Source organism: Planococcus circulans (assembly GCF_020023385.1).
Classification (GTDB): Bacteria; Bacillota; Bacilli; order Bacillales_A; family Planococcaceae; genus Planococcus.
Window position 1 is genome coordinate 1 of the sequence record NZ_JAIQCL010000011.1, and the last position, 57,081, is coordinate 57,081.

Consider the following 57,081-nt stretch of genomic DNA (forward strand, 5'->3'; position numbering starts at 1 on the left):
AAGCAGAGGGTCGGCGGTTCGATCCCGTCATCCTCCACCATGTTTTTTCGTAAGTTTATACGGTGGGGTAGCGAAGTGGCTAAACGCGGCGGACTGTAAATCCGCTCCTTCGGGTTCGGCAGTTCGAATCTGCCCCCCACCACCAGTTTCTTATAGCTATGGGGTATAGCCAAGCGGTAAGGCAACGGGTTTTGATCCCGTCATGCCCTGGTTCGAATCCAGGTACCCCAGCCATTTTTTTACTATGAGCCATTAGCTCAGCTGGTAGAGCATCTGACTTTTAATCAGAGGGTCGAAGGTTCGAATCCTTCATGGCTCATTTTCAAATTCCTTGCGCCTGTTCAGCGCGGGGCCTTAGCTCAGCTGGGAGAGCGCGTCGCTGGCAGTGACGAGGTCAGGGGTTCGAGCCCCCTAGGCTCCATTGTTCCATGTGTATTTGTACTATCCATGTGTAAAAAAGCCGTATCCATTAACTTGGATACGGCTTTTTTTTAGTTTCCGATGTATTCGGACTGTGGCCGGAAAATCACGTTGTTTTCTTGTTGTTCCAGTGAATGCGCGGTCCAGCCGACAATGCGCGCCACACTGAATGTCGGTGTAAACAGCCCTGTCGGCATGGCAATCGACCGCATGATGGCTGCGGCATAAAATTCTACATTGGTATACAGAGCACGCCCCGGCTTGCGCTCGTTCAGCAGCTCGATGATGCGGGTCTCGGCAGCCGCCGCCAAGTCGAGCCATGGATCTTTCCCCTGCAACTCCAGACATTTTTTGCGGAGAACAATCGACCGGGGATCTTCTGTCCGGTAGACCCGGTGGCCGAATCCCATGATCTTTTCGCCGCGGTCCAGCTTTTCTGAAATCACGGCATCGATGTGGTCTTCGGTCTTCATTTCATCGAGCAGGTCGATGACACCGGATGGAGCGCCTCCGTGAAGGGGACCTTTCATAGCACCGAGAGCAGAGGTGATGGCTGATACGAGATCGGATTCCGTAGAGATGGTGACGCGTGCTGCAAAGGTCGAGGCGTTCATGCCATGCTCCATGGTCAGCTTCAAATAGGTCTCGAGTGCTTCCGTTTGTGCGCCGGTCGGTTCCTGGCCGTTGATCATCCACAGGTAGTTGGCAGTGTGCCCCAAATCACTTCGGGGTGCAATCGGCTCCTGACCGTTTTGAATGCGGTAAAATGAAGCCGTCATCACCGGCAGGACAGCTGTCAGTGCAATGGCTTGTTCTGCGGAAGAGAGAGATTGGAATTCGCTATGCGAATAAGCAGATACCAATGTCCGAACGGCGTCCATCAAAGAGGTTTCTTTTGGCAGCAGCTGTGCAATGTCAGCAATATGCGCCGGAAGTTTACGGTGGGCAGCCAATTGTTGCTGAAGCTGTTTCAACTGCTCAGCATCGGGCCACTGACCGTGCCAGAGAAAATAAGCGGTTTCTTCGAATGACCTGCCTTCTATAGCGTTTTCCACCAATTGTCCCCGGTAACGCAGTTCTCCCCGGTCCCCATCTACAGAAGCAATGGCTGTTTGGACGGCTACTACACCTTTCAATCCTTGCTGAAACATGTGGAATTCCTCCTTTTTCTTTTAGTTTACTCTTCGGATTTGATAAAAAAAATTAAAGATATATAATTGAGACAATTAAGAATAGTAATCGAGATGGGGGATGTCATGGAAGTCCAGTGGTTAAGAACCTTTGTGGACGCTGCAGAAACCTTGAATTTCAGAATGAGCTCGGAACGCCTGATGATGTCACAACCTAGTGTCACCGTCCATATCCGCTTATTGGAGGAAAGCTTAGGCCTCTCCTTATTCAAACGCAGCCATAACCGGGTGTCATTGACCGAGGAAGGGCGCTATTTTAAGGGAAAAGCAGAAAAGGTGCTTGAACAGCTGGATGATAGTGTGGAAGAGCTGCATTCATTCGCCCAGGGCTACCGCAAAAAATGGACCTTGGCGATTTCTCCTTTGATGGCAGAGACGATTTTGCCTTATATTTTGAAATCATTCACAGGGCAGCATCCGGAAGTGGAGCTGGTGATCCGGGTGGAAGAATCCGAACAGATCGAAGCGTTGGTTGAGTCGGAGCAGGTATCAGCCGGAATCTCTGCCTTGCCGCCGAGTAGGGGCGGCATTGCACAGCTTGTAGTCTACGACGATCCACTGCTGTTCATCCTTCCAAGAGATGCCTATGATGATGAGACGGGGCCTGCGGTTTCAGTAGAGAAGGCCTTACGGACATCTGTATTGTTTACGCACCATCACCCCGTTTTTTGGGAAGAGCTGTTGGGGCAGCTGCGTCTGTATGTTCCTGGTATCCGCACCATGAAAGTGACGCAGGCGTATATTGCCAAACGGTTTATCCAGGAAGGTTTAGGTGCTTCTTTTTTGCCCAAATCGATGGTCCGTCGGGAGCTGGTCGAAGGGCGCTTGATGGAAGCGCATTTCGACTTGTTTCCTCTACCCGTCGTCTCCACTTATTTTTTGACGAAACACATGGGTGCGCTTGAACAGGATTTCTTGCAGCGCATCCAATCGGTATATTTTACTTAAAAGGAGAGATCGGGATGATTATTGAATCGGATGGTGTTCGTTTACGTTTATTGAAGAGAGACGATTTTGAAGCGCTATGGGCATTGTATACGCCAAAAATCTTTGAGCATATGCTCAATAAAGTCGAGGTTTTCGAAGATATGGTGGCGTGGCTGGAAGCGGGTCTGAACCAATCGAATGTTCTTATTTTTGCGGTGGAAAACCCGGGAACGGGTGATATTCTGGGGACGACACGCATATATGCAATTGATGAGGCCAATAAAAGCTGTGAAATCGGCGCCACTTTTTATGCGCAGTCCGCTCAGCGAACGCATGTCAATACGGCAGTCAAGCGTGCATTGCTGAGTTATTGCTTTGAAGAGCGCGGCATGATCCGGGTCCAATTCAAAACAGATGCCGCAAATGTCCCTTCACAAAAGGCCATTGAACGCATCGGCGCTGTAAAAGAAGGCGTCCTGCGCAATGAACGCATCCGCTCGACGGGCAAGCCAAGAGACGCCGTGGTTTATTCTATTATTGATCGGGACTGGCCGAAAGTGAAAAAAGATCTCGCAAAAAAAGTGAATAAATATACCTGATTTTGTACGGTTGAGCCAAAGAGACCTTAGCGGTTACAATGAGTCTATCTTGCTAAGGGGGTATAAAATAATGAATAAATTAAATATATCTATTATCGGAGTTCCAATGGACCATGGGCAAAATCGCCGTGGCGTCGACATGGGACCAAGCGCGATCCGTTATGCGGGTGTCGTGGACCGCATTGAAAACCTGGGCCATATCGTTTCGGATGAAGGGGATATCCAAATCGGCAAAGCAGACGGCAGCGTCGATACATCAACGAACTTGCGTAATTTGAAAGCGATTACGGAAGCGACGGAAGCACTTGGAGACAAAGTGTTTGAAGTGGCAGAATCCGGCAATTTCCCATTGGTGCTCGGCGGAGACCACAGCATTGCCATCGGTACTCTTTCCGGAATTTCCGAACGCCATGAAAACCTAGGCGTCATCTGGTATGATGCGCATGCGGATATGAATACCAGTGATACGTCGCCATCCGGCAATATCCACGGCATGCCGCTTGCAGCAAGCTTTGGGCTCGGCCATGAAAAACTGACGAACATCCGCGGCTACTCACCAAAAGTGAAGCCTGAAAATATCGTCATCATCGGCGCGCGTTCCGTTGACCCTGGTGAACGCCAGTTGATCAAAGAACGCGGCATCCGTGTCTACAGCATGCACGAAATTGATAAAATGGGCATGAATGCGGTTATCGAAGATGCGATCCATTATTTAAAAGAGGAACGCAAAACGGATGCTGTCCACTTGTCATTGGACCTTGACGGCATCGATCCAATCTACACACCGGGTGTCGGCACACCGGTTCCGGGCGGCATCAGCTACCGGGAAAGCCACTTGGCGATGGAAATGCTGTTTGATGCAAACATCATCACTTCTGCTGAGTTTGTGGAAGTCAATCCGATCCTGGATGAGAAGAATCGGACAGCTGATGTAGCTGTTGCGTTGATCGGTTCGCTGTTCGGCGAAAAATTATTATAATCAAAAACAGGCACAAGCCTTTTCAAGCTGCAGACACTCGATCCGTTCGAGCTGTCTGCAGTTTTTTTATGCTGCAAACAGGAAACTTTTTCATTTTAAAAACGTTACAAAATTAGTTGGATTTATTTGGGTATTGTCTGATACGATAGAATAAGAAAAAATAAATGAAACTTTTCATGTTAAGGGACGTATATAAAGTACAGCCGCATAGGCGGAGGGAAATGAGATCATGGATGCGTTAGTCAATAAACGAATAGCTAAAGTATTAAAAGGCGATCAGAACGCATTCGCCGAAATCGTGGAGCTTTACCAGCACCAGCTGTATCAGATCTGCTACCGGATGCTTGGCAACAAGCAGGAAGCGGAAGATATTGCTCAGGAAGCTTTTATGCGGGCTTATGTCAACATCCACACGTTTGACCAGAAGCGGAAATTTTCGACCTGGCTGTACCGCATCGCCACCAATCTGTGCATCGACCGGATCCGCAAGAAAAAGCCGGATTACCACTTGGATGCAGAAGTGCGCGGAACGGAAGGCTTGAACATGTATTCGAAAATCGCCAATGATGACGAGCTTCCGGAAGAAGAGTTAATGCGGATGGAAGTGCAGGAGCGGGTACAGTATGAAATTAGCCGCTTGCCAGATAAGTACCGTGCCGCTATTGTATTAAAGTATATTGAAGAATTGCCGCTGGCGGAAATCAGTGAAATTTTGGATTTGCCGTTGGGTACGGTGAAGACGCGTATACATCGTGGGCGAGAAGCTCTTCGCAAGCAATTGAGCAATTTGTAGGAGGCGAGCATTATGAATGCGTGTCCGGAAAATGTGCTTCATCTAATGGATGATTACCTTGATGGAGATATCAATCCAACTGATGAACAGCAATTGAGAGACCACCTGGAGAGCTGCAGCGATTGCAGAAAGCAGTACCAGGAATTAAGCAGAACCATTGCATTTGTCCAAAGTGCCTCACATATAAAAGCACCATCCGATTTTGTCCAGAAGACAATGGGAAGGCTGCCGAAAGAAAGACAGCGTGCAGGCGTCCAGCGTTGGTTCAGAAGACATCCGATGCTGGCAGCTGCAGCGCTGTTCTGCGTGTTGATGAGCGCAGTATTATTTACAAACTTCAATGACGACCAGCAGTTTGCGTTTACCAAACAGCCGAATCTGGTGGTCGAGGGACAGACTGTCATCGTCCCTGAAGGGCAGACCGTAGTTGGTGACTTGACGGTGCGCAACGGTGATTTGCGCGTCGAGGGCGAGCTTCAAGGGGACGTGACGATCGTCAATGGCCAATACATGGCATCGAGCGGCGTCATCACCGGTGAAATCGAGGAAATCGACAAAGCTTTTGAATGGCTGTGGTACACCATCAAAAACGGTTTTAAAGATGCAGCCGCTATTTTTGGTGGAGATGACAGCCAAATAGAAGAGTAAAACCCATCCTCTCCTAAAGGATGGGTTTTTTCTATGAAGGCAAGCCCAATTCACTTATGATATACTTAATGCATATGCAGATGTAGAAAAGCGAGGGTTGCAGATGCCTTTTTTGGAGAATTTAACAGACCAAACACCACTCGAACTTCTAGGGAATATTATTGATATTTTATTAGTTTGGTTCGTTATCTATAAATTGATCACCGTCATCAAAGGAACGAAGGCTGTTCAATTGCTGAAAGGGATCTTTGTCATTATTATTGCACGCCTCGTGACACAGGCACTCAACCTGGAAACGCTCGGCTGGATCATGCAGCAGGTGCTCGAATGGGGCTTCCTGGCCATCATCATCATTTTCCAGCCGGAGCTGCGCCGTGCGCTCGAACAACTGGGCCGCGGCAAGCTGTTCTCCAGCAGTACGCTGAATGAAGAGTCTGAGCGCAACCGCTTGATCGAAGCAATGTCCAAATCCGTCAGCTATATGGCGAAACGGCGAATTGGGGCATTGATATCGATTGAACGCGAAACGGGTTTGAGCGAGTACATTGAAACCGGCATTCCGATGAACTCGGACATTACCTCTGAGTTGATCATCAATTTGTTCATCCCGAATACACCGTTGCATGACGGAGCGGTGATTGTACAAAAAAACCGGATTGCCGCCGCGGCCTGCTATTTGCCGCTCTCAGAAAGTCCGTTCATTTCGAAAGAGCTGGGAACGCGTCACCGTGCCGCTCTCGGCATCAGCGAAGTAACCGATGCGATTACGATTGTCGTATCGGAAGAGACAGGCGCCATCAGCCTGACGGCGAATGGCGATTTGCACCGCAATTTGTCACTTGAAGACTTCGAAGTGAAGCTGCGCCGGATCTGGTTCGGGGCAGAACAGCAGGAAGTCGCTCTTTCCTGGTGGAATTGGAGGGGGAAAAAGAATGGATAAGATGATGGACAATCGCTGGTTTTTACGAAGCACGGCGCTGCTGTTAGCCTTCCTTTTATTCTTTTCGGTGCAGGCGGAAGATAACTCTACGGGGACGACGGACAATAGCCGGACCTCGGAAGTGATTGAAGATGTGGAACTTGAGGTATACCATGATAATAGCCTGATGGTCAGCGGTGTACCGAAAACAGCTGATCTGCATCTCAATGGCCCTGTCAGTATTGTACAGACAGCGCGCCAATTGGAAGACTTTACGTTGTTTGTGGATTTGCGCAATTTGCCGATGGGGGAGCATCAAGTCCCAATCCAAACCGAAAATCTCTCTGAACAATTAAATATCCGAGTCGACCCCGCTTTTGTCAATGTAGTGATCGAAGAGCGGGTGTCACAGGAATTCCGTATCGATCCGGAAATAAATGAACGGATGCTGGCAGAAGGCTTTATTTTGGAAAGTGTGGCTGTCAATCCGGAAACCGTTACTGTGACCGGCCCGAAAAGCATGATTGACGCCATCAGCTTTGTGAAAGCGACGGTCTCGGGCGAGCAGGGAGTGAAGGAATCCTTTACGACTGGTGCACGTGTCCGCGTATTGGCAGAAGATCTGACGAAACTCGAAAATGCGGAAATCGAACCGCAGGAAGTCGAAGTGGATGTCAATGTCGTCGAATACAGTAAATTAGTGCCGGTAAGGCTTGAGCCGATAGGCGAAGCCCGTCCAGGCATCACCATCAATGACTGGAACACGACCACAGAAGAAGTTCGGATTTTCGGTCCGAAAACGGTGGTGGATGAAATCACTGAATATGTCATTGAAGTGGAAGCGTCAAGCGTCACGGCTGAAGATGATACCGTGGAAGTGGAGCTGGAAATTCCTTCTGGAGCTTCCGGCGTTTCACCGGGCCAAGTCTCGGTGGAAGCGGAAACAGTGATCGATGAGGCGGCGCTGATCCCGGAAGATCCTGAAGCGACGGACGATACAACGCCATAAGGGCTTTGAGGAACATAAAAAAGCGAAAGCTTAACTAAAACAATCAGAAGCAAATGATTGAAGGAGCGAAAAGTAGAATGGGAAAATATTTTGGAACAGATGGAGTACGGGGAGTCGCCAACAGCGAATTGACACCTGAACTGGCCTTTAAATTAGGGCGCATTGGCGGATATATCTTAACGAAAAGTGCGAAAGACAAACCGAAAGTACTGATTGGCCGCGACACACGGATTTCAGGCGAAATGCTGGAAGGCGCATTGGCTGCCGGACTGCTTTCTGTAGGAGCGGAAGTTATGCGCCTCGGCGTCATCAGTACACCAGGCGTCTCTTATTTGACGCGTGTCATGAGCGCTGAAGCAGGTGTCATGATTTCTGCTTCCCATAATCCTGTGGAAGACAACGGCATCAAATTCTTCGGTTCTGACGGCTTTAAATTGTCGGATGCCCAGGAAGCGGAAATTGAAGCGTTGCTTGACAGCGAAGAGGATCTATTGCCGCGCCCGACAGGCGGCGACCTTGGCAGCATCACGGATTATTTCGAAGGCGGCCAGAAATACCTTCAGTACCTGAAGCAGACAGTCGATGAGGAGTTTGATGGCGTCCATGTAGCGCTTGATTGTGCACATGGTGCGACTTCTACACTGGCGACGCATGTATTTGCGGATCTGGATGCAGACATCACCTCTATGGGAGCTTCACCAAACGGCTTGAACATCAATGCCGGAGTAGGCTCTACACACCCTGAGAAATTAGCGGAGCTGGTTCTTGCCAAAGGCGCCGATATCGGACTTGCATTCGATGGGGACGGAGATCGCTTGATTGCCGTGGATGAAAAAGGCCAAATCGTCGATGGCGATCAGATCATGTATATTTGTGCCAAGCACCTGCATTCAGAAGGACGCTTGAAGAAAGATACCGTAGTTTCGACTGTCATGAGCAATATGGGCTTCTATAAAGCATTGGAAAGCCATGGCATGAAGAGCAACAAAACGGCTGTCGGCGACCGCTATGTAGTGGAAGAAATGAAGAAAAATGACTACAACCTGGGCGGCGAGCAATCTGGCCATATTATTTTCCTGGATTACAACACAACGGGTGACGGTTTATTGACGGGCTTGCAGCTGGTCAATATCATGAAGATCACCGGCAAGAAATTGTCTGAGCTGGCTTCTGAAATGACCATCTTCCCGCAAAAACTCGTGAATATTCGTGTGACGGACAAGCACGCTGTGACGGACAACGCCAAAGTGGCAGCTGTCATTGGAGACGTCGAGACTGAGATGAACGGCAACGGCCGCGTACTTGTGCGTCCATCCGGTACGGAGCCATTGGTGCGTGTCATGGTGGAAGCAGCTTCTGCGGAAGACTGTGAAAACTATGTGGAACGCATTGCGGAAGTTGTCCGCAGCGAAATGGGCTTGAATTAATCGAATAAGGGATTCTGGGGGCCGTAAGCATTCTTGCTTACGGTCTTTTTTATAAGTGAATCTCCTAACGGATATTCTGCCAAGCGACTGAAGCATCCCTGGAAATGGATTCTTTGTTCTTTATGTAGATGAGATGAAATATAAAAAGTAAAAGGAAAAAGAACCAGTTAACGGAAAAAAATGATGAGATAGACCTAAGTAACTATATGCTTTAATTGACGGGATTGTGTGGAGACTGTATGATGATAGAGTCGGTTTACGACCGCAGAAAAAGGGGGATAGAAGTTAGTGCGAGGAAAACAATTATAGCGCCTGTACTGAAGAAATCGGACGGACCTGTCATCTTCAGTAGACGAGGAGAAGGAGTATCGAGATTTCGGCGGATCCCTTCCGGCCGTGAAGCCCGGTCGTTATGTCCACTCTTAAAACAGTCGAGTGATCGATTGGACAACAAGATGGATGGGCTCAAGCAGAAGTGTTTGGAGAAACAGACAAACACTCATTTTGATTTTCAGAAAAACGGAGGAATTAGACTATGTGTGGAATTGTTGGGTATATTGGAGAAAATGATTCAAAGGAAATTTTATTGAAAGGCTTGGAGCGCTTGGAATACCGCGGTTATGATTCAGCAGGAATTGCTGTCCGCAACGGCAAAGGCGTAACGGTCTTTAAAGAAAAAGGACGCATTGCTGATTTGCGCGGCGTTGTTGAAGAAGAAGTAATGGGCACGACGGGAATCGGGCATACACGTTGGGCAACCCATGGTAAGCCGAACCGCATCAACGCTCACCCGCACCAGAATACATCTGACCGCTTCACAATCGTCCATAACGGCGTGATCGAAAATTATCACCACATCCAACGCGATTATTTGGCTGGAGTGGCGATGGAATCGGATACGGATACGGAAATCATCGTTCAATTGATCGGTAAATTCGTAGAAGAAGGCCAGACGACACAGGAAGCTTTCAGCAAAGCTCTTACCTTACTGAAGGGTTCATATGCGATTGCGCTATTGGACGCGGAAGAAGAGCAGACAATTTTTGTAGCAAAAAACAAAAGCCCATTGCTTGTAGGACTTGGCGAAGATTTCAATGTCGTGGCATCTGATGCAATGGCGATGCTTCAATTGACGGACCAGTTTGTTGAATTGATGGATAAGGAAATCGTCATCGTCCGCAAAGACAGCGTGGAGATTTTGACGTTGGACGGCGAGGCGGTAAGCCGCTTGCCATTCACTGCAGAAATCGACATGAGCGATATTGAAAAAGGAACTTACCCTCACTATATGCTGAAGGAAATTGACGAGCAGCCGGCGGTTGTCCGTAAAATCGTTCAAGCGTACCAAAACGAAAATGATAAATTGACCATCAAACCTGAAATTTTGGAAGCCATGCAGGCTGCTGACCGCATCCACATCATCGCGGCGGGGACGAGCTACCACGCAGGATTGATCGGCAAGGAATACATCGAGAAATTAGCGGGCATTCCGGTTGAAGTGCATGTTTCAAGTGAATTTGGCTACAACATGCCGTTGCTTTCTGAAAAACCCTTGTTCATCTTCATCTCCCAATCAGGGGAAACAGCGGACAGCCGCCAAGTATTGGTGAAGATCAAAGAGATGGGCCATGCTTCATTGACCATCACGAACGTTGCGGGATCTACCTTGTCGCGTGAGTCTGACCATACGTTACTATTGTATGCAGGTCCTGAAATTGCGGTAGCTTCAACGAAAGCCTATACAGCACAATTGGCTGTATTGTCGATCCTCGGTGCAGTGACAGCGGAAGCGCGGGGCATCGATATCGGCTTTGACTTGGTTCAGGAACTTGGAATCGTCGCTAACGCCATCCAAGCACAGGTTGATTCGAAAGAAGAAATGGAACAGATTGCTGCAGACTACCTGTCTACAACACGCAATTGCTTCTTTATCGGCCGCGTCATGGATTATTTCGTTGGACTTGAAGGTTCATTGAAATTGAAAGAGATTTCATACATCCAGGCAGAAGGCTTTGCTGGAGGCGAACTGAAGCACGGCACGATTGCGTTGATCGAAGAAGGCACACCGGTTATCGCGCTTGCTACACAAGAAGCGGTCAACTTGAATATCCGCGGCAACGTCAAGGAAGTGGCGGCACGCGGCGCACACACATGCATCATTTCCATGGAAGGCTTGCAGGAAGAAGGCGACAGCCTGGTGCTTCCGAAAGTCAACGAATTGCTGTCTCCGCTTGTATCGGTCATCCCGATGCAGCTGATCAGCTATTACGCAGCGCTTCACCGCGACTGTGACGTGGATAAGCCGCGTAACCTTGCGAAATCTGTAACAGTTGAATAATAGTGTCAGCTTCACCCCTTTGGATATAAGATCCGAAGGGGTGTTTTGTTTTTACAGAATAATTTATAAGGAAAGAAAAACTGAACTTCAGAAGCTATTTAGCAATATTCTTTTACGAAGTGGTCAAAGAATAACCGTGGATTTTCCATTTTCTCCTGTGCCAAATGGTATACTTAATGCAACAAAAGAAAAAAGGTGTGAACTGAATGTCTTCGTTTAAGGACTTTTCCCAATACATAAGTGAGAATGCTGAATCGTTGTCAGTGGAAGTGGTTGAATCAGTTGTGCAGGAGATGAATCTGGAAATTCCCGACTGGGAAAAAGAGCAGGCTGCAAGCATGTACGTTGAGCTTCTCGGGTTTTTCGGACAGTCTCTTCCAGAAGGGGAGCGCATTGAAGTTCCGGATTCACTGATTGAGTGGAGCAAAAAGAATGCCGAAATGCAGGTGGCTTCCGGCGGCAAGATTTCAGAGATCGTCGTTCGTTATCCACCGACGCGGCAGGTGTTCTCGGAGATTTTTACACGGCTCAGCCTGGATTTCGGATTGACGGTCGTGGAAAGTGCCAAAGCGACCAGGGGCATTGATGCGATACTGGATGTCAGTTTAAATGAAACTTTCTATGCGTTTGAGCGGTTGTCGGAAAGATACCAGGCGGAAAAGCAGGTGGAGCTGCTCAATCTGTCGGCGCCGATTGTCCCAGTGCTTGACGACGTGGTGGTGTTGCCTTTGATCGGGGTGATCGACAGCTACCGGATCGCCCATATCATGAACAACGTCATTCCAAGAATCGCGGAGATGGACGTCAACCATGTCATCACTGATTTCTCGGGTGTCCTGACCATCGACGACCATATTGCCCAGTCTCTCCAGCAGATCGGTGGAACTCTCCAATTGATGGGGATTCATGTGGTCATCGCCGGATTGCGCCCGGATCTTGTCCAAACCATCGTCCACAGTGGAATTGATATGCTGGATACGGATTCCTATGCAACAGTGAAACAAGCGTTGGAAAGCGTCAGATAAGGAAAGAAGCCACTACGAGCCTTCTGCAGGTTGTTCTGCGGAGGCTTTTTTGATGCGTGCGGCAATCGATGTTCCGAGTGGGGCTTAAGTGCTAAGAACAGGAACCAGTAAATGGCTGCAAGCCGAGGCTAAGGAACGACTCTGAGGCGGCGCGCAACTATGGAGTCTAATGCTATGCTAAAATAAGAAAGCACGGAATTTATTCGTTTCAGCTCTAAGCCTGGACGGAGAAAGTCCGCTATTTTTTTGTCTTTTGTGAATGAAGTTTAAGCTTTCCTCCTCTTCCAACCTCAGCACGACTCACTCATAGCCACCCACGCAAGCGAACGGGAATAGGCCAAGCCTACCTGCATTCCCAAAGGACAATGAAAACTGAATAGGAAAGGAATTGATAAGATGAGATCTGAGATTACTGCAGATCAAGAGTTAGTCAAAAAGAAACAAAGCCATGGAGACGAAACAACAGGCGACTACACGTTTGACCGTGTTCCACGGGAAGAACGCAAAATGGGTTGGCTGAGCATCACCAATATCACCTTCGGCATCGCGACCGCCATCTTCTATTTCCAGATGGGAAGCGTCATGGCCCTGCAATTCGGAGCCGCCAATGCCATCATTTCCGCCATCTACGCGATCATCGTCGCAGGCATCCTCGGAACCATCATCGTTTATCTATCGGCCAAATCCGGTATGAACGTCAATTTACTATCCCGCGGAGGATTCGGTTACATCGGAGCCTCATTAACTTCCTTAATCTACGCATCGAACTTTATCATGTATTGTGCATTTGAAGGCATGATCCTGGTCGCTGCCGTCCATGCTTATTTCTCCGCCGTCCCCGTATGGCTCTTAATTGTCGGATTCGGTTCAGTGGTCATCCCCTTAAACTGGTTCGGCATCAAACAATTGGATAAATTACAAAAATGGTCCCTGCCGGTTTTTGCGATTTTCCTGGTTGCGGCCATTGTCGTTGCTTTCAATACCACATCGAAATTTGATGGCAGTTTCTGGACCTATATGCCCGAAGGCGTCCAGATCGGCGGAACCGCCTTGCTGTTGTGCATCGGTATGCAGCACGGCATCATGGGACTGACTGCATTGATCGCTTCTGATTACGCGCGTTTCCTGAAACCGAAAGACTTGAAAATCGGCTCGATCGCCATCGGATTCATTCCCCAGATTTTCTGCTTTGGCGTCATGGGCGGACTCGGCATCTGGTTCGGCGTCACACTCGGCGAATCCAATCCGGGCGTCTACATCGTCGTCCTGCTTGGGCTTGGCGGTGTGCTGTTTACGATGCTGACGCAAATCCGCATCAACATCACCAATATCTACAGCAGCTCCCTGTCCTTGTCGAGCTTTTTTGAGAATATGTTCGGCTTTTCCCCGGGACGCCGTTTCTGGGTAGTGGTGTCCGGTGTCGTTGCCATCATCTTAATGCTAGGTGGCATCGTCGAACATTTGGATGTCGCGATGACCTTCCAGGGAGTTGCGCTGATGAGCTGGGCGTCGATTCTCGTGACGGATGCACTTGTCGTCAAGAAATGGCTGAAGATCGGCCCGGGTTATTACGAATCCAGGCAGCGAAACTTGTATAAATGGAATCCGGTCGGCGTTGTGGCGTTGATTGTGCCGACCGCGCTCGGAACCATCGCAGCACTCGGCTACATGGGCACATTCCTGCAAAGTACCGCAGCGTTCTTCGCATTGATTTTGGCTTCAATCTTGACTGTTGTCCTGGCAGTGGCAACAAAAGGCCGTTATTACGCCAAAAGAAAAGCTTTCGATATTCCGAAAGAGGATTATATTGCCTGAGAAAAAATTCTGCGTTACACTGGTGGCAATAAAGAGAAACTTCAATCAGTGGGAGTTCTCTCCCTACTGATTGTTAGTTGATCCAATCGGACTTTTATGGTCAGTAGATCTCTCGCTTGTAGAAGCGGGAGTCTTACTGACCGTTAAAGCGGGATAAAGTTTACGGCTATCTAATCCAATTCGGAAAGGATGATCTAGATGACGACTTCTACAGTAACCTTATCGATGGCGCGCCGTTTCAATGCCAGCGACAAAGTAGTGTACGAAGCCTGGGCCAACCCGGATTTGATGAAGAAATGGCTCTTCACGACTGAATCCACCAACCAGGTAACGAATAATTCCTTACGCGCAGGCGGCAGCTGGGAAATCGTCGACCGCCGGGAAGGTGTGGATTACCGCGCAGTCGGTGAATACCTCGAATTGAAGCCGCCGCATAAACTGATGTTCAGCTTCAAGATGCCGCAGTTCAACGACTTGGAGGACCGCATCACGGTATGGATTTCGATGGTACAAAACAGCTGTGAAATGGCGTTTGTCCAAGAAATTACTGTGCCGCATGAAGAAGGTTGGACAGAAGAAGACGTCAAGCGGACCGGCACGGAATTCAGCGAAGAAAGCCGGAAAGGCTGGAGCTTGATGTTCGAAAATTTGAAGCAATTGGTTGAAACAGAATAACTGGAAAAACCGCAATCTCCCGTAAATTGAGGAGATTGCGGTTTTTTGTGCTGAAAATAAAAAATATGGGTAATATTGCATAATCGTTTGTTAAAGGATATGATCGACAAGAAACAATAAAACTAGCATAAAAATAAATCATTTTTGGTTATTATAAGCTATCGGAGGAAGTTCATGACGCAACTTAAGGATTTGGAATTCAAGATTCAAGAGCTGGTGACCTTGCTGGAAGCCTCAAAGCAATTGAATTCTAATTTAGAAATGGAAGAGGTTCTTGAAAGCATTCTGCTGCAGATGGTACAGGTCGTGGGTGCGGAAGCGGGAACCTTATGGGTACTGAACAACGAACAGCAAAAGATCAAGGCATCAGCGGCGTACGGGCCTTCTGCGTCCGATATCCTCAACATCGAGCTGGAGCTGGGCGAAGGCATCGTCGGCAAAGTGATCGGAACAGGAGAAGCCGAGCTGATCGAGAATGTAGCCGTCAATCCTGACTGGGCCCATCGCGTGGACCATTCCAGCGGTTTTGTGACCAAGTCGATGATCACCGTTCCTTTGGCGGTCAAAGGCAAAGTGCTGGGGGCGTTGCAGCTACTCAATAAAAAAGACATCGCCTTTTTCTCCGAACAGGACATCAGCCTGGCAGTCGCGCTCGCCAATCAATCCGCACTGGCGCTCCACAACAGCCAGATGTACGCTGAACTGCAGCGTATGCTCCTGAGCATGATCCGCACGCTGGCGAAGGTGCTGGATGCGCGTGATCCCTATACAGCGGGCCATTCGGAGCGGGTAGCGAAATACTCATTATGGATTGCCCAAAAGCTCGGATTCGGTGCACATGCCTGTGAAGAATTGTATAAAGCGGCTTTATTGCACGACATCGGGAAGATCGGCATACCGGACGACATCCTCAGAAAGCCTGGACGATTGACGGGGGATGAATACGCAGCCATCAAGCAGCATACAGTCATCGGGGCAGACATCCTGTCCAATATGGAACCGAAAGACGCCATGGAGCACGCGATTGAAACCGCATTGTCCCATCACGAGCGGCTCGATGGCACCGGCTATCCACACGGCTTGGCCGGAGAAGACATCCCGTTGTTTGCGCGGATTGTCGGAGTGGCGGATGCGTTTGATGCTATGACCACTGCGCGTTCCTACAGTAAAGGGTTGTCGTTCCGTTTAGGGGCAGAAGAGCTGCTTCGCTGCCGTGATACTTTATTTGATCGCCAAGTAGTGGACGCATTCGCCGAAATTTTGGCGGGCTGCGATTATCGATTGGAAACATACGAAGAGCAACAGGGAAGAGGCTACCGGCTATGAGCCAATTTGACGTATTATTGATCGGCCATCTGATCGGCGATTTTCTGCTGCAGACAAGCTGGATGGCTAAACACAAAGCCGTTAAATGGCTGCCGCTATTAACGCATGTCTCTATTTACACAGCCGTCATCGCGGTGTTTGGCCTCCTCTCAGGGGGCCTGTCCCTGCCGGCTCTAGCCATCATTTTCTTCGGCCACATCATCCTGGACCGCAAAACCTTCGTGCTGTTTTGGGTCCAGCGGGTCCAGACGGCTAAAGGTCCCGAGAAGGTCTGGCTGTCGATTGTGGCGGACCAGATTTTCCATCTCATTTTGCTTGCCATTGCCATCGTGATTTCCTAGGAGTGAACAACATGAAGCCCAAAACCTATGTGCTTGAAAAAGAATATGCGGTAGACCGCAAAACCGCCTGGCAGCTGCTCGCAGACAATAATCGCATGAACTTGTATATCGGCTTGTTCCCAGTAAGTTTCAGTCCGGCGAAGCAAGACGGAGCGGAAGTGTTTTACCGGGAAGCCCATGCCAAAGTACTGGGGCTCGTCCCCATCTCTTGGCAGGAGTTTCCGTTCCAGTGGCAGGAAAACGACAGCTATACGGTCGAACGCCGCTACCTGAGTGGGCCACTCAAACGTTACACGCTGAAAGTGGAACTGTTCGACAGCGGACAGAGTGGAACACGCGTAAAATTGACGGCTGACTTTGTGCCGCTCAATCCATTGGGCTATGCAGCGATTTGGGCAACCGGGCTGCCGGCTGTCAAAAAGATCATGCGCTATTTGGATGATTACTTGGAATCCGGAGCAACGGATGCTTTCGAAGCACCGCAAAAACCGGCAACCGCTAAAGTCAATCTGTCAGAGCTTGATCGGCTATCTGATTTGCTTGGCAAATCCCCGGTCAATGGAGACTATGTGGAAAAGCTGCATCGTTATTTAGCTGATAAAGGCGACCACGACGTCGCGCAAATCGAGCCGGTGCAGGTGGCCAAGTTATGGAACGCAGATCTGGATGACACCCTGCGCGTGTTGTTGTACGCTACAAAAGCGGGCTTGCTGAACCTCAGCTGGAATGTCATCTGCCCGAACTGTCGGGTTTCAAAAATCGAGCACAGCTCCCTGTCGCAGCTCGAGCAGCAGTTTCATTGCGACCTGTGCGGCGTCAACTACGATGCCAACTTCGATCAATATGTCGAGCTGAACTTCTCGGTCCATCCCGCAGTGCGCCAAGCCTACGCTGAAGTGTATTGCATCGGCGGCCCGATGATCACGCCCCATGTCAAAGCCCAGCAAGTCATCGAAAAAGGCAAGACCGCGCGCTTTGTGATTCCTGAGGGAGAAGATGCACTGCGTTTTCGGGTGCTTCAAGCAAACCACAGAGTAGCCGTGGATAAAAATGCGGACGCGGCTTCCCTGCTTTACAACGATTCGGGTTGGTCACAGGATTTGGTGTCTGGCTCTGGTGATGTGATCATCACAAATTCCAGTTCTGCAGACATCGTTGTCGCTTTGGAATATTCCGACTGGAACAAACAGGCAGTGACAGCCGCCAAGGTAACGGCGATGCAGGAGTTCAGGGACCTGTTTTCTTCTGAAGTGCTGTCGCCCGGACAGAAAATCGGCATCGACCACGTGACGATCCTGTTTACGGATTTAAAAGGCTCGACTTTAATGTATGAAACAATTGGCGACTCCAGTGCTTACGGCCAGGTGCGTAATCATTTCGAATTCCTGACCGGACACATCACCCGAAATTCCGGCAGCGTTGTAAAAACGATCGGTGACGCCGTCATGGCAGTCTTCCATAAACCGGAGGACGGGTTGAAGGCGGCCTTGGCCATCCAGAAAAACCTGAAAGCGTTCAATGACACCGCGAATGAAGACCTGGTGCTGCGGCTTGGCTTGTACAGCGGAGCGGCCATCGCCGTCAATTCCAACGACCGCCTCGATTATTTCGGCCGGACCGTCAATATCGCTGCGCGCATCCAGGGACAAGGTGAAGGCGATGATGTCATCATCAGCCGCGAAGTATTGGCGCAGCCGATGTCAGCAGAAGTGTTGTCGAGGGCTGACGTGGAGCTGGAAGAGTTTTCGGCTGTACTGAAAGGGATTGATGGGGCAGTGGAATTGGTGCGGATTCGGTTAAGAGAAGAGTTGGAGATTGAAGAGCAGGCAGGTTAAGTGGCTTCCAGTAGATGGAGTTAATTAAAAATTGATTGTTAATAAATGCCTGTTGAGATATGTTTATCTTAAGAGGCATTTTTTTGTTAAGGAAAGGGAGTTGGGCATGAAAATTCAAACAGAGCAATTCGGTGAAGTGGAACTGGCTGAAGAACGTGTCATCACGTTTGATAGAGGGATTCCGGGATTTGATGAATATAAGAAATATGTATTGCTACCGGCGGATGCAGAAGGGGAATCGCCATTCTTTTTCCTGCAGTCAGTGGAAATGGTGAAAGTCAGTTTCTTCCTGGTCGATCCGTTTACGTTTTTCAAGGACTATGACATCAAACTGGAAGAGCAGATGGTGGAGCGGCTGCAGTTGGAAGATCCGTCTGATGCTATTGTGCTGACGACAGTTTCTGTTAAAGGCGACATCAGCGGAGCAACAACTAACTTGAAGGCACCGCTGGTTATCAACAATAAAAAACAGCTGGGCATGCAGGTTGTCTTGAACAATAAAGACTACCAGATCAAGCAGGCTTTATTCCAGAGCGGCGACACCGCTGCAAGGCAGGTGTAAGGCGATGTTAGTACTGGGACGTAAAAAAGGCGAAACGATCATCATCAACGACGACATTGAAATTACGGTCACTTCTATAGAAGGGGACATGGTGCGGATCGGCATCAACGCGCCAAAACAAGTGACCATCCACCGGAAAGAAGTGTACCTGGAGATTCAGGAAGAGAACAAGCAAGCAATGTCGAATGTCATCAATTTGAGTGACTTCTTAAGCATGCGGAAGAAATAGAACGTGAGCCTGCAGAATTTGCAGGCTTTTTATGTGGATCGAAAATAAAAAAGAAAAACTTTCAAAAAACACTAAACATTTGTTAAACCCCTCCGATATAACTACTGTAAGGCAGTTCAAAAGGATTTGGGCGCTTACAAAAAACAAAAAAACATTACACGGAGGTAATACACAATGATTATCAATCACAATATCGCAGCACTTAACACACACCGCCAAATGGGCTCAGCTCAAAGCGCACAAATGAACAGCATGGAGAAATTGTCATCTGGACTTCGCATCAACAGCGCGAAAGACGATGCAGCTGGACTTTCAATTTCTGAGAAAATGCGTGGACAGATTCGCGGACTTGAACAAGGTTCTCGAAATGCGCAAGATGGTATTTCTTTAATTCAAACAGCAGAAGGTGCATTGAATGAAACTCAAGACATTCTTCAGCGCATGCGTGAATTAGCTGTACAAGCTTCAAACGATACAAACACAACTGAAGATCGTGAAGCAATTCAGAATGAAGCTGATCAGTTGGCAAAGGATGTTAACCGCATTGCTAAAGATACTCAGTTTAACGGTCAAGATCTCTTGACTGGCGTAGGCGGACCGAATGGAGATGGTTCATTTACCTTCCAAGTTGGAGCGAATGAAAATCAACAAATTACGGTTAACTTCGCTGATATGAGAGGTTCAACTGGTTTATCTATCGCTACAACTGATGATGAAGCAACTGAGGCTATTGATATTTCTTCAACTTCTGCAGTAGCAACAGCAGCAATTACAACTATTAATGATGCTATAAAAGCAGTTTCAGCTGAGCGTTCTAACTTAGGAGCTAACCAAAATCGCTTAGAGTACGCAACAAATAATTTGAACACGTCTGCAGAAAACCTTACTGCTGCGGAATCACGAGTTCGTGACGTCGATATGGCGAAAGAAATGATGGAACAAACAAAGAATTCAATTCTTGCCCAAGCATCACAAGCAATGCTAGCTCAAGCCAACCAGGCTCCACAGCAAGTGCTTCAATTGCTACGTTAATATTAAGAATCAGCAGGAGCCTAATTTTAGGCTCCTTTTTTTTATAAGGAGGCAGTCTAATGGATATTGGTGCGTTATCAATGGCAATCAGTCAGATAAATGTTCGAACAGAAGTAAACGTTTCTATTATGAAAAAGACAATCAACCAAGCTGAAACAAATGGTCAGAGTGTTGTAAAAATGCTGGGACAGTTTGTACAGCCTCATATTGGTGGCAAGTTGGACATTAGAGGGTAAATGAGTGAGAAAGTCTATGACTGTAAAAGGTCACAGGCTTTTTTTCTTTTTACTGGATAAAGATTTTATTTACTACCACAATTATCCTATTCTTTTTTCACCCGTTATCTTGTACACTAAACAAGATTAACTCAAGCAAAGGGTGTGAGAACCAATTGACCAGTCCGATATTTTCTAATCTGTTTTTATATAATACGATTGCCACGATGGCGAAGTCGATGCCTGCTTTAGGACAGACCGACAGTACCACTAGCTCTGTCAGCAACTCGACAAGTCCCAGCACGTTTTTCGCGATGCTAATGAATGCCATGATGGAAAGCATGGAACAGACAAATACGGAAACAACACCGCAAACGGGTGTTCAAGCTGAGTTGCCGTCTTTAACTACGCCATTAACGGCCCCGCTAGCCAATTCCTATAATCCGGCTGTTACGATTCCGCCACTCAACACAAAAGAAGTGCCAACCGCTGCAACAGATAAGAGCGATCTGAAGTTCCGGCCGACGCAATTTGTTAAATTGGACAATACATTAGAAGGCAAGTTAAGCGGAACGGCTGCCCACTTTATCAATGCGGGGAAAAAATACGATCTCGATCCGAATTTATTGTCAGCCATTGCCATCCATGAAACCGGAAATGGCTCATCGAAAGCGGTCAACGACAAAAACAATGTCGCTGGCATGATGGGCAAAAACGGCTTGCGGAGTTATGGTTCGGTAGAAGACAGTATTTTCGATATGGCCCGCAATTTGCGCCAGAACTACTTGAATCAAGGCAAAGACACCATTGCGAAAATCGGAGCGAAATACGCGCCGGTTGGAGCCGCTAACGATCCAACCGGGTTAAACAACCATTGGACACAAGGCGTCAGCAATTATTATTCCAAGCTCACATAAAATAAGACAAGTCTTTTCATAGGCCTGTCTTATTTTTTTTGATTTATTGCTAAAAAAACCACATATTCTGCCGATAACTAATATAGAGCCTTTTAAACAAACTAGAAGATTGGGAGAGTGGCAATCATAGAGGTAGTAAATCAGTCAATTCCTCATTTTTCAAAAATCAACGAACCGAATCCAGGAGCTTTCAAAGAAACGCCAGTTCCTGAAGAAAATAAATTGTTGGATATTAATAAATCCGTTATGAAAGAAATGATCAGCGATAAAGTAGAGGACATGAACAAGTTTTTAGAACCGAGCTCGACAAATGTGAAATTCCAACTGCATGAAAAGCTGGAGGTCTATTATGTTCAAGTAATTGATTCGAAAACAGATGAGGTCCTGCGGGAAATTCCCAATAAAAAATTTTTAGATATGTATGCATCGATGGCCGAATTGGCGGGCCTGATTGTGGATGAGAAATTATAAGAACGGAGTGAACAGAATATGCGCGTTGGCGGATTAGCATCAGGCATGGATACAGAATCAATCGTCAAAGACATGATGAAGATCCAAAAGATGCCTTTAGATAAATTAATGCAGCAAAAAACCTTTACAGAATGGCAGCAGGAAGCATTCCGCAATACTAATTTGTCCATGTCGACTCTTCGGACAAGTGCCAGTAATTTGCGGCTTCAGTCATCATTCAACTCGTATAGCGTCACTTCACCAAATCCGACAAGTTTCACGGTAGCGACAACGGCTACTGCAATGAGCGGCTCTTACAAGGTGCAGGTGACAAGTGTAGCGAGTGCAGCGAAATTGAACTCAACTGCTGGTATTACGACAACAGTAGCAGACGGAAGCACTAAGGCTGCCAATTCGACAGATCAAATTGGTGTGGCAGGCCAAATAAAGATAGGAACTGTAAGCGTTAATGTAGCGAGCACGGATACGTTTGCGGACGTAGCTAAGAATCTTCAGGATGCCACTGCAGCTTCAATTCCAGCTCTGCGGGCCAGCTTTGATAACACGACGTCCCGCTTTTTCATTGCAACAAAAGGAATGGGAGCCGAACAGGCTTTTACCATGAATTTCACAGCAGCAGACGGAACAACGGCAAATGCAGATTTGGCTAATAAAATTATCAACAATGGCGCAACCACAGCCACCGCTGCCGGAGCTGCAGACGGCTCCATTAAATTTGATGACATTGAAATTACGGGATTAAAAACTAACCAAACGACCGTTAACGGATTGACGATCAATCTTTTGCAGGCTGGCACAGAAGCAACCATAAACGTCCAGTCTAACCCTGAAAAGCCGTTGTCCATGATCAAAGACTTTGTTGATAAATACAATGAAACAATTGAAACTCTGCAGAAGCAGCTGGTCGAAAAGCGCTACCCGGATTTCCAACCTTTATCCGATGAACAAAAGAAAGACATGACTGAAAAAGAAGTTGAATTATGGGAAGAAAAAGCGCGGAGCGGTTTATTGCGTAACGATCCGGTATTGAAAGCGGCTATGCAAGACTTGCGTAGAGCCTTCATGGACAAGGTATCAAGTGTTGCAGATGGTAACCTTAATCATTTGTCTCAAATAGGCATAAACACCGGTGCATATACTGAAGGTGGCAAATTATTCATAGATGAAACGAAATTGAGTGAAGCACTAAAGAACAAACCGGATGAAGTGATGGCATTGTTCACCACTAGAGATGCTGCGGGTAATGGAGTCGGGGCAAGAGTATATGACACGTTGAATAATATCGTCAAAAATCTCAGCACAAAAGCTGGCAGTTCTTCGAGCTCTGTAGACAACAGTACACTTTCCAAAAAAATAAGGCAGATGAATGATGAAATCAGCCGCTGGCAAGACCGTCTATTGCGCGTCGAAGACCGCTATTGGAAACAGTTCACAGCAATGGAGAAAGCGTTAAGCCAGATGAACTCGCAAAGCGCTTGGATGCAGCAGAACATGTTTGGTGGCGCGTAATGAGCTCAAAAACAATTATGTATGCATTTCTGGAACAGACACAGGAGCTTTACAAAAAAGCCAAGCACATCAATTCACGGATGGAAGCAAACGACGAAGGCAGCGTTGAATCACTTGAGACTATATTTTATCGCCGGCAGCAATCTATTAAACAGTTAGAGACTTTTATGAAGCAAAAAAACTTTCAATGGACAGCCGAAGAGCAGTCTATCATTGAGCAAGTAAAGGAAATCGATCAACAGCTTCATCTCTTGCTCAACGACTTGCACCACTCCTTTTTTGCACAGATCAATCGCATCGCTCAAACAAAAGAAATATCAAAAAAATACAGCAACGCTTATCAAACCGTATCCACTGAAGGTTCATTCATAGATAAACGGAATTAAGATCGAGGGGGAAAACAACACGTGGCAACAATTAATCCTTACCAGGCCTACCAGCAGAATTCAGTAATGACAGCATCTCCACAAGAACTGACTTTGATGCTCTACAATGGCAGCCTCAAATTTATAAAAATGGCAAAACGTGCGATGGCAGATAAACATTTTGAAGAAAAGAATACTAACATCATCAAAGCACAAAACATTGTTCAAGAACTCCGCATTACGCTGGACTTGAATATTGAAATGTCAGCTGCTTTAGCTCAGATGTATGAATACATGTACAGCCGCCTGCTGGATGCTAATATGAAAAACGATCCAGAAGCACTCGAAGAAGTGGAGACGCTGATGAAAGATATGCGCAACACTTGGAAAGAAGCAATGGCATTAGCTAAAAATAATTAATGCGGTCTTATAAGCTGAGTGAAGCAAGAATATAGGTATTCACTGGCTGATCTCTTGTAAAAACTATGCTCTAAATGGTGTATAGCAAGTATGTATAAAGATGAAATGAGGTATGAACGTGGATAAGACATCATGGGTGGGCATAATACTTGGATTTGCCGTTTTGATCGGCGGAATGATCTTAAAAGGATCCAGTCCAATCGCTTTATATAACCCGGCAGCATTAGTCATCATTTTTGCCGGCACGGTTGCCTGTATCCTCATCGCGTTTCCAATGGAAGAAGTTAAGCAGATTCCGAGTTTTTTCAAAGTCATTTTCAGTGAATCAAAAATGGCCACAGTCAAAGAAATGATTCCCATGTTTACAGGGTGGGCCATGCTGGCTAGAAAAGAAGGTTTACTGGCTTTGGAAGAAAAAGCGGATGAAGTGGAAGATCCATTCTTGCAGCGGGGCTTGAAGATGGTCGTTGACGGCCAGTCTCAGGAATATATCCGTGAAATGATGGAAGAGGAAATTGCAGCGATGGAAGAACGCCATGAATTGGGCGCAAAAATCTTTGCTCAGGCCGGCACCTACGCACCGACTTTAGGTGTGCTTGGTGCAGTTATCGGTTTGGTTGCGGCACTCGGGCACTTGGATGATGTGGCATTGCTTGGAAAATCGATTTCCGCTGCCTTTATCGCGACATTGTTTGGGATTTTCTCGGGCTATGTACTGTGGCATCCTTTTGCTAACAAGCTCAAACGGAAATCCGAAAAAGAAGCAAAAATGAAAATGATCATGCTGGAAGGGATATTAGCCGTACAAAGTGGTCTGCCAGTCCGTACAGTGGAAGAAAAGTTGCTGACGTATTTACCGGTAAAAGATCGAGTCCTTGAAGCGGAAGCAAGAGGAAAAGACAAAGAAGGTGTTCGTGTTGAAGCGTAAAAAAAAACACGAAGAACATGTAGATGAAGCCTGGCTATTGCCTTACGCGGATATTTTAACATTGCTGCTTGCCTTATTTATCGTGCTTTTTGCTGCCAGTGAAGTAGATTCCCAAAAATTCCAGGCGATTTCCAGTTCTTTCAATAGTGAGCTGCAAGGCGGGACCGGTGTTCTGGAAAAGGAAGCACCCACTGAAAGTATGGAAGTAACTCCTCCGATTGAAGAATTGAAGACCGAGGCCTCGACAACTGAAGGGCAAGAAGAAATGTCATGGGCGGAAGATCAGAAAGAACTGAAAGAATTCAAAGCGAAAATTGATGGGTATATTGACGAAAAAGGTTTGTCTCCGAGACTCCAAACAAAGCTTACCTCAAAAGGGCTGATGCTGACGATAACGGAAGGTGTTCTTTTTCAATCAGGTCAGGCTGAAATTTTTGAAGATTCCAGAACAGTGGCAAAAGAAATTTCGAATTTATTGATTACCGATACACCACGTATGATTTATATAGAGGGACATACGGATAATGTTCCAACAGGCACCCGGGAATTCCCAAGCAATTGGGAGCTAAGCTCAGCGAGAGCCATCACTTTTATGAAAATTCTTCTTGAAAATGAAAAGTTGGATCCACGGAAATTTAGTGCCACCGGCTATAGCGAGTATCAGCCTATTGCTTCAAACGATACCGAAGCGGGACGAGAGGAAAACCGCCGCGTGGAAGTACTAATCTCCCCTTATCAAAAAGAAAATATAGATTAAGAGGTGTGTACAGCATGGGGAAATTTAAAAATATTATTATTATCATTATTTTAGCGTCAGTTATTGGGGTAGGAGCTGCATTTTTGTTCTCACAAAAAACAGCAAGCTCTGAAGACAAACCTTTAACTGCAGAAGAATTAGTGGAATTGAGTATCGATACCGATATCATCACCACAAACCTTGCTTCTGCTAGCAATTTTGCTGTTGTTCAATTCAATATTGCATTAGACAATAAAAAAACAAAAGAAGAAACAGAAAATCGCACATCTGAAGTCCGTGCAGCAATTATTTCAACAGTTGCTGGTTTTACCAAAGAAGAGCTCGTCAGCAAGGATGGAATAGCAACACTTGAAGAGCAGCTCACGGCAAAGTTAAATGACATGCTGGACAAGGGGCATGTTGAACGTGTGCTGGTAACAGAATTTAAAGTACAATAATCATTGATTTTACTAAACATTTAACGGAAGCTGCCGATATAAATCTATAGAAGAGATAAGGTGAAGTGAATGCAGGCAAGCCGGTTAGAAAATTGCAGTATTTGCGGCAGGCTATTCAATAAAAGCTATTCAGATTACTGCCTGGATTGCTACAAGGATATCGAGCAGCAATTTAAACTCGTAGCAGAGTTTTTGAAAGCCGAGGAGAATCGTAGGGCTACGATTGCTGAAGTCAGTGAAGCCGTCGATGTTTCGAAAAAGCGGATTAAAGAATTCATTCGCGATGGGCGCCTGTATGCAGCGGATTATCCAAATCTGGGTTACCCGTGTTCCCAGTGTGGTAAGGTAATTAAAAGAGATAGCTTATGTACCGAATGTGCCACTAAATTTTCAACAGAGCTCAACAAGTCTCTTCAAGCCGATCAATTTAGAGAGCAAATGGCTAAGAACCCTGTAGGTGTTTCTGCAAACGCACAATACTGGAAGCTAAGAAAATAAAAAAAGTTAGGGCGGTGAAGGAATGAATATCGATAAAACAAACGGTTCTTCCTTTATTCAAGCTTATCAAAAGCTGCAGGTTACTCCCGCAGCTAAGGCGAGACCGATACAAAAAGAAGACGAACTGCAAATTTCACATCAGGCAAAAGCAATGTTTGAAAAAAATGCAACAGCAGATATCGAAAGACAGGAAAAGATAAACTTTTTAAAAGCCCAGGTCGCAGCGGGTGAATACCAAGTCGACGTTGATAAGGTAGCTGATAAAGTCCATCAATTCTGGTTTGATAAATAGAATGAAGCTCTTAAAAGAGGAGGGTGTCGGATGCTGGATTTAGTCGTCACGACGCTGGACGAATTGATCAGTCTGCAGAAACAGTTGATTCGCTATGCTGAACGGAAACAGACTGTACTCATCGAACGTAAAGTGGATGAATTAACTGAGTTAGTAAAAGAAGAGTCCAAGCTTATTAAACAATTGGGCGAACTAGAGGACGAGCGCCAGCAGTTAATGGCAGATGTCCTCAACGAACACCCGGGCCTGACATTCAGTGAATTTACTGAACAGATTTCAGATGAAAAAGTAAAAAAAGAGCTTCACTCCCAATTGAAAACTTTACAAATGCTTTTAACTGAGTTGCAGGCAAAAAACAAGGTTAATGAAAAAATCCTTGAAGACTCGATGAGCTTTGTTCAACATATGATCACTCAAGTAACGAAATCAAAGCAACAGCATTTTAATTATCAATCACCAGTCGGACAGCAAAAAGCACAGGTAAATAATCAGGGCTTTTTCGATACAAGAGCTTAAGAACTTTTAGAAAGCAGGGGAAATAATGGTCTCATCTTTTCACGGTCTAGAGTTAGGGAAACGTGGGTTATCCGTTGGACAGGCAAGCATTGCCACAACTGGACAAAATATTGCCAACGTCAATACAAAAGGCTATTCGCGGCAACAAGTAAACGCCAGTGCATCAGCATCTGTCGATATTTGGACGAATAGCGGAGCAAACTCCGGACAGTTGGGAACGGGTGTCAACCTTGACTCGATTACACGTGTAAGAGATCAATTCCTTGATCAGCAGCATCGCGATCAATCGGGAACCTTAAGTCAGTGGGAAGCAAAACAGGCGACTTTGGATCGGCTCGAGACGGTAATTAACGAACCTAGCGACACGGGCTTGAACTCAGCCATGGATCAATTATGGAATGCTTGGCAGGACCTTGGAAACGAACCTACAAGTTTATCAGCGCAGGCGGTTGTTAAAGAGCGTGCTCAGGCTTTTGTAGAAGTTGCTCATTCGATGAATGCATCAATGGAAAATTTAAAAAGCGATTTGGTTCAACAATCGCAGTCGACAGTCGCAGAAGCCAATGCATATTTAAAGCAAATAGCTGATTTAAATAGCAGTATTGTCCGCAGCGACAGCCAAGCAAACGATTTGCGCGACAAACGCGACGCAGCAGTTGAAGGGCTGTCAAAACTGATGTCAGTCAAAGTCGAAGAAAAAACAGACGGCTCTTACAGCATCAAACTCAAATCCACGGATGCTTCACTAGTGGCAGGAACTCAAGTAACTAATATTGATTATAAAACCGGTGCTGGTGAAAATGAAATCTACGGCGGTAAGCTTGCCGGTCTCAGCCAGTCGATGGAAATCGCTGATGACTACCACAAGGAAATGAACAAAGTGGTTGAAGGATTCGTTACAGCGAATGGTGTTTCAGCAGCAGGCGGCAAAGAAAGCCAATTATTTATTGGCAATACCACTGATTTTAATATTTCAACCTTAAAGGTTAATTACAATATGGAAAATTCAAAGATTCCTGCATCAATGGAAAGTGGCTCACAATCAGCCAAGTCGGACTTTCGTGTATTGGTCAGCAAGCTTGGGGCTCAAAGCCAAGCTGCTGTAAATACCGTCGTTAATCACGAAACAGCATTGCTGGCCACAGAAAACCGAAGACAGTCAGTAACCGGTGTTTCACTAGATGAAGAAATGGCCAATCTTATTAAATACCAACATTCGTATAATGCGGCAGCACGGTTAGTATCGATGACAGACCAGATGCTAGATACCATCATTAACCGTATGGCCGCCCGGTAAGTAGAGGGGGAAGCAGGATGAGAGTCACACAACAAATGCTCAATCAAAATTCAGTAAGAAATATGCATCAAAACTTGAGTCGTTTTGAAAAAGTTAATAATCAGGTCTCGACTGGCAAACTGCTTAACCGGCCATCGGACGATCCGAATGGTGTCAGTAAATCCATGAGCTTAAAAAGTTCATTGGCTGCCAATCAGCAATTTGAACGAAATGCTGGCGAAGCAAAGTTATGGATGGAAGAAACCGATCAAAATATTAATGCGATGGTCAATGTCATGCAGCGTGTGAGGGAATTGGGCGTTCAAAGCAATACCGACACCTTGTCCGATTCAGACAGGAAAGCGATTGCTGCAGAAGTTAAACAATTAACAGAACAAGTAAGAGAGTTTGCTAATACAAAAGTAAATGGAAACTTTTTATTTAACGGAAAAAATACTGATCAAGCCCCGTATCCGAAATCCGATTCCTATCTGACGACAACTTTCGAAGTGGCTGCAAAAACAATTGTTATCGGCGATAACGTCACTATAGAAGCGAGCGTCACACCAGATAAAATATTTGGGAATGCTGATGACGAAACCAACTTGTTTCAGGCATTAAATAAAATGGTGAATAGCTTGAAAGCTGATGAAAAAGTGGACTTGGGTATGATCGATGGGGGAATTGAACGGCTTCTAACGGTATCAGCAGAAAATGGGGGCCGTCAAAATCGTTTAGAAGCAGTGGAGAATCGCTTGCTCGACAGCAACTTGGAGCTCAAATCCATGCTGTCAAAACTACAGGATACGGATTATGCCGAAGCCATCATCAAGCTAAAAAGCGAAGAAAGTGTCTACCAAGCAAGCCTCGCTGCAACATCAAAAATAATTCAACCGAGTTTAATGGATTTCTTAAGATAAGTGAATTAAAGTGCGAAAGAGCAGATGCCCCGCGGGGAATCTGCTCTTTTTTCGTTATCCTTTTATTGTATTGACCAAGCCCATCATGTCATCTGCGTAGGAAATGGCTCTTCCTTGTGATTGAAACAATCGCTGAGTGGAAATCAATTCAGCCATTTCATCGGTAAGGTCAACATTGGAGGCTTCTAAAGCGCCTTGCTTAATAGAGATAGATCCGTCATTTTGCTGTGACAGATCAACCAGCTGCAAATTGCCGTTGGCGAGTTGGTCTGCTTCGGTACCCGTTAGGCTGAAACGGTTGCCGCCAATTTTTTCGAGAGAATTAGGCCGGTTTATTTGTGCGATGCCCAATTGGATTTCAGCTGGTTGTTTAGCAGGATCTTTATAGGAGACTTCCAAAGCCCCATTTCCATTTAACTGGATGGAATCATAATCAGCGTCAAAAGTGATCGGCTGATTATTGGCTCCAAGAACGGCATCTCCGTTCGCAGTAACAAGGCTTACTTGATTTGAATTCAAGATTGGTTGTACCTGAAAAGAGCCGTCTTTTGTATAAAAGGTATTGTCTTCTGATGCAACACGAAAATATGCGGATTCGCCCTGGATCATAAAATCAAGCGGGCGATCTGTTTGGAAGATGGAGCCTTGTTCGTTGCGAGTGGCTGTCTGAGATAAAATCGCGCCGGCGCCAATTCGCAAACCGTAAGGCGTAATTCGTCCAACTTCATTTTGCGGGCCGACTTGTTTCTCGATTGACTGAACGAGCGCATCAGAAAAACTCGCTTCTTGGCGTTTATAGCCATTGGTATTTACATTGGCAATGTTATTGCCGATCAAGTCGATCTTTTTTTGCAGTTCAGCCATGGTATTGCTTGCTGTATTCATTTGGATATTCACTGGAAACTAATTCCTCCTTATACGCGACCGATTTCATTGACGGCTTTTTCCATGCTGCGATCGTAGGCTTGTATCACTTTTTGGTTTGATTCAAAACCTCGGTAAGTCGTCATCATGTCTGTCATCGTTTGGGTCAAGTCAACATTCGATTGTTCGAGAAAGCCTTGTTTTACAAGGCTTTCTGTATTATTAAGCAAAGCAACATTATCAACAAATTGCGGAGTGCCTTCCGGATTTCCGGCCCACCGCAACAGATTCTGTCCCTCTTTTACAAACTGCTCCGGATTTTCAGTGTGGCCCATCCATAGACGGCCACCTTGCGTGCCATCCGCTAACACAATCTGGCCATTGTCCTGCACTGTAAAGTTAGTCGATCCCACTTGGATCGGCTGCTGGTTTTCACCTAATACAGGAAATCCATCGCTGGTCATCAACGCACCTTCGGCATTTACTGCGAAAGTTCCGTTTTTCGTATAGCGGACTTCATTGTTATCTGCAGCTACTGCAAAAACCATTGTGCCTTTTTGCTGAGTTTCTGGATTTATGGGCAATAACTCATCCATGAGCACTAAATCTGTCGTATTTCCGGTTTCTTTTAGAGGTCCTTGCAAAAAAGAAGGAATCCCTTCCTGAGCATATACTCCCGTGGTTAAAGTCCCGATATTTTGGGGGACTATTGTACCTTTTTTGCCAGCCTCCATCGCTTTAATCAACTGATTGGGAAAAGCGCGCATAACCGTTTGGTCCTCTTTGAAACCAGGAGTATTGGCATTTGATAGGTTATTCGTTAAGACTTGTTGCATCCTATTATTGGCCATCATCCCTGATGTAGCGGTATATAATCCACGAAACATATGAGTTCTTCCTCTCAAAACCAATTTCATTATTTCTCGCGTAGCATAACATTTAAAATAGAATATAAATAGAGACTTTTAGATTAATATGGAAAATTTAACATTAAAAAAATATTTAAAAGAAAAATATACAAAATTATATAAACATGATACTATCACGTTGTTATTATTTTTTGAAAATAGTACGAAATGACGAGTTTAAAAATAAAATAGATAAAATCATTGTGATAATGGCAAACTTATTCGAAAGATAAAGACGCAAAGCCACGGGCCTAACTACATGACGTATAAGGCAGCCGGGTTACCAAAAATGGTAGATTTAATTAAATCCATCTTTTTTAAGGTGGTTTTTTATTTAAAATTAATTGTAAAAAAAAGGAGTTTATTAATGAATATATTCCCTAAATCTCTTGAAACTATGGAGCAAGCGCTGTCGGCTTCAACCCTAAGACAACGAGTCCACTCAGCAAATATCGCCAATGTGGATACAGCTAATTACAAAAGCAAAAAAGTCGATTTTCAAGCAGCGTTGGATACAGCGATGAACCAGCAAAGCCTTTCAAGTTATAAAACAAACGAGCGGCATCTGTCGTTCAGCAACGAACGATCGGTGACTAAAACTGAAGTTTTGACGAACAACTCCACAAAATACAATAACAACGGCAATAATGTTGACATGGACGTCGAAATGGCTGAACTGGCAAAAAACCAATTATGGTATAACGCTGTTACCGAACGGGTAAACAGCAAACTCAACAGTTTAAGCTCTGTTATTAATGGAGGGAGATAAAAAAGATGAGTTTATTTAACGGATTTAACATCAGTTCTTCCGGCCTCACAGCCAACCGACTCCGGATGGACGTTGTATCTGCCAATATCGCAAATGCCAACACAAATCGTGCCGAGCTGGTGGATGGGGAATGGATGCCTTATCGCCGAAAAACAGTGGAATTATCTCAAAGCGGCGGATCGCCTTTTGCTAATCAATTGCAGTCGGTGATCAATAAAGGCAATGCTGCAGTGACAGGAGTCAAAGTTTCTGAAATCAAAGAAGATGAGACGCCATTTACGATGACTTATGATCCGGAGCATCCGGATGCCGGAGAAGACGGTTATGTCCGTTCATCTAATGTCGATCCATTGAAAGAAATGGTGGATTTGATGTCTGCAACCCGCTCCTACGAAGCCAACGTCACAGCGTTGAATGCTTCGAAAAGCATGTTCATGAAAGCGTTGGAGATTGGGAAATAACTAGTGGTTTTCACTTTTGGATATTCCGCAAAACAACTCCGCTTTCCTACGGGCTTGCGCTGAACTAACTCGGGCTATGCGCCCGAGTGGATTTCAGCACTTCGCTATCCCGCGGGAGTCTCCGTTGTTTTGCTCCATATCTTATATCTAAACAGTAGAAAATTTAGTGTTGCTTAAACTTAATAAAAACCTAAGCGCCGGCGCGTCCAAGGGCTAAGCGAAACAAGAAGACAGGCGTTCTTTGCCTGGCTTCTTGTGGGAGCTATGCCCAAAGCGACCGAAGCGCTAATTAGAAGTGAATACATCAATATCAAATTATATAGATCATTAAGGAGGCACTATGGAAAAAATTAGCCAGATTCAGACGCCTTTCATCCAAAATCAATTGTTCGATAAAGTGAAACCCGAAACCAAAGTGGAAGGGTTCGGGGAAATATTCAAGGATGCGTTAAAAGAAGTAAGCAAAGCACAAAATGAATCAGATAAATTGACCAACCAATTGGTGACAGGAGAAGTTCAGGATGTACATGAAGTCATGATCGCTTCGCAAAAAGCCAGCTTGTCTTTGCAGATGACGATGCAGGTCCGCAACAAGGTTGTCGAGGCTTATCAAGAAGTGATGAGAATGCAAGTATGATAGGGACCGGCGGGATGATGACTAAATGAAAGAGAAGTTTTCGACATATAAAACGAAATTGAGTGAATCGTGGACCAGTTTTTCTCCTGTAACGAAATGGTCTGTTATTGGCTCCTTTTTTATCACCTTGATAATCTTGATTGTCTTTGTTTTTCTGAGTAATCGCTCCGAGTTTTCAGTACTGTATTCTAATTTGACAGCAGCTGAAGCAGGTGAAATCAAAACAGCGATTGAAGAGCAAGCCATTCCGGTGCAAGTTTCGGCAGATGGAAAAACCATCAGCGTGCCGGAAGAGCATTTGGCTAATTTGAAAGTCAGCTTGGCTGCGGAAGGCATTCCGAAAAATGGAAATGTGAATTACGGCATATTTAGTGAAAATATGGGTCTTGGAATGACGGATCGCCATTTTGATGTTGTGGAACGAGATGCCATGCAAAACGAATTGGCATATTTGATTCAACAGATTGATGGAGTAACGGAAGCGAATGTCATGATCACGCTGCCGAAGGAAAATATTTGGATTACGGATGATGAGCAGACATCAACAGCATCTATCGTCATTAAAGGCGATCCAACATTCCAGTTGGATCAGAAACAAATAAATGGCTTGTATCATCTGATCAGCAAATCGGTTCCAAGTTTACCGGCTGAGCAGATTGTCATTATGGATCAGAACGGCCAAGTGTTCGAAGTGCAGGATGCCAATCAGGCAGATACCAATTTGTCGGTTTACCAGCAGCACCGCGAAATCCAAAAAGGCATCGAACAGGATATTCAGCGCGAGCTGCAGCAAATGCTGGGCTTGTTATTAGGGCAGGACAAAGTGGTTGTTTCTGTTATGACGAACATCGATTTCACGAAAGAAAAGCGGGAAGAGCAATTGGTTGAACCCGTCGATATTGAAAACAATGAAGGTTTGGATATCAGTGTGGAACGGATTGTCGAAACTTATTCAAGTGAAGGCACAGTCATTGAAGATGCAGCGGGAACCGGTGAAACAGAAGTAGCTAATTATCCGGGTGTGGATGGTGCCGGCAACAGTGAATCCGAACGAACAGAAGAGCGAATCAATAGCGAAGTCAATCGGATCAATCGGCAAATCGAGATGAGTCCATACGTCATCGATGATATTACGATCAACGTAGGTGTGGAACCGCCAGTTCCTGAGAATCCAGCCAGCTTAACACAAGAAAACGTTACGGATATCAGCAATCTATTGAAGAATGCGGTCAGTACTTCATTGAGTATGAATGAATTCCCTGCAACTGAGGCAGAGCTGGAAGATCGGATTTCTGTTTTTGCAACCGAGTTTCAGGGACGTCCAGCAGTTGAAGAAGAAGAGCCGGAAACAACATTCCTGGCAGGGATACCGAATAACCTTCTGCTTGTAATCGGCGCAGCGGTTGTTTTACTCCTTATTATTGTTGTAGTACTAATTTTGCTTCGCAGAAGGAAGAAAGAAGAGATTTTTGAAGAAGAGTATGAGTTTGGTGGATTTGAACAGGCTTTGGCTAAGTCAAATCAAGTAGAACTTGAAGAAGAGATCGATTTATCTGCATTTGGTTCAAAATCAAATCCAAAGCAAAAGACAATTGAGAAACTTGCTAAAGGGAGACCTGAAGATTTTGCTAAATTGCTGCGAACGTGGATGGCGGATGACTAGGAGAGTAATCAATGGTTAATATAACAAAAGAATTAACGGGTGTGCAGAAAGTAGCGGTTTTACTTGTAGGGCTTGGACCGGATGTTTCGGTTGATTTGTTTAAGCAATTGACAGAAGCCGAAATTGACTTGTTGACGATGGAGATTGCGAACGTTCGTCAATTGCCAAACAGTCAGACAGAGGCGATTATTGATGAATTCTATGAAATGATGGTGGGGCAAGATTACCTGAACGAAGGCGGTTTAGGCTATGCTCGGAGCATTTTGGAAAAAGCATTGGGTAAAGAAAAAGCGATGGAAACCATCGGGCGCTTGTCGAATCGCCTGCAAGTGAAACCTTTTCATTTCGCGAGAAAAGCAGATCCAAACCAGATATTGAATATTCTGCAGCATGAGCATGCGCAAACGATTGCATTGGTTCTATCCTATTTAGATGCTAAGCAATCTTCCGAAATCCTATCCCAGCTCCCTAGCGAAAAACAAGCAGAGGTTGCGCGGAGAATTGCACAGATGGAAAGCACATCCCCTGAAGTTATCTTTCAAATAGAACAGATTTTGGAGCGGAAGCTTTCGGCTTCCGGAACTCAGGATTACACTGCAACTGGCGGAGTGGAGTCGATTGTCCGTGTATTGAATAAGATTGACCTTGGAACAGAGAGAGCAATCCTTTCAGCGCTGGAAAAAGAGAATCCGGATTTGGTTGCGGAAATCAAGAAGCGTTTGTTCGTTTTTGAAGATATTATCAATTTGGATTCCCGATCCATTCAACGGGTTATTCGTGACGTTAACGATACGAATTTAACTTTTGCATTGAAAGTGGCAAGTGATGAAGTAAAAGATGCAATATATGCAAATATGTCAACGCGTCGTGCAGATCTCATCCGTGATGAAATTGATGTGATGGGGCCAGTGAAACTGAAAGATGTAGAAAATGCTCAAACCAGCATCGTTTCGTTAATGAGAAGTCTCGAAGAAAAAGGTGAAATCGCAGTTTCTCGTGGCAAAGGGGATGAGTTGATTGTCTAATATTATCCGCAACCACTCCCAGGCAACTTCTTTAATAAGTGAAAAAAAAATAATTGGCACAAAAAAAATTGAAACAAAAAAACTAGATTTTATTGAAAGAGCAGTTGACTCGCAACAACAAAGAAGAAGTTTACGGGAAGACATTGAACATTTGGATGCTCAAGCAAAGTTATTAAAGGATCAATTAGAAATACAGAAACAAGAAGCGCAGCAAACCATTGAACAGTGGTGGGTGGAAAAGCGGGAAGAAGCAGAGCTAGAAGCAAAAAGACTGGCCGAAGAATCGGCTCTACAAGGATTTCAAGCTGGATATGACAAAGGGCTTGCAACAATAGAAGAACAATTTCAACAAAAACGCCAAGAGATGAATAGCTTAATCGAAACAGCGTACTTAGAAAAGGCTCAAATAATTCAACAATCGGAACCGTTCTTGTTATCACTAAGTGTAAAGATTGCTGAAAAAGTAATTAAACAAGAATTAAAGCAAAACGAAGACCAGTTGTTGAATATCATTAAGCAGGCACTTCGGCAAGTTGAAGAAGCAGAAGATGTCATGCTGCAAGTAGCTCTCGAAGATTACCCGCTGGTTCTGCCTTTTATGGAAGAGTTGAGAACCTACGTTAAAGCAGATTCTGAATTAAAGTTGGTTCCCACGGCAAGTTTGACGATAGGCGGATGCATGATTCAAACAGCAAGCGGCTCATATGATGCAACTGTGGATAGCCAATTAGAAGAAATCAGAAGACAAATGCTCGCTTATTGTGAGGAGAAAATAAACGATGAACCTATGGGAAGATGAATATGTGTCTTTGCTGGATGAGATGGAACCAGTAAAAAAGCATGGCAAAGTGGTTCAAGTGATTGGACTAACTATCGAGTCCAAAGGCCCTAATGCTAAAATCGGCGAATTGTGTCTGTTGTACCCCAAGCGCAATGAACCGCCAATTGAAGCGGAGGTGGTGGGCTTTAAGGAAAATCGCATTATGCTCATGCCGTTGCAGGATCTTTCGCAGGTCGGTCCCGGATGTCTCGTCGTTGCAACTGGTGGACCGCTTCAAATTAAAGTCGGTCCCACTATTTTAGGTAAAGTGCTTGATGGAACCGGGATGCCTCTTGATGAGAGCTTGCTGCCGCGCGGACTGAAAAAGTATTCGACCAATAATACACCGCCTAATCCGTTGAAGCGGCCACGAATTGATAAACCGCTGGAAGTGGGTGTCCGAGCGATTGACGGCTTGCTGACTGTTGGACAAGGACAGCGCGTTGGCGTGTTCGCCGGAAGCGGCGTCGGAAAGAGTACATTGATGGGCATGATTGCCCGCAATACAGAAGCTGATATCAATGTCATTGCATTAGTTGGTGAGCGTGGCCGCGAAGTACGTGATTTCATTGAGCGGGATCTCGGTCCTGAGGGATTGAAGAAATCAGTAGTCGTAGCAGCAACTTCCGATCAGACACCCATGCAGCGAATCAAAGCGGCGTTGACCGCAACCGCGATTGCCGAATATTTCCGTGATCAAGGAAAAAACGTCATGCTAATGATGGATTCGGTTACCCGGTTTGCCATGGCACAGCGGGAAGTTGGACTGGCGGTGGGTGAACCGCCTACAAGTAAGGGTTACACACCGAGCGTTTTCGCCTTGCTGCCTAAGCTTTTGGAGCGTTCAGGCACTTCCAGTAAAGGTTCGATTACTGCTTTCTATACTGTTTTAGTAGATGGTGATGATATGAACGAACCAATTGCAGATGCGGTGCGGGGAATTTTAGATGGCCATATCGTCTTGGACCGCAAAATTGCCCAAAAAGGACAATTCCCTGCGATCAATGTCATGGCAAGCGTCAGCCGGGTCATGCACGAAGTCGTCTCGGCGGAACACCAGCAGGCGTCGCGTGAATTCAAGCGCTTGCTGGCGGCCTATGAAACATCAGAAGATCTGATCAATATCGGTGCATATAAGAGCGGCGCCAATAAAGAAATCGATGATGCAATCCGGTCGCATCCACTGATCAAGGAATACCTGCAGCAGGATATCTATGAAAAAGCCAAACTGGAACAAAGTATAGAACGGTTATCAGCACAATTTGGAGGCGTTTAAACTGACACAATTTAATTTTAGATTTCAAAAGATATTGGATTTAAAGGAAAATGAAAAGGGCTTTGCGCAGATCCAAATGGCCGAAGCCATTAAACAGCATGAAGTAGGCCATCAGCGCAACAGAGCTATTGAAAACAAAATCAGCGATGTGGAGCAATTGAAAAATGCCAAGCAGGAAAAAGGCGTCAATATTTCAGAGTTGAGAATGTTGGAGGAGTATATCCACCAGCTTCAGGATCAGTCACTTTCTTCTAAGCGAGAACTTGAATACTTGCAGAAAAACGTTTCGACATCCCAAGGAGTGCTTCTAAAGAAAACCCAGGAAGAAAAAACGTGGGAAAATTTGAAGCAGCAGAAGCTGAATAGCTTTCAGGAAGCAACTAAAGCTGCCGAACAAAGCTTTTTTGATGAAATGGCGAGCACACGATTTTACCGCTTAACTAAAGCCAGTAACTTAGCGGAAGGAATTTAAACAGATGGAAGCATTAAAACTGTCATTACCGAAAACAATTGGTTTTCCAGCAAGTGCGGCTGTTTCTTTACCTGCTGAAGATCAAGGCGTCTTTGCTTCGTTGCTTGCTTCATTAAACATGGAGATGGAGCTTCCAAGTGAAGAGCAGGCACCTGCAGAAAAGTTATTGGCAAGCCTGGAGAATCTCCTGAGCTTTTTGCAGGAAGTGCCTGTTGAAGAACAAACGACGGAACAACAGGAACTTCAATACGCTATTCTTCAGCTGCAGAAGCTTCAAAGTGGAAGTGAAGAAAGTGATTTTTCGAAGCTGAACGTGATGGGTGGAATTAAAGAGAATGCAACAGAAACAGCGGACAAACTGTTTACGCTGCTTGAGAACATCCAGCAGAAACTGAAAATACTCTCCGACAAATTTACTACAGAATTCGCCGATCTTCCTGTTTTTAAGGGGGTTGAAGAAAAAAAGACTGGCTCTAATTTGATTAGTCTGCCTCAAATCTCTAAACAGCTGGATGAGCTGATTGATAGTCTCCAAAAAGAACAGCAAGCTGCTTTGCCCATTCAGCAAAGAAAATTGATCGTTCAAGAATTGCCGCCTTTACCGCAATCGGAGGGTGTAAAGCCTGTAAAAGATAGTCCAAGATTTATGCATGAAGAGCTAAAATCAATCAACGAACTTCAAAAAGTTTCTGTTGAAACGCAAGGGAATCAACAAAAAGCCGAGGCGGTGGAAGTTTCGTCTGCTGCCAAATCTCAAAATGTAGAAGAGCTTCAAACTATTAAAGCGCTTGAAACTAAAGTGCCTCAAGAAACAACGGTGCATTCACCTGCGACCACGGTACCTGAGGCTGTTAAAACCATGAGCAACACTGTTCGGACAGAAACCAACTCGTCGCCTGCACCAGTTGTTCGACTATCGAATCTGCTGGAAGATTTGGGTGGGATGCTGAAAAGCTCAATGCGTTTGGCAGACAGCTCTGAAGGCATGAAGATGCGGGTTAACATTTTTCCAGAGCATCTCGGCCATCTTGAAATCCTGTTGACTTCGACCAACGGAAAACTGGCCGCTCAAATCATGGCAAGTACTCCGATGGCGAAAGAGGCACTTGAACTTCAACTAAATCAACTGAGAATTTCATTGGTTCAGCAAGGAGTCATAGTAGAAAAAATTGAAGTGCTGCAGCAGGATCCTCAGTCGCCATTTGGACAGACTGGCAATCAAGCCGAACAACGCTTTTCTCAGCAGCAACAGCGAAATGGTACTGCTGGACGAAATAAAAACAGTTATTTGCAGCCGGAAGAAGAAAAGGCAGCCGAACGGCAGCCTTCAGTGGGTCAATTAATGAAAGTGGATTATACAGTATAAAAGAAAGGGTGTTTGAATGAATATCTCGACAGCGATTACCGGATCGGCTGCTACATCAACATCGGCTGCTAAGACGGAAGCAACAAATGCATTAGGACAAGATGCTTTCTTGAAAATCCTGGTGACTCAAATGAAGCACCAAGATCCAATGGAGCCGTTGAAAGACACCGAATTTATTGGCCAGATGGCACAGTTTACGAGCTTAGAGCAATTGACCAACTTAAATAAAACGATGACGCAATTTGTCAGCAATCAAGGAACTTCTTCGTTAGCGGATTATGCGCATTTAATTGGTACTTCGGTTAAATGGGAATCAGAAACGGGCTCAGGAGAAGGCGTTGTCAAAGCCTTGTCGAGCAAGAATGGCGAATTGATGGCCGAAATTGAAGGCACGGATGTAAAAGTCCAAATTGAATCGATTCAACGGATTGAAAAACAACCAGCAAGCACAAATGGACAAGAAATCGTCTGACCCCGCGTGGTCAAAAGAGGATTCTTGAAAGGGGAAAATTAAATGTTACGTTCAATGTATTCAGGTGTATCAGGCATGAAGAACTTCCAAACAAAATTAGATGTTATCGGGAACAATATCTCTAACGTCAATACGATCGGCTATAAGAAAAGTACAATCAACTTTCAGGATTTGCTGAGCCAAAACATGTCGAACAGCGGCGCTAATCCAATGCAAGTAGGTCTGGGATCGGCTTCAGCTTCAATCAATGTAAATCATAACGCAGGTTCTGCCATGACTACAGGGGTCGGCACAGATTTGGCAATTATGGGTGACGGATTTTTTGTAGTCCAGGATCCAGAAGCAGCTGCTGGAGGACAATACTTAACTCGTTCTGGTAATTTTACAGTTACTGCGGCTGGAAATCTGGTTACAGCTCAAGGATATAATGTTTTAAATAGTAACGGACAGGCCATTAATGTAGCAGGTTACGATTCTTTCAGCATCAATCGCGCGGGTGAAGTAATTGGAAGGCAAGCGAATGGAGCAGAAACTACCATTGGTTCTGTTGGTATTTCAACTCCGCCAAATCCAGAAGGGCTCCGGAAAGTTGGAGGATCTCTATACGAAATGACAGGAGCTGCAGGTGGCGCTCTCGCTATAGGCACAGCAACTGCTGGAAACACTGAAATTAGTTCAGGGATGTTGGAAATGTCAAATGTGGATCTTACCGAAGAATTTACGGAAATGATTATTGCGCAGCGTGGATTCCAAGCCAATTCTCGTACAATCACCACTTCTGATGAAGTTCTGCAAGAAGTTATTAACTTGAAACGATAAAGGAGGGACGGTTAAGGTAAAGGAGTTTTCCTGACCTTGATATTCTAAATGATTAATTTGACTAGATTAAATCAATCCTCAATCACTTTGAATGCTATATACATTGAAAGATTGGAAGCAATTCCTGATACCGTAGTAACGTTGACTTCGGGCAAAAAATTACATGTTTTGGAATCCATAGACGAAGTGACTGGAAAAGTGACTGATTATTATCGAGAAATTAACATTTTACCTCGTTTACAAGAACCAAACTTGATGGAATGAGGAGAGAAAAGCTGTGACAGAGGGTTTATCCGATAAAAATATCGAGAAGCTGCTTTCGACGTTAGACACAGAGAAACTAGCTCCAAAAACAAAAAATCGAAATGTTCGAACTTATGACTTCAAAAAAGCCTTACGTTTTTCACAGGATCAAACACGTACCTTGACTCGTATTCATGAAAACTTTGCACGTTTATTAACTTCTTATTTTTCGATTCAATTGCGTGCATTTGTACAAATTTCCGTTTCAGCGGTTGAACAGATTTCATACGAGGAATTTATTCAGAATGTGCAGCAAAAATCAATTTTAGGTGTGTTTGAAGCTGCGCCGCTTCAAGGCAGTATGGCTATGGAATTTTCTCCAAATGTCGCAAATGTGATGTTCGACCGACTGCTTGGAGGCCAAGGCAAAGTGCTGCTGAAGAGCAGTGATTTGACGGAAATTGAAGTAAGTATTATTGAAAGAGTGTTTATAAAAGCGTTAGAAAACTTTCAGGAAGTTTGGGCCTCAGTCATTGAATTGTCTCCTGAATTAAAAGAAATAGAAATAAATCCACAATTTTTAACAATCTCTCCTCCAAACGAAACAGTGATTCTCGTTTCTTTGCAGACAAAAATTGGAGATGTAGAAGGCATTATTAATATTTGCCTTCCCCACGTGGTGCTGGAGCAAGTATTGCCTAAATTATCTGCCCGCCATTGGCTAGCTAATCAGAAAAAAGAAATTGAGAATCATGAACTGGAAGCCTTAGAGAAAAAATTGCAAAGTACCAAATTAGAGATTAAAGCTATTTTAGGCAGATCAAAAATTGATATCGGGGACTTCTTGAAACTAAAAGAAGGCGATGTCATTCGATTAAACGAACCCTATGATTCTTCGGTTACAGTTCTCGTCGATGGAAAACAAAAGTTTTTTGCGCAGCCTGGGGTTTCTAAAGGCCGATTAGCCATTCAAGTAACAGACGTGTTTGCAGAAGGAGACGTATTCGATGACAACTGATAAATTATCTCCAGATGAAGTTAAGGGATTGTTAGGTCAACAAACTAAAAGTACGAAATTGAAAAACCAAAGTTCATTGTCTAAATCGGAAACTGAAGTTTTAACAGAGTTATTAACCGTATCACTTGGCGGCTCTGCTACTGTCTTATCTCCTATTTTGGGGGAAGGAGTAACCGTTTCGGCTCCTATACTGTCTGTGATCGAAAGGGATCATTTATTATCCGATACAGTGGCTCCATTTTTTATTGTCCTAGGTGAATATGCAGGAGGAATCAAAGGCATTCAGATTCTTTCAATCAATAAAGAAGAAGTTTCAGCTGCAGCAGAATTAGTCGATTCGAGTAGTAATGAAGATGCAGATAAACAGTTTCAAGTTATACAAGACTTTATCCAAGAAATGTTTAACTCAGTTTCAAGTTCCTTATCAAAAGTGCTGGAATGTGAAATTGTTCATTCGTTATCGGGAATGGATACAGTTGAACGTCATGAAGATTTTCGAGTGGGAAATTTTACGAATGAAGAGTGGTTTGTAGAAGCCGCCTTTGAAATTAAGATTAGCAACCTCCATAAATTGAACCTTCATTTATGCATCCCGATTCGATTAGCAAAACAGATGGTTGGAATTTTGGCAGATTCCTTTGAAGAGGAAGAGGAAGAAGCAGCAGAGGAGACTCAAATAATGCCCTATCAAACAGATAAAAACTCAATAGAATCAGAATCAATAACACAAAAAAGCCACGTGACGGATCAAGCCGCATCACCTCAAATCCAGAATGTCCAATTTTCCAGTTTTGATGAACCGGAGTCTACTGATTCTGAACCGAATAACCTGAATATGCTCTTGGATATTCCGCTTCAAGTAACCGTAGAACTGGGGCGTACAAAACGCATGGTCAAAGAAATACTGGAAATCTCACAAGGTTCCATCATTGAGCTGGATAAATTGGCTGGTGAACCCGTCGATATCCTAATCAATAACAAGCTCATCGCTGTCGGGGAAGTGGTCGTCATTGACGAGAACTTTGGAGTCCGCGTAACAGATGTGCTAAGTACAGCCGAGCGCATCTCAAAACTGCGTTAATGCCTGATAGAAGGAGTCTGCCAAGATTGAACAAATCATATTTTTTAACCATTCCCCTAATCCTGGCGGCTCTGTTTTTCAGTGCACTGTTGCCGGCACCGTCTGTACAGGCCAGTCCGAATGTGGTGGAGTGGCTGAACAACGAAGAGCCTACAGAAGAAATACCGGAGGAAAGTATCGATGTGGTGCCGGTAGAGGAAAAAAGCCTTGCCGGCATCATCGTGCAATTGGTGCTCTACACACTCCTGATTGTTGCAATGATTTACGGTTTGATTAAGTTTCTTGCAGCTCGCCAGAAAAACTTCCAGCCCAATCAGGCAGTCAAACTGATGGGCGGTACGCCGCTCGGCAACAACAAGTCGCTGCAATTAGTGAAAGTTGGCGGCCAGATGTATTTGATTGGTGTCGGGGATGAAGTGACTTTGATCAAGGAATTCTCGGATGCTGCAGAAATCAGCGGCATCGAAAAAGACTTTGAACAACAGCAGCCTGCGATGTCGAAAAGCCTAATCGACTTTACGAAAAAGAAAATTGGTCATATTTCAAAAAAACCACAAAAGAAGGGCTTTGATCAGTTGTTTAAGCAAAGCCTGAACAAACAGCAAGCTAAACAAGAAGCATTGCAGCAAGATCTTGAACAAAAAAGACAAGACAAGGAAGGACGTCCGCTATGATTCCGGAAATATTATCATCCATTAATATTCCGGGCATCGATTTTGGCGGAGAATCACCTGAAGATGTTTCAACGACGCTTCAATTGTTTTTCTTGTTGACTATTTTGTCGCTGGCACCGGGGATTCTGATTATGATGACCAGTTTTACACGGATCATCATTGTTTTGTCTTTTGTTCGAACTGGGCTCGGAACCCAATCAATGCCGCCGAACCAAGTATTGGTCGGTTTAGCCCTGTTCTTAACGTTTTTCATTATGTCGCCGATCGCGATGGAGATGAATGAAACTGCTCTTCAGCCTTACTTGGATGGGGACATGGAGCAGCAAGAAGCACTCGATACTGCCATCATCCCGTTGAAGGAATTCATGGCTCAAAACACACGGGAAAAAGATTTGGCTTTGTTCTTCAAATATGCAGAATTAGAAAAGCCCGACAGCATTGAAGAGATTCCGTTGACTTCATTAATACCCGCGTTTGCCATCAGTGAGCTGAAAACAGCTTTCCAGATTGGCTTTGTCATTTTTATTCCTTTTTTGATCATTGATATGGTCGTCGCCAGTACGCTGATGGCGATGGGAATGATGATGCTGCCGCCGGTCATGATTTCATTGCCATTTAAGATTTTGCTGTTCGTCCTAGTGGATGGCTGGTATTTAATAATCGAATCGCTGCTTGTCAGCTTTTGACGAAGGGAAGAAAACGATGACTCCAGATATGGTGATCAAACTAGCTGAACAATCGATTTTTACCATTATTCTTATATCCGCTCCCATGCTGCTGATTGCACTGGCTGTTGGATTATTGGTTAGTGTCTTCCAAGCGATGACGCAAATCCAGGAACAGACGCTGGCGTTCATTCCGAAAATACTAGCGGTCTTCATTTCACTGGTAGTTTTTGGGCCATGGATGCTCACTTTGCTTCTGGATTACACTCGAAACTTGTTTCAGCAGCTGCCAAGAATCATCGGGTAAGCGGCGATGGAAACGATTTTTGACATACTGCCTTATTTTTTATTGATGCTTATTCGCTTAACTAGTTTTTTTCTGATTGCTCCAATTTTCTCGATGCGCGGAGTACCGACGCAATTTAAAATTGGCATCGCCGCTTTTCTGGCATATGTCGCCGTTTCGACTTTGCCAATGGGGGATACTATCCCGCTTGACTCTTCTTACCTTTTATTAATCATAAAAGAACTTGGAACAGGATTGGCACTTGGCTTTACAGCAGCACTGCTGTTATATGCAGTCCAAATTGCAGGAGCTTTCATCGATTTTCAGATGGGTTTTTCAATGGCCAATGTTCTAGACCCACAGACGGGCGCACAGGTGCCGATTATGGGCCATTTCAAGTACATGATGGCGCTGTTGTTCCTGTTGACTGCCAACGGCCACCATTTGATGCTGGATGGCGTCATGCAGAGCTTACGTGTGTTTCCGGTGGAACGGCTGGCGATTACAGTGAAAGCGGAAGACATTGCCCAGTTCATGACAGGCTTGTTTACGGATATGTTTCTGATTGCGCTGCAAATCGCGCTGCCCATTGTGGGTGCCTTGTTTTTGGTCGATATCGCACTTGGCATTTTAGCAAAAACTGTTCCTCAGTTGAATATTTTCGCTGTTGGTCTGCCGCTGAAAATCTTTGTCGGTTTTATCATGGTTTTTTTGACCTTGCCTGTATTCTTTTATATTTTACAAATTCTCTTCGAGAAAATTTTAGTGAGCATGGCTCAGCTGATCAGTTTATTAGGAGGAACGTAAGTAGTGAAAAGGTATCCCCTGGACCTGCAGTTTTTTGCCGGTGAAAAAACTGAAAAAGCCACACCGCAAAAACGCCAGGAATCCAAGCGGAAAGGCCAAGTAGCCAAAAGCCCCGAAGTTGCAGCCGCCATGATCATCCTCGGCGGAATCATGTTGCTGAATTCACTTGGCGGCTGGATGCTCGACCGGATCTTAGCTATTTACCGCATCCATTTTACGCAATATATTTCCTGGGAAATAACGCCCGCGACGATCCGGACCTTATTTGAGCAGATGGCCATGAATGCATTTTTGCTGATGTTGCCCATCATGCTGATTGGTGTAATTTTCGGCTTTCTCGGAAACTTCATTCAAGTAGGCGCCATCTTTTCAACCGATCCCATTATGGCCAAGCTGGAAAGGCTGGATCCGGTCAAAGGAGCGAAACGGATCTTCTCGGTTCGCGCCTTGGTCGAATTGGGGAAATCCTTGCTGAAGATTGCCATTATCGGAGGCGCTGCTTTCGGTGTGTTGTGGCTTGGCAAGGAAGAACTGTTTTCCCTATCTCAAAAAAGCATCAGTTATTCTTTATCTTTCATCGGTTCTTTAGTGGTTCAGATGGGGCTCGTGGCAGGCATCATCTTGTTGTGTCTATCCATTCTGGATTATATCTACCAGAAATATGAGTTTGAAAAAGGCATACGGATGTCCAAGCAGGACATCAAAGATGAATACAAAAAAGCGGAAGGCGATCCGCTGATCAAATCAAAAATAAAAGACAAGCAGCGGCAAATGAGCATGAATCGAATGATTCAGGATTTGCCGGGCGCGGATGTGCTGATCACCAATCCGACGCATTATGCAATCGCCATCAAATACGATGCCGAAACGATGGCTGCTCCGGTCATTATCGCGATGGGCAAAGATCACTTGGCTTTAAAGATCAAAGAAAAAGCAAAAGAACTTGGAATTGTGACGATGGAAAATAAGCCTCTCGCACGTGCATTGTATGCCCAAGTTGAAATTGGGGATACCGTGCCGGAAGAACTGTTCCTGGCCGTGGCAGAGGTTTTAGCATATATTTACCGACTAAAAGGAAAAATCCGATGAACTGGAAAGAGGAGGGAACCGCGTGAAATTTAGAGATTATGCCATCATGGTAGCCGTCATAATGATTGTTGTTATGATGGTCATCCCTCTTCCGCCGCTCTTATTAGATGTAATGATCATGATTAATATCAGCCTCGCATTAACCATCTTATTAGTGGCGATGAACACAAAAGAACCATTGCAATTTTCTATTTTCCCTACTTTATTATTACTGACTACTTTATTCCGTCTGGGCTTGAACGTTTCGACCACACGTTCGATCTTGACCAACCAAACCGGTGGACAGGTTATTGAGACATTCGGTTCGTTTGTGGTCGGAGGAAGTGCCATAATCGGGATTTTGGTGTTCTTAATCCTCGTCATCATTCAGTTCTTGGTTATCACAAAAGGTTCGGAACGAGTAGCAGAAGTCGCTGCACGGTTTACGCTCGATTCGATGCCTGGTAAGCAAATGAGCATTGACGCCGATCTTGGTGCCGGAATGATTTCTGATCAGGAAGCCAAGAGCCGCCGCGAGAAAGTCAGCTCGGAAGCGGATTTCTACGGAGCTATGGATGGTGCCAGCAAATTCGTTAAAGGGGACGCCATAGCCGGTATCATCATCACAATCATCAATATTATTGGCGGTTTGCTGATCGGTGTTATGGTCCACCAATTACCGTTTGGAGAAGCAGCCCAGCTGTTTGCCTTGCTGTCGATTGGAGATGGCTTGGTTTCCCAGATTCCAGCTCTGTTGATCTCCACTGCTATGGGTATCGTCGTGACACGTGCGGTATCGGATGGCAATTTAGGATCGGATATCACGAGACAGTTGTTCGCTTATCCGAAAATGCTGTATATTGTCGCAGCTACATTGGTAATGTTTGCAGTCTTTACGCCAATCAGTCCGATGCTGGTCGTACCGATTGCAGGCGTCATCGCTTATGGGGCTTTCCAAATGCAAAAAACCTTGAAGTCTGAGGAAAAGCAGGAAGTGGAAGTAGGCAAGGACGAGAAAGAGCTGGAAGGGATGAAAAGCCCGGAAAGCGTCATCGACTTATTGCATGTTGATGCGATTGAATTTGAGTTTGGGTATGGCCTGATTCCAATTGCCGATAAAAACCAAGGCGGCGATTTGCTGGACCGCGTCATCATGATTCGCCGGCAGTGCGCAATGGAACTCGGCATTGTCGTCCCAGTTATCCGGATTCGCGACAACATTCAACTGCAGCCCAATGAATACGTCATCAAGATTAAAGGCAACCGGGTAGCGTCAGGCGAAATTATGCTCGACCATTATTTGGCCATGAGCCCAGGAATTGAGGACGAAGCGGTAGAAGGCATCGAAACGATTGAACCTGCTTTCGGTATGCCAGCGCTTTGGGTCGATGAAGACATGAAAGAAGAAGCGGAAATGGCGGGCTACGCCATTGTGGATCCTCCATCTGTCGTCTCTACTCATTTGACGGAAGTCATCAAGCGCCATGCCCATGAATTGATTGGCAGGCAGGAAGTCAAATCGTTGATTGAAAACGTACGGGAAACCTCACCTGCAGTGGTGGAGGAATTGGTGCCGCAGCTGATGACCATCGGTGAAGTGCAGAAAGTGCTGATGAAGTTGTTGAAAGAGAAAGTATCGATCCGTAATTTACTCGTTATTTTGGAAACATTGGCTGATTATTCTTCACAGACCAAAGATACGGATTTGCTGACAGAATACGTCCGTCAGGCCCTATCAAGGCAAATCACGTTGCAATATGCTACTCAGAAAGAACCTTTGCAAGTTATTACAGCGGGAGCGAGCTTAGAGAAGAAGTTCGCCGATTCCGTACACCGGACAGAACAGGGCAATTACTTGTCCATCGATCCGGAATCATCCCAGGCGATTTTCCAGAAGATAACCGAACAGGCTGGGCAGCTTCAGCAAACTGGTGTACAGCCGATTCTGCTGACGTCTCCTGCTATCCGAATTTATATGAGGCAGTTTGTGGAACGTTTTGCACCTGACCTGCCAGTGCTGTCCTATAACGAATTGGAACCAGAGATCGAAATTCAAAGTGTTGGAGTGGTTAACATCTCATGAGGCTGAAAACATATTTCGTCGGCACGATGACTGAAGCGATTCCAATGATTAAACGGGATCTGGGCGCAGATGCCTTGATCCTGAACACAAAAAAAATTAAGACCGGCGGCTTTCTAGGCTTTTTCCAGAAAGATAAATTGGAAGTTACTGCTGCCGTTGATACGGTAGTGAAGCAGGAGGTTCAGCCGGAAACGAAGGAAATGGAATTGCAGAAAACCAAGCCATTGGTAAATACAACACCGGAGACAGAATCGGCAGCTGAACTGATTAACGAATTGAAAAACATTAAACAGTTTATGGTCCAGCGATTGGCGGAAGAAGCTTTGCCGGAGGCGCTTCAGTTGTTAAAGCAACGACTGGCAACTCAGGAAGTGGCGGCGGATATCCAAACGGAATTGCTGGCGACGCTGATAGCCCGGATCGAAGGAGAAGCTAACCATACGTCAGAGTATTTAGAGCGGCTGGCTCGTGAAGAACTGGTTGAAATGATTGCTCATCATCAACCGCAAACCACTCTTCAAGATCCTGAAATCATTTGTTTTATTGGTCCGACAGGTGTAGGAAAAACAACTTCCATTGCCAAAATCGCTGCAGATTATATGCTGACAAAAGATAAAAAAGTTGGATTGATCACTGCCGATACATACCGGATTGCAGCTGTCGAACAATTGAAGACTTACGGCAGCATTTTGAATATCCCTGTCAAAGTGGTCGAATCGGCGGGAGATTTAAAGAAAGCCATCAGCGAATTTGCGGGCTGTGACATCATTTTGATGGATACAGCTGGACGCAATTATCAGCAGAAACACTATATTGATGAACTCGAACGGTTATTGCCGGACAATCATAAAGTGCAAATCAATCTGGTGTTAAGCTTGACTGCGAAATATGAAGACATGAAAAAGATTATTGATAATTTCCAATCAATCGCTATGGATGAACTGCTTCTGACAAAGAAGGACGAAACGAGTTCTTCTGGTGCGATCCTAAACCTGATCCATCATTATGGTATTCCTGTTCGCCATATTGCCAACGGACAAAATGTACCAAACGATATATTGGCAGTTACTCCTGAATTAGTGGCAGATTTTATATTGGGGGAAGAAAATCATGCGTGATCAGGCAAATGGATTAAGGGAAAAAATGAGAATGAAGCAATCCGAAAAACCTGAACGTAAATCTATTAAAAAAACCAGGGTATTGGCAATCACCAGCGGCAAAGGGGGAGTAGGGAAATCCAATTTCGCTCTGAACTTTGCACTAAGTCTGGTGGAGCAAAATAAGAAAGTGCTGATTTTCGATGTCGACCTTGGATTTGCCAATATTGACGTACTGCTCGGACGAACGCCACAGGAAACTATAGCTACGATGATTGAAAAAGATTTGGCTGCACAAGACATCATTGAAGAAGGTCCCAATGGCCTGCTATTCATATCTGGAGGCAATGGTTTTAGTGACCTATTCAGCATGGATGATCTAAAATTGGAAAAGTTTTTTAAAGAATTGAGCGCGCTGCAGGGAAAAGTGGACTATATTATCCTCGATACTGGAGCAGGTTTGTCCTACGAAAACCTTCGTTTTATCCTTGCTGCAGATGATGTGATCTTGGTCACGACTCCTGAGCCAACGTCAATCACCGATGCTTATTCGGTGGTTAAGATGGTCCAGGGCAGAGATCCGAATGTTCATATGAAACTCGTAGTCAATCAATGCATCAGCGTACGAGAAGGACAACGGACAGCCGATAATTTTAAACAGGTAGCTCAACAGTTTCTGGGTAAAGATATTGAGGCATTGGGTTTTATTCCAAGCGATGTGCATATTCCAGAAGCAGTGAAAAAGCAGCATCCCTTACTGTTGGCTTATCCAAGCAGTGAAGCGGCAACAGCAATTCGTAAAATGGCTAGTGAATTTTTAGAATTGCCGGCACCGTATAAATTAGGACTTAAAGGATTTATTATGAAAATTCTTTTCAAATAAAAGCGGTGTTGCCGCTTGGAAATGGTGGTGAAGATCTTGCTGAATCATAACTTATCAAAAGAAGAGCTTGCCTATTGGGGTGATTGGCAACAACATCAGAATCCGGAGGCTGGCGACTACCTGGTTGAACAGTATCTTCCTTTGGTTGATTACGTGATTCAACGGTTCATGATCAGTCTGCCAAAAACTGTGGAAAAAGACGATGTCCGCAGCTATGCTTACGAAGGTTTACTTGATGCCTTGAGTAAATTCAACATTGAACGGGATTTGAAATTTGAAACTTACGCTTCCTGGCGGATTAAAGGGGCAATCATTGATGGTTTGCGCCATAGTGACTGGCTTCCCCGGTCTGTACGGGATAAAGTGAAAAAAATTGAAAAAGCCTATCTTCTGCTAGAGCAGGAAAATGAAGCCGCCGTATCCGACGAACAGGTCAGCTCGTATTTAGGAATCACCAAAGCCGAACTCAATAAAACCGTTTCTGAAGCGGCATTATCGACCATGATTTCAATGGACGACGAGAACTTTGAAGAACAAGGGGCACTGGGGCAGTATCATGTCGATTCACCCGAGCGCCACTTGTCAGATCAGATGACCAAAGAATCACTTGTCCGAGCCATTGAACGACTTCCGGAAAAAGAAAAAATTACCGTTTCCTTGTGTTATTTTGAAGAAATGAAATTAACCGAAATCGCAGAAATCCTCAACGTTAGTGTATCGAGAGTATCGCAGCTTCATTCTAAGGCAATGCTTCGATTGCATGCTTCAATTTTATCTGTGCATGACAACTTTTAAAATTTAAATTACGAAACAGAAGGTCCGGGTGATGACTACTATGATGTGGCTATTGATTGCGGTAATCATCTTATTGATGCTAATGAATATAAAACTGATGCTATCCGTTAAAAAGCAGCAGATAGACGAAGAAGAACCAGCTGAAATTCACGAAAGTATGGCAGAGTTTGTGGCGCAGCTTGAAAAAGAAAATGATGAACTTTACGATAAATTAATTGCCTATATTAAGGACAACGAATTGCAGCTGGCAGAACGAATCGAACGCTTGGAAGAAAACCTTGCTTCTGATTTCGAAGAAGCACCCCAACTGGCTTCTATAGAAACGGAAAAGATGCTTCAGCTTTCCAAGCAAGGATTTTCTTCCAAGCAAATCGCCAAAGTACTCCAAGTCGACTACGGGAAAGTCGAGCTCGTTGTCAATATGAATAACAAGCAACAAGGGAACTTTAAAGAAGATGAGGTGCTGTAATTGCGCATTGACAGCCAAAGTAATATCCAGAAAGAAAGGTTACCGGTACAAGCAACGGGAAATAAAAATGGCGATCTTTTTTTGAATGCCATGAAAAAATCCCAGTCAAAGCTTCACAATGATTCGCTGAACCAATTAATGGAGCGCGTAGACGTACAAGGACAAAAACTTTCCAACCAGCGGACACTTGAAAATTTGATAAATTACAAGCAGGCGGTCAAACAATTTGTCAGCGAGTCCACCCGCCATGGTCTGCATTTATCTGACGAACAAAGCCAAATGCCGGGCGGCGGAATGAAGTCTCATCAAATCATTAAAGTAATTGATAAGAAATTGATTGAAATCCAAGACCAAGTATTGAATAATGAAGAAGCAGGTATTGGTACTTTAGATCTAGTAGGGGAAGTTAAAGGTCTGCTTATCAATTTATATATGTGAATACGATTATCTAGTAATAGGAGGGCAGAGATGGACAATAACCGCCGTGAGTTTTTTCGATTATGGTTCGATGATTCAATTGAAGGTTACGTTTCAGTTAAAGGGGCAGAACTTGTTCCTGTAAAAATTTACAACATAAGTGCGGGCGGACTAGGATTTTATTCTAAGGTTAGCAATGCTTTGAATGAATCGATCATTTGTCATTTTAAAGTTCTAGAAGGATCTTTTGCATTAGCAGGTTCTATTGTCCGGAAAATTCCTCAAAAAGATAAGGGAATAATTGAATACGGTGTTGAGTTTTCTGTAGACCAGGGAACGTCTTCCGAGCTATTCAAGCAACTGAACTACTATCAGATCCGCCAACGTAAAGGATTACTGGCCGAATAAAATCACATGTTAATAAAAAAAGAACAGGCCCTTGAGGTCTGTTTTTTTGTGTGTGAAATTCCAACAGGTGAAGTTCTTCTTTTGATAGAAGGAATTTCTATGGAAAAAAGAGAAGTAATAGCCATACGAGAAAAGAGAAGGTGGAGAACATGCAGGCACCGACAGAGATTCTTTCCGTTTGGCGGCAGTTTGATGGCTTTCCGATGGAGACTTTAACCAAAGTCTGGTACTACCAGCGGTCAGGCGAACAGAAACAGCGCAGCGTGGAATTGATGGAAGAGCATCGTGTACAATACGGCATCACCGGTAATTGTTTTGATTTGGCGATTTGGTTGTTGGACGCTTTTGATCGGGCGGGTGTAAAAGCCTATCCGGCAGGCAGTGGACTGGGGACAGAACAGGCGCATGCAGCCATCGTGGCAGAGGACGCGGATGGCCGCAGATTTCTCTGCGATTTAGGGGACCAATGGATTCAGCCAATTCTGGTGGATGTAGACAGCCCGGAATTCAACGGCGACAGGTTGTGGGGATTTTTTCCGGGAGCGGAAGTTCAGGTGAAACCCACTGATAATGGGATTGAGGTTATTTATTTCCGGCCGAACGGCAAACAGTCCAATCAGGTCTATACCATAAAGCCAGTTGAACGGACAGAATTTCTGGCTGCGGCCGAGTATTCTCAGCACCATATTCATCCGGAACCGTTGGTCGAAGTTCGCTTGCAGGAAAAAGGCGAGACCGTCCACTGGGAGTTCGATAATTGGAAAAGCTTTTTAAGCACGAGCACCGGCCTGTATCCTGACGATCAGATTGAGACTTTGGAGGAATGGGTAGAAAGAATACATGGTAAAACGCATTATGATAAGGAATTTCTTACAGAAACTTTAGGGTTTTACCGGCGGCTGAATTTGGGCAGCAGTGAATGAAGGGATAGGGGAGTTGGCATGATCAGAGCCGTTATTTTTGATTTGGATGGGACCTTATTGGATCGGGACCGTTCGCTCGAAGCGTTTATAGACGAACAGCACAACTGCTTAGCTGAACACCTGCAGCATATACCGAAGGATCAGTTCGCCAAGCGCTTTATCGAATTGGATGCCAAAGGGTATGTCTGGAAAGACCGCGTCTATCAGCAATTGATCGAGGAGTTTGAGATTAAAGGGATTGGCTGGGAGACACTGCTGGATGATTACGTGAAAAATTTCCACGTTCACTGCATCCCGTTTCCGAATTTACTCTCCATGCTGGAAGACTTGGCCGGGAAATCAATTCGGTTAGGGATAATCACCAACGGCAGAGGGCAATTTCAGCTCGACAATATCCTGGCATTGGGAATTCAAGAATATTTTGAAGAGATTCTGATCTCGGAATGGGAAGGCGTGTCCAAACCCGATCCGGCTATTTTCCAAAAAGCGTTAGCCCGTTTGGGAATTTCTCCGGATGAGGCGGTTTATATCGGAGATCATCCCCAAAATGACATTCAGGCCGCACAGGCAATCGGCATGAAAGCCATTTGGAAGAAAGATCCCCATTGGAGTTGCCTGGATGCAGATGGAGAAATTGAGGATTTAAATGAAATCGGCAGATTGGTTGGGCAGTTTAACACCCAAGAATTAAAAGCGCAGCTGTAGTCAAAAAAGTTGTATGATAAAAAGTGACAGGGAGAAAAGGGGCAGGTGAAGTACAGCATGGAACTTAAAACGCAATTACAGTTTGAACTGACCGAATTTGCAGCTGGCCGGGAAACAGAGCGCATACCGGCAATCGGGAACTATGAGTACTGGCTCCTGCTGATGGAATACTTTCTGGCGAAATCCGATCTCTTTGAAATCCATTGTTTTGATGAAGAAGCGGCGATAATTGAAGAGCTCAATTCAAATTTACCCGGATTGTTCGAGGTCGATAAAAAGCAGGGGATGACCATTTTTTCCGGTCTTCTGACATTGGAAAACGCAGAATACCTCATGACCCGCCATGTCAGCGCGGAGAAAAAGCTGAAGTGGTTTTCAGTTTTTTTGAGTAGAGGCGAGCAGCATATTTTCTCATCGGAGCATTGGGGCACTGAATTTTTCGTTCCGGATGTCACAGAAGATGACCTGCTGTTCATCAAACATGTCGCACCGGACGATACTCATTTCAACCAGTACACGTAAACGGGCTTAGTGGAAAATAGGAAATTCAGGAGCATGAACAAGAACCGGCCATCTACTTGACCGGTTTTTTGATATGCTAAAGGAAAAAAGGGGCATGAGAATGGAAACAGAAAAAATACGCGTATACGACGAAGAGGGAAATCCAAAAGGAATAACTACTCGGCAGGATGTGCACGAAAAAGGCGATTGGCACGACACCTTTCATTGTTGGCTGGCAGGCCGCCAAGGTGATCGAGATGTTGTTTATCTCCAGTTGCGCAGCGAAACTAAAAAAGACTTCCCAGGACTTTTCGACATTACGGCAGCCGGCCATCTATTGGCGGAGGAGACGGTTGAAGATGGCGTCCGGGAAGTACGGGAAGAGCTTGGCGTGCCAGTGGATTTTGGCGACTTGTGCTCGCTTGGTATGGTCAAGGATCAAATTGCCTTGCCGGGGTTTACGGATAATGAGCGCTGCCATTGCTTCTTATACAAAGAGTTGGAGAACATTGACCTTAGGTTTGAGTTGCAGCTGGAAGAAGTGTCGGGTGTAGCGAAATTGGACTTCGGGGAATTAGCGGCATTATTCAGGAGGGAAAAAGAAAGAGTAGTCATTGAAGGCTTTGAAGTAGTACCCGATGGCAGCAAGAGGACGTTTGTAAGGGAAATCGGTTTACAGGACTTAGTGCCGCATAGCGCAGGCTATTTGGAAAAAATCATTGAGTCCATTGCTCAGGAATTAAATAGGTGATTTTTTTGCTTAACCAAGTTAATTTTTGAATGGCTTAAGTTAATTACAGCAAAACGGCAATGGCTGGGAACAGGCATTGCCGTTTTATCTAATTCTTTCTACTTCAAGTAATACAAAGCAATGGAAACCAGCAGACTGCTTAGGCAAAAGAGCAGTCCGATTTGTAGAAAAGAGATTCGGTTCGGGAATTCCTTTCGGTAATCCGCTGACTCAAAAGAACGTTTTTCACTTTCCCGGATCAGCTGGTCTTTTTTATTTACTTTTGCAAAAAAGTTTCGGGTGCTTTTGAAAAAAGCTGTAAAAAATTGCCCCTCGATCAATACCATGATGAAATAGATCATGACCAGCAAAAGCCCGACCAAAAATAACGCATCAAACCAGGTCAGGATTGTCCACTGCCTATATAGGAAGAAAGGCAACACGAGTGAGCTGCCCAGGGAAACCAAAAACAAAAATCCTTTAAAATTCATGCATGTCGACCCTTTCTTTACATAATAGAAGATTACCATGTTATTTATATATTTGAAAATTTAAACATCTTGTTGCCATTTTTTGCAATAACAATTATGATTAAAGAGAATAATCAAAAAACTGGGGGTAGGAAAATGGGGAGAAAGAGAAAAACACAGATTTTCATGATCATGATTGCATTCGTTTTATTTTTATCGGGATGTAACTTCAATTCTTCCGAAAGTTCGAATGAGGAGAACGCAGCAGCAGAAGGGGAAGCTGGGCAAGTATTGAACATCTCGACTACGGCAGACATTCCTACTTTAGATTCGACAAAAGCACATGACGGCATTGCGTTTACGGTGCTGAATAATGTCAATGAAGGACTTTACCGCCAAGATGAAAACCACGAACCGATTGAAGCATTAGTAACGGAACATACAGAAAACGAGGATCAAAGTGTACATACTTTCACATTGCGCGACTCGAACTGGAGCAATGGGGATCCGGTTACAGCACAGGATTTCGAATATGCCTGGAAACGCGTCATGAAAGACGCAAGCCCGTATAACTTTATGTTCGTAACCGCAGGGAT

The 57,081-nt window shown here is 45.0% G+C and carries 67 protein-coding genes, 4 tRNA genes and 1 riboswitch (1 of these 72 only partly in view); of the genes, 67 read left to right on the forward strand and 4 right to left on the reverse strand.

Annotated features, from left to right (window positions below; genetic code table 11):
- The first annotated feature begins 61 nt into the window (after positions 1-61).
- The 4 genes from K8U60_RS15850 to K8U60_RS15865 all read left to right on the forward strand — a co-directional run bounded on the left by K8U60_RS15850 (position 62) and on the right by K8U60_RS15865 (position 421).
- Positions 62-145, forward strand: a tRNA-Tyr gene (locus tag K8U60_RS15850).
- A 14-nt stretch (positions 146-159) separates the two neighbouring features.
- A tRNA-Gln gene (locus tag K8U60_RS15855) sits at positions 160-234 on the forward strand.
- Positions 235-246: 12 nt separating this feature from the next.
- A tRNA-Lys gene (locus tag K8U60_RS15860) sits at positions 247-319 on the forward strand.
- A gap of 29 nt (positions 320-348) precedes the next feature.
- Positions 349-421, forward strand: a tRNA-Ala gene (locus K8U60_RS15865).
- Between the two features lie 70 nt (positions 422-491).
- Here the strand turns inward: K8U60_RS15865 and K8U60_RS15870 are convergent.
- Positions 492-1,571, reverse strand: coding sequence for a citrate synthase/methylcitrate synthase (locus tag K8U60_RS15870; protein WP_223642339.1), 1,080 nt, complete (start codon positions 1,569-1,571; stop codon positions 492-494).
- A gap of 105 nt (positions 1,572-1,676) precedes the next feature.
- Between K8U60_RS15870 and K8U60_RS15875 the strand changes: the two genes are divergently transcribed.
- From K8U60_RS15875 to flgL, 32 genes are all read left to right on the forward strand, one after another.
- On the forward strand, positions 1,677-2,558 hold the full coding sequence (locus tag K8U60_RS15875; protein ID WP_223642341.1) for a LysR family transcriptional regulator: 882 nt from the start codon (positions 1,677-1,679) through the stop codon (positions 2,556-2,558).
- 14 nt (positions 2,559-2,572) lie between these two features.
- Positions 2,573-3,136, forward strand: coding sequence for a GNAT family N-acetyltransferase (locus tag K8U60_RS15880; protein ID WP_223642343.1), 564 nt, complete (start codon positions 2,573-2,575; stop codon positions 3,134-3,136).
- Positions 3,137-3,206: 70 nt separating this feature from the next.
- Positions 3,207-4,115: an arginase gene (gene rocF / locus K8U60_RS15885; protein WP_223642345.1), complete on the forward strand. Its 909-nt coding sequence runs from the start codon at positions 3,207-3,209 to the stop codon at positions 4,113-4,115.
- 229 nt (positions 4,116-4,344) lie between these two features.
- Complete coding sequence (gene sigW, locus K8U60_RS15890; RefSeq protein ID WP_215101094.1) at positions 4,345-4,908, forward strand: RNA polymerase sigma factor SigW; 564 nt, start codon at positions 4,345-4,347, stop codon at positions 4,906-4,908.
- Positions 4,909-4,920: 12 nt separating this feature from the next.
- On the forward strand, positions 4,921-5,556 hold the full coding sequence (locus tag K8U60_RS15895) for an anti-sigma factor family protein (protein ID WP_223642354.1): 636 nt from the start codon (positions 4,921-4,923) through the stop codon (positions 5,554-5,556).
- A gap of 103 nt (positions 5,557-5,659) precedes the next feature.
- Positions 5,660-6,496 (forward strand): diadenylate cyclase CdaA, encoded by an 837-nt coding sequence (gene cdaA / locus K8U60_RS15900; protein WP_223642356.1) that lies wholly within the window; start codon positions 5,660-5,662, stop codon positions 6,494-6,496.
- A complete protein-coding gene (locus K8U60_RS15905; RefSeq protein WP_223642358.1) occupies positions 6,489-7,484 on the forward strand; it encodes a CdaR family protein in 996 nt (331 codons plus the stop codon). Before cdaA ends, K8U60_RS15905 begins: the two co-directional genes overlap by 8 nt.
- 77 nt (positions 7,485-7,561) lie before the next feature.
- Positions 7,562-8,911, forward strand: a complete 1,350-nt coding sequence (glmM, locus tag K8U60_RS15910; RefSeq protein ID WP_223642361.1) for a phosphoglucosamine mutase — start codon at positions 7,562-7,564, stop codon at positions 8,909-8,911.
- Between the two features lie 535 nt (positions 8,912-9,446).
- Positions 9,447-11,249 (forward strand): glutamine--fructose-6-phosphate transaminase (isomerizing), encoded by a 1,803-nt coding sequence (glmS, locus tag K8U60_RS15915; protein WP_223642363.1) that lies wholly within the window; start codon positions 9,447-9,449, stop codon positions 11,247-11,249.
- A gap of 206 nt (positions 11,250-11,455) precedes the next feature.
- Positions 11,456-12,274 (forward strand): STAS domain-containing protein, encoded by an 819-nt coding sequence (locus tag K8U60_RS15920; RefSeq protein ID WP_223642365.1) that lies wholly within the window; start codon positions 11,456-11,458, stop codon positions 12,272-12,274.
- Between the two features lie 396 nt (positions 12,275-12,670).
- On the forward strand, positions 12,671-14,089 hold the full coding sequence (locus K8U60_RS15925; RefSeq protein ID WP_223642367.1) for a purine-cytosine permease family protein: 1,419 nt from the start codon (positions 12,671-12,673) through the stop codon (positions 14,087-14,089).
- A gap of 198 nt (positions 14,090-14,287) precedes the next feature.
- A complete protein-coding gene (locus tag K8U60_RS15930; protein WP_223642376.1) occupies positions 14,288-14,764 on the forward strand; it encodes an SRPBCC family protein in 477 nt (158 codons plus the stop codon).
- A gap of 174 nt (positions 14,765-14,938) precedes the next feature.
- Positions 14,939-16,090 (forward strand): HD-GYP domain-containing protein, encoded by a 1,152-nt coding sequence (locus tag K8U60_RS15935; RefSeq protein WP_223642378.1) that lies wholly within the window; start codon positions 14,939-14,941, stop codon positions 16,088-16,090.
- Positions 16,087-16,431: a DUF3307 domain-containing protein gene (locus K8U60_RS15940; protein WP_223642381.1), complete on the forward strand. Its 345-nt coding sequence runs from the start codon at positions 16,087-16,089 to the stop codon at positions 16,429-16,431. Before K8U60_RS15935 ends, K8U60_RS15940 begins: the two co-directional genes overlap by 4 nt.
- Before the next feature lie 11 nt (positions 16,432-16,442).
- Entirely contained in the window at positions 16,443-18,266 is a 1,824-nt protein-coding gene (locus K8U60_RS15945) for an adenylate/guanylate cyclase domain-containing protein (RefSeq protein WP_223642383.1), read from the forward strand.
- Between the two features lie 106 nt (positions 18,267-18,372).
- Positions 18,373-18,828, forward strand: coding sequence for a flagellar assembly protein FliW (gene fliW / locus K8U60_RS15950; RefSeq protein WP_223642385.1), 456 nt, complete (start codon positions 18,373-18,375; stop codon positions 18,826-18,828).
- A gap of 4 nt (positions 18,829-18,832) precedes the next feature.
- Positions 18,833-19,057 (forward strand): carbon storage regulator CsrA, encoded by a 225-nt coding sequence (csrA, locus tag K8U60_RS15955; RefSeq protein WP_223642393.1) that lies wholly within the window; start codon positions 18,833-18,835, stop codon positions 19,055-19,057.
- Between the two features lie 174 nt (positions 19,058-19,231).
- Positions 19,232-20,089, forward strand: a complete 858-nt coding sequence (locus K8U60_RS15960) for a flagellin N-terminal helical domain-containing protein (RefSeq protein WP_223642395.1) — start codon at positions 19,232-19,234, stop codon at positions 20,087-20,089.
- A 59-nt stretch (positions 20,090-20,148) separates the two neighbouring features.
- Positions 20,149-20,325, forward strand: coding sequence for a YjfB family protein (locus tag K8U60_RS15965; RefSeq protein WP_146558799.1), 177 nt, complete (start codon positions 20,149-20,151; stop codon positions 20,323-20,325).
- 155 nt (positions 20,326-20,480) lie between these two features.
- Complete coding sequence (locus tag K8U60_RS15970; protein WP_223642397.1) at positions 20,481-21,221, forward strand: glucosaminidase domain-containing protein; 741 nt, start codon at positions 20,481-20,483, stop codon at positions 21,219-21,221.
- Between the two features lie 126 nt (positions 21,222-21,347).
- Positions 21,348-21,692, forward strand: coding sequence for a flagellar protein FlaG (gene flaG / locus K8U60_RS15975; protein ID WP_411730377.1), 345 nt, complete (start codon positions 21,348-21,350; stop codon positions 21,690-21,692).
- A gap of 18 nt (positions 21,693-21,710) precedes the next feature.
- Positions 21,711-23,201 carry a flagellar filament capping protein FliD gene (gene fliD, locus K8U60_RS15980; protein WP_223642409.1) on the forward strand — a complete coding sequence of 497 codons (1,491 nt, stop codon included), beginning with the start codon at positions 21,711-21,713 and terminating at the stop codon, positions 23,199-23,201.
- Positions 23,201-23,587 carry a flagellar protein FliT gene (locus tag K8U60_RS15985; RefSeq protein WP_223642411.1) on the forward strand — a complete coding sequence of 129 codons (387 nt, stop codon included), beginning with the start codon at positions 23,201-23,203 and terminating at the stop codon, positions 23,585-23,587. Before fliD ends, K8U60_RS15985 begins: the two co-directional genes overlap by 1 nt.
- Positions 23,588-23,608: 21 nt before the next feature.
- Positions 23,609-23,986 carry a flagellar export chaperone FliS gene (gene fliS / locus K8U60_RS15990; RefSeq protein WP_223642414.1) on the forward strand — a complete coding sequence of 126 codons (378 nt, stop codon included), beginning with the start codon at positions 23,609-23,611 and terminating at the stop codon, positions 23,984-23,986.
- A gap of 118 nt (positions 23,987-24,104) precedes the next feature.
- On the forward strand, positions 24,105-24,914 hold the full coding sequence (gene motA, locus K8U60_RS15995) for a flagellar motor stator protein MotA (RefSeq protein ID WP_223642423.1): 810 nt from the start codon (positions 24,105-24,107) through the stop codon (positions 24,912-24,914).
- A complete protein-coding gene (gene motB, locus K8U60_RS16000) occupies positions 24,904-25,671 on the forward strand; it encodes a flagellar motor protein MotB (RefSeq protein WP_223642432.1) in 768 nt (255 codons plus the stop codon). The genes motA and motB overlap by 11 nt, the downstream gene beginning before the upstream one ends.
- 14 nt (positions 25,672-25,685) lie before the next feature.
- The gene (locus tag K8U60_RS16005) at positions 25,686-26,108 is read left to right on the forward strand and encodes a flagellar basal body-associated FliL family protein (protein ID WP_223642434.1); all 423 of its coding nucleotides are present in this window, start codon (positions 25,686-25,688) and stop codon (positions 26,106-26,108) included.
- Between the two features lie 69 nt (positions 26,109-26,177).
- The gene (locus K8U60_RS16010) at positions 26,178-26,606 is read left to right on the forward strand and encodes a TIGR03826 family flagellar region protein (RefSeq protein ID WP_223642436.1); all 429 of its coding nucleotides are present in this window, start codon (positions 26,178-26,180) and stop codon (positions 26,604-26,606) included.
- A 22-nt stretch (positions 26,607-26,628) separates the two neighbouring features.
- A complete protein-coding gene (gene flgM, locus K8U60_RS16015) occupies positions 26,629-26,898 on the forward strand; it encodes a flagellar biosynthesis anti-sigma factor FlgM (protein ID WP_146558781.1) in 270 nt (89 codons plus the stop codon).
- 30 nt (positions 26,899-26,928) lie between these two features.
- A complete protein-coding gene (locus K8U60_RS16020; RefSeq protein ID WP_223642438.1) occupies positions 26,929-27,414 on the forward strand; it encodes a flagellar protein FlgN in 486 nt (161 codons plus the stop codon).
- 25 nt (positions 27,415-27,439) lie between these two features.
- Positions 27,440-28,711: a flagellar hook-associated protein FlgK gene (flgK, locus tag K8U60_RS16025; protein ID WP_223642446.1), complete on the forward strand. Its 1,272-nt coding sequence runs from the start codon at positions 27,440-27,442 to the stop codon at positions 28,709-28,711.
- A gap of 17 nt (positions 28,712-28,728) precedes the next feature.
- Positions 28,729-29,610, forward strand: a complete 882-nt coding sequence (gene flgL / locus K8U60_RS16030; protein WP_223642448.1) for a flagellar hook-associated protein FlgL — start codon at positions 28,729-28,731, stop codon at positions 29,608-29,610.
- Between the two features lie 54 nt (positions 29,611-29,664).
- Here flgL and K8U60_RS16035 read toward each other — a convergent pair whose 3' ends face one another.
- Entirely contained in the window at positions 29,665-30,507 is an 843-nt protein-coding gene (locus K8U60_RS16035; RefSeq protein WP_223642450.1) for a flagellar hook-basal body protein, read from the reverse strand.
- A 17-nt stretch (positions 30,508-30,524) separates the two neighbouring features.
- Positions 30,525-31,361 carry a flagellar hook-basal body protein gene (locus K8U60_RS16040; RefSeq protein ID WP_223642452.1) on the reverse strand — a complete coding sequence of 279 codons (837 nt, stop codon included), beginning with the start codon at positions 31,359-31,361 and terminating at the stop codon, positions 30,525-30,527.
- A gap of 222 nt (positions 31,362-31,583) precedes the next feature.
- A riboswitch (cyclic di-GMP riboswitch) is annotated at positions 31,584-31,670 on the forward strand.
- 79 nt (positions 31,671-31,749) lie between these two features.
- Between K8U60_RS16040 and flgB the strand changes: the two genes are divergently transcribed.
- From flgB to K8U60_RS16190, 30 genes are all read left to right on the forward strand, one after another.
- A complete protein-coding gene (gene flgB, locus K8U60_RS16045) occupies positions 31,750-32,151 on the forward strand; it encodes a flagellar basal body rod protein FlgB (protein ID WP_223642453.1) in 402 nt (133 codons plus the stop codon).
- Positions 32,152-32,156: 5 nt separating this feature from the next.
- The gene (flgC, locus tag K8U60_RS16050) at positions 32,157-32,612 is read left to right on the forward strand and encodes a flagellar basal body rod protein FlgC (protein WP_223642455.1); all 456 of its coding nucleotides are present in this window, start codon (positions 32,157-32,159) and stop codon (positions 32,610-32,612) included.
- Between the two features lie 340 nt (positions 32,613-32,952).
- Entirely contained in the window at positions 32,953-33,249 is a 297-nt protein-coding gene (gene fliE, locus K8U60_RS16055) for a flagellar hook-basal body complex protein FliE (protein WP_223642457.1), read from the forward strand.
- Positions 33,250-33,274: 25 nt separating this feature from the next.
- On the forward strand, positions 33,275-34,912 hold the full coding sequence (fliF, locus tag K8U60_RS16060; RefSeq protein WP_146558762.1) for a flagellar basal-body MS-ring/collar protein FliF: 1,638 nt from the start codon (positions 33,275-33,277) through the stop codon (positions 34,910-34,912).
- Positions 34,913-34,923: 11 nt separating this feature from the next.
- Positions 34,924-35,937, forward strand: a complete 1,014-nt coding sequence (fliG, locus tag K8U60_RS16065; RefSeq protein WP_223642459.1) for a flagellar motor switch protein FliG — start codon at positions 34,924-34,926, stop codon at positions 35,935-35,937.
- Complete coding sequence (locus K8U60_RS16070; protein WP_223642461.1) at positions 35,930-36,736, forward strand: FliH/SctL family protein; 807 nt, start codon at positions 35,930-35,932, stop codon at positions 36,734-36,736. Before fliG ends, K8U60_RS16070 begins: the two co-directional genes overlap by 8 nt.
- Entirely contained in the window at positions 36,717-38,033 is a 1,317-nt protein-coding gene (gene fliI, locus K8U60_RS16075) for a flagellar protein export ATPase FliI (protein ID WP_223642463.1), read from the forward strand. Before K8U60_RS16070 ends, fliI begins: the two co-directional genes overlap by 20 nt.
- The gene (gene fliJ / locus K8U60_RS16080) at positions 38,020-38,505 is read left to right on the forward strand and encodes a flagellar export protein FliJ (protein WP_146558754.1); all 486 of its coding nucleotides are present in this window, start codon (positions 38,020-38,022) and stop codon (positions 38,503-38,505) included. Before fliI ends, fliJ begins: the two co-directional genes overlap by 14 nt.
- A gap of 4 nt (positions 38,506-38,509) precedes the next feature.
- Positions 38,510-39,871: a flagellar hook-length control protein FliK gene (locus K8U60_RS16085; protein ID WP_223642470.1), complete on the forward strand. Its 1,362-nt coding sequence runs from the start codon at positions 38,510-38,512 to the stop codon at positions 39,869-39,871.
- Between the two features lie 16 nt (positions 39,872-39,887).
- On the forward strand, positions 39,888-40,343 hold the full coding sequence (gene flgD / locus K8U60_RS16090; RefSeq protein WP_223642472.1) for a flagellar hook assembly protein FlgD: 456 nt from the start codon (positions 39,888-39,890) through the stop codon (positions 40,341-40,343).
- Between the two features lie 42 nt (positions 40,344-40,385).
- Positions 40,386-41,162: a flagellar basal-body rod protein FlgF gene (flgF, locus tag K8U60_RS16095; RefSeq protein ID WP_223642474.1), complete on the forward strand. Its 777-nt coding sequence runs from the start codon at positions 40,386-40,388 to the stop codon at positions 41,160-41,162.
- A gap of 48 nt (positions 41,163-41,210) precedes the next feature.
- The gene (locus K8U60_RS16100; RefSeq protein WP_223642476.1) at positions 41,211-41,426 is read left to right on the forward strand and encodes a flagellar FlbD family protein; all 216 of its coding nucleotides are present in this window, start codon (positions 41,211-41,213) and stop codon (positions 41,424-41,426) included.
- A 13-nt stretch (positions 41,427-41,439) separates the two neighbouring features.
- Positions 41,440-42,423 carry a flagellar motor switch protein FliM gene (fliM, locus tag K8U60_RS16105; protein ID WP_223642478.1) on the forward strand — a complete coding sequence of 328 codons (984 nt, stop codon included), beginning with the start codon at positions 41,440-41,442 and terminating at the stop codon, positions 42,421-42,423.
- The gene (gene fliY / locus K8U60_RS16110) at positions 42,413-43,504 is read left to right on the forward strand and encodes a flagellar motor switch phosphatase FliY (RefSeq protein ID WP_223642480.1); all 1,092 of its coding nucleotides are present in this window, start codon (positions 42,413-42,415) and stop codon (positions 43,502-43,504) included. The genes fliM and fliY overlap by 11 nt, the downstream gene beginning before the upstream one ends.
- 26 nt (positions 43,505-43,530) lie before the next feature.
- Positions 43,531-44,178, forward strand: a complete 648-nt coding sequence (locus tag K8U60_RS16115) for a flagellar biosynthetic protein FliO (RefSeq protein ID WP_223642483.1) — start codon at positions 43,531-43,533, stop codon at positions 44,176-44,178.
- Positions 44,175-44,864 carry a flagellar type III secretion system pore protein FliP gene (fliP, locus tag K8U60_RS16120; RefSeq protein WP_223642493.1) on the forward strand — a complete coding sequence of 230 codons (690 nt, stop codon included), beginning with the start codon at positions 44,175-44,177 and terminating at the stop codon, positions 44,862-44,864. The genes K8U60_RS16115 and fliP overlap by 4 nt, the downstream gene beginning before the upstream one ends.
- Before the next feature lie 16 nt (positions 44,865-44,880).
- Positions 44,881-45,150: a flagellar biosynthesis protein FliQ gene (gene fliQ / locus K8U60_RS16125; RefSeq protein WP_146558737.1), complete on the forward strand. Its 270-nt coding sequence runs from the start codon at positions 44,881-44,883 to the stop codon at positions 45,148-45,150.
- Between the two features lie 6 nt (positions 45,151-45,156).
- Positions 45,157-45,936, forward strand: coding sequence for a flagellar biosynthetic protein FliR (fliR, locus tag K8U60_RS16130; protein WP_223642495.1), 780 nt, complete (start codon positions 45,157-45,159; stop codon positions 45,934-45,936).
- 3 nt (positions 45,937-45,939) lie between these two features.
- Positions 45,940-47,025, forward strand: coding sequence for a flagellar biosynthesis protein FlhB (flhB, locus tag K8U60_RS16135; RefSeq protein ID WP_223642505.1), 1,086 nt, complete (start codon positions 45,940-45,942; stop codon positions 47,023-47,025).
- Positions 47,026-47,047: 22 nt separating this feature from the next.
- Entirely contained in the window at positions 47,048-49,087 is a 2,040-nt protein-coding gene (gene flhA / locus K8U60_RS16140) for a flagellar biosynthesis protein FlhA (protein ID WP_223642507.1), read from the forward strand.
- Entirely contained in the window at positions 49,084-50,205 is a 1,122-nt protein-coding gene (gene flhF / locus K8U60_RS16145) for a flagellar biosynthesis protein FlhF (protein ID WP_223642509.1), read from the forward strand. The genes flhA and flhF overlap by 4 nt, the downstream gene beginning before the upstream one ends.
- On the forward strand, positions 50,198-51,067 hold the full coding sequence (locus K8U60_RS16150) for a MinD/ParA family protein (protein ID WP_223642511.1): 870 nt from the start codon (positions 50,198-50,200) through the stop codon (positions 51,065-51,067). The genes flhF and K8U60_RS16150 overlap by 8 nt, the downstream gene beginning before the upstream one ends.
- Before the next feature lie 36 nt (positions 51,068-51,103).
- Positions 51,104-51,862, forward strand: coding sequence for a FliA/WhiG family RNA polymerase sigma factor (locus K8U60_RS16155; protein WP_223642513.1), 759 nt, complete (start codon positions 51,104-51,106; stop codon positions 51,860-51,862).
- Positions 51,863-51,893: 31 nt separating this feature from the next.
- Positions 51,894-52,331, forward strand: a complete 438-nt coding sequence (locus K8U60_RS16160; protein WP_223642516.1) for a DUF6115 domain-containing protein — start codon at positions 51,894-51,896, stop codon at positions 52,329-52,331.
- The gene (locus K8U60_RS16165; RefSeq protein ID WP_146558723.1) at positions 52,332-52,769 is read left to right on the forward strand and encodes a YaaR family protein; all 438 of its coding nucleotides are present in this window, start codon (positions 52,332-52,334) and stop codon (positions 52,767-52,769) included.
- A gap of 30 nt (positions 52,770-52,799) precedes the next feature.
- Positions 52,800-53,156: a PilZ domain-containing protein gene (locus tag K8U60_RS16170; RefSeq protein ID WP_223642520.1), complete on the forward strand. Its 357-nt coding sequence runs from the start codon at positions 52,800-52,802 to the stop codon at positions 53,154-53,156.
- A gap of 149 nt (positions 53,157-53,305) precedes the next feature.
- On the forward strand, positions 53,306-54,079 hold the full coding sequence (locus K8U60_RS16175) for a hypothetical protein (protein ID WP_223642522.1): 774 nt from the start codon (positions 53,306-53,308) through the stop codon (positions 54,077-54,079).
- Positions 54,080-54,097: 18 nt separating this feature from the next.
- Entirely contained in the window at positions 54,098-54,784 is a 687-nt protein-coding gene (locus tag K8U60_RS16180) for an HAD family hydrolase (RefSeq protein WP_223642524.1), read from the forward strand.
- A gap of 57 nt (positions 54,785-54,841) precedes the next feature.
- The gene (locus K8U60_RS16185) at positions 54,842-55,306 is read left to right on the forward strand and encodes a hypothetical protein (RefSeq protein WP_223642526.1); all 465 of its coding nucleotides are present in this window, start codon (positions 54,842-54,844) and stop codon (positions 55,304-55,306) included.
- Positions 55,307-55,406: 100 nt separating this feature from the next.
- On the forward strand, positions 55,407-56,036 hold the full coding sequence (locus tag K8U60_RS16190; RefSeq protein ID WP_223642527.1) for an NUDIX hydrolase: 630 nt from the start codon (positions 55,407-55,409) through the stop codon (positions 56,034-56,036).
- Between the two features lie 98 nt (positions 56,037-56,134).
- Here K8U60_RS16190 and K8U60_RS16195 read toward each other — a convergent pair whose 3' ends face one another.
- A complete protein-coding gene (locus K8U60_RS16195) occupies positions 56,135-56,506 on the reverse strand; it encodes a DUF3899 domain-containing protein (RefSeq protein WP_223642528.1) in 372 nt (123 codons plus the stop codon).
- Positions 56,507-56,641: 135 nt separating this feature from the next.
- Between K8U60_RS16195 and K8U60_RS16200 the strand changes: the two genes are divergently transcribed.
- Positions 56,642-57,081 carry the beginning of a peptide ABC transporter substrate-binding protein gene (locus K8U60_RS16200; protein WP_223642529.1) on the forward strand. Its footprint extends 1,204 nt past the window's final position, so only the first 440 of its 1,644 coding nucleotides appear in the window; the start codon lies at positions 56,642-56,644; its stop codon lies off the right edge, out of view.

Bases quoted from the DNA above. Each gene is read 5' to 3' on its own strand.
- flgK (WP_223642446.1), top strand. From the start codon at position 27,440: ATGGTCTCATCTTTTCACGGTCTAGAGTTAGGGAAACGTGGGTTATCC.
- K8U60_RS16040 (WP_223642452.1), bottom strand. From the start codon at position 31,361: ATGTTTCGTGGATTATATACCGCTACATCAGGGATGATGGCCAATAAT.
- K8U60_RS16190 (WP_223642527.1), top strand. From the start codon at position 55,407: ATGGAAACAGAAAAAATACGCGTATACGACGAAGAGGGAAATCCAAAA.
- K8U60_RS15935 (WP_223642378.1), top strand. From the start codon at position 14,939: ATGACGCAACTTAAGGATTTGGAATTCAAGATTCAAGAGCTGGTGACC.
- K8U60_RS16150 (WP_223642511.1), top strand. From the start codon at position 50,198: ATGCGTGATCAGGCAAATGGATTAAGGGAAAAAATGAGAATGAAGCAA.
- csrA (WP_223642393.1), top strand. From the start codon at position 18,833: ATGTTAGTACTGGGACGTAAAAAAGGCGAAACGATCATCATCAACGAC.
- flgC (WP_223642455.1), top strand. From the start codon at position 32,157: ATGAGTTTATTTAACGGATTTAACATCAGTTCTTCCGGCCTCACAGCC.
- fliE (WP_223642457.1), top strand. From the start codon at position 32,953: ATGGAAAAAATTAGCCAGATTCAGACGCCTTTCATCCAAAATCAATTG.
- K8U60_RS16175 (WP_223642522.1), top strand. From the start codon at position 53,306: ATGCAGGCACCGACAGAGATTCTTTCCGTTTGGCGGCAGTTTGATGGC.
- K8U60_RS15875 (WP_223642341.1), top strand. From the start codon at position 1,677: ATGGAAGTCCAGTGGTTAAGAACCTTTGTGGACGCTGCAGAAACCTTG.
- flgB (WP_223642453.1), top strand. From the start codon at position 31,750: ATGAATATATTCCCTAAATCTCTTGAAACTATGGAGCAAGCGCTGTCG.
- flgF (WP_223642474.1), top strand. From the start codon at position 40,386: ATGTTACGTTCAATGTATTCAGGTGTATCAGGCATGAAGAACTTCCAA.
- K8U60_RS15870 (WP_223642339.1), bottom strand. From the start codon at position 1,571: ATGTTTCAGCAAGGATTGAAAGGTGTAGTAGCCGTCCAAACAGCCATT.
- flgL (WP_223642448.1), top strand. From the start codon at position 28,729: ATGAGAGTCACACAACAAATGCTCAATCAAAATTCAGTAAGAAATATG.
- K8U60_RS15930 (WP_223642376.1), top strand. From the start codon at position 14,288: ATGACGACTTCTACAGTAACCTTATCGATGGCGCGCCGTTTCAATGCC.
- K8U60_RS16170 (WP_223642520.1), top strand. From the start codon at position 52,800: ATGGACAATAACCGCCGTGAGTTTTTTCGATTATGGTTCGATGATTCA.
- flgM (WP_146558781.1), top strand. From the start codon at position 26,629: ATGAATATCGATAAAACAAACGGTTCTTCCTTTATTCAAGCTTATCAA.
- flhF (WP_223642509.1), top strand. From the start codon at position 49,084: ATGAGGCTGAAAACATATTTCGTCGGCACGATGACTGAAGCGATTCCA.
- K8U60_RS16195 (WP_223642528.1), bottom strand. From the start codon at position 56,506: ATGAATTTTAAAGGATTTTTGTTTTTGGTTTCCCTGGGCAGCTCACTC.
- K8U60_RS15920 (WP_223642365.1), top strand. From the start codon at position 11,456: ATGTCTTCGTTTAAGGACTTTTCCCAATACATAAGTGAGAATGCTGAA.
- flgD (WP_223642472.1), top strand. From the start codon at position 39,888: ATGAATATCTCGACAGCGATTACCGGATCGGCTGCTACATCAACATCG.
- K8U60_RS15895 (WP_223642354.1), top strand. From the start codon at position 4,921: ATGAATGCGTGTCCGGAAAATGTGCTTCATCTAATGGATGATTACCTT.
- K8U60_RS16010 (WP_223642436.1), top strand. From the start codon at position 26,178: ATGCAGGCAAGCCGGTTAGAAAATTGCAGTATTTGCGGCAGGCTATTC.
- K8U60_RS15925 (WP_223642367.1), top strand. From the start codon at position 12,671: ATGAGATCTGAGATTACTGCAGATCAAGAGTTAGTCAAAAAGAAACAA.
- K8U60_RS16085 (WP_223642470.1), top strand. From the start codon at position 38,510: ATGGAAGCATTAAAACTGTCATTACCGAAAACAATTGGTTTTCCAGCA.
- cdaA (WP_223642356.1), top strand. From the start codon at position 5,660: ATGCCTTTTTTGGAGAATTTAACAGACCAAACACCACTCGAACTTCTA.
- fliW (WP_223642385.1), top strand. From the start codon at position 18,373: ATGAAAATTCAAACAGAGCAATTCGGTGAAGTGGAACTGGCTGAAGAA.
- K8U60_RS15960 (WP_223642395.1), top strand. From the start codon at position 19,232: ATGATTATCAATCACAATATCGCAGCACTTAACACACACCGCCAAATG.
- rocF (WP_223642345.1), top strand. From the start codon at position 3,207: ATGAATAAATTAAATATATCTATTATCGGAGTTCCAATGGACCATGGG.
- sigW (WP_215101094.1), top strand. From the start codon at position 4,345: ATGGATGCGTTAGTCAATAAACGAATAGCTAAAGTATTAAAAGGCGAT.
- K8U60_RS16180 (WP_223642524.1), top strand. From the start codon at position 54,098: ATGATCAGAGCCGTTATTTTTGATTTGGATGGGACCTTATTGGATCGG.
- K8U60_RS15985 (WP_223642411.1), top strand. From the start codon at position 23,201: ATGAGCTCAAAAACAATTATGTATGCATTTCTGGAACAGACACAGGAG.
- K8U60_RS15880 (WP_223642343.1), top strand. From the start codon at position 2,573: ATGATTATTGAATCGGATGGTGTTCGTTTACGTTTATTGAAGAGAGAC.
- K8U60_RS15940 (WP_223642381.1), top strand. From the start codon at position 16,087: ATGAGCCAATTTGACGTATTATTGATCGGCCATCTGATCGGCGATTTT.
- fliP (WP_223642493.1), top strand. From the start codon at position 44,175: ATGATTCCGGAAATATTATCATCCATTAATATTCCGGGCATCGATTTT.
- K8U60_RS16005 (WP_223642434.1), top strand. From the start codon at position 25,686: ATGGGGAAATTTAAAAATATTATTATTATCATTATTTTAGCGTCAGTT.
- glmS (WP_223642363.1), top strand. From the start codon at position 9,447: ATGTGTGGAATTGTTGGGTATATTGGAGAAAATGATTCAAAGGAAATT.
- K8U60_RS16020 (WP_223642438.1), top strand. From the start codon at position 26,929: ATGCTGGATTTAGTCGTCACGACGCTGGACGAATTGATCAGTCTGCAG.
- K8U60_RS16160 (WP_223642516.1), top strand. From the start codon at position 51,894: ATGACTACTATGATGTGGCTATTGATTGCGGTAATCATCTTATTGATG.
- fliI (WP_223642463.1), top strand. From the start codon at position 36,717: ATGAACCTATGGGAAGATGAATATGTGTCTTTGCTGGATGAGATGGAA.
- fliG (WP_223642459.1), top strand. From the start codon at position 34,924: ATGGTTAATATAACAAAAGAATTAACGGGTGTGCAGAAAGTAGCGGTT.
- K8U60_RS15945 (WP_223642383.1), top strand. From the start codon at position 16,443: ATGAAGCCCAAAACCTATGTGCTTGAAAAAGAATATGCGGTAGACCGC.
- K8U60_RS15965 (WP_146558799.1), top strand. From the start codon at position 20,149: ATGGATATTGGTGCGTTATCAATGGCAATCAGTCAGATAAATGTTCGA.
- K8U60_RS15905 (WP_223642358.1), top strand. From the start codon at position 6,489: ATGGATAAGATGATGGACAATCGCTGGTTTTTACGAAGCACGGCGCTG.
- K8U60_RS16100 (WP_223642476.1), top strand. From the start codon at position 41,211: ATGATTAATTTGACTAGATTAAATCAATCCTCAATCACTTTGAATGCT.
- fliY (WP_223642480.1), top strand. From the start codon at position 42,413: ATGACAACTGATAAATTATCTCCAGATGAAGTTAAGGGATTGTTAGGT.
- K8U60_RS16185 (WP_223642526.1), top strand. From the start codon at position 54,842: ATGGAACTTAAAACGCAATTACAGTTTGAACTGACCGAATTTGCAGCT.
- fliF (WP_146558762.1), top strand. From the start codon at position 33,275: ATGAAAGAGAAGTTTTCGACATATAAAACGAAATTGAGTGAATCGTGG.
- fliD (WP_223642409.1), top strand. From the start codon at position 21,711: ATGCGCGTTGGCGGATTAGCATCAGGCATGGATACAGAATCAATCGTC.
- fliR (WP_223642495.1), top strand. From the start codon at position 45,157: ATGGAAACGATTTTTGACATACTGCCTTATTTTTTATTGATGCTTATT.
- fliQ (WP_146558737.1), top strand. From the start codon at position 44,881: ATGACTCCAGATATGGTGATCAAACTAGCTGAACAATCGATTTTTACC.
- glmM (WP_223642361.1), top strand. From the start codon at position 7,562: ATGGGAAAATATTTTGGAACAGATGGAGTACGGGGAGTCGCCAACAGC.